The 54,979-nt window shown below is 64.5% G+C and carries 60 protein-coding genes and 1 tRNA gene (1 of these 61 running past the window's edge); 27 read left to right on the top strand and 34 right to left on the bottom strand.

The genetic code is table 11. From position 1 onward, the window contains the following. Positions 1-62: 62 nt before the first annotated feature. Both IVB29_RS28075 and IVB29_RS28080 read right to left on the bottom strand, forming a co-directional pair. A complete protein-coding gene (locus tag IVB29_RS28075) occupies positions 63-593 on the bottom strand; it encodes a hypothetical protein (RefSeq protein ID WP_247506639.1) in 531 nt (176 codons plus the stop codon). Positions 594-628: 35 nt separating this feature from the next. Then, complete coding sequence (locus tag IVB29_RS28080) at positions 629-1,120, bottom strand: hypothetical protein (RefSeq protein ID WP_247506640.1); 492 nt, start codon at positions 1,118-1,120, stop codon at positions 629-631. 306 nt (positions 1,121-1,426) lie between these two features. Between IVB29_RS28080 and IVB29_RS28085 the strand changes: the two genes are divergently transcribed. Both IVB29_RS28085 and IVB29_RS28090 read left to right on the top strand, forming a co-directional pair. Further along, complete coding sequence (locus IVB29_RS28085; RefSeq protein WP_247506641.1) at positions 1,427-1,897, top strand: hypothetical protein; 471 nt, start codon at positions 1,427-1,429, stop codon at positions 1,895-1,897. 191 nt (positions 1,898-2,088) lie between these two features. Beyond that, positions 2,089-2,163, top strand: a tRNA-Thr gene (locus IVB29_RS28090). A gap of 18 nt (positions 2,164-2,181) precedes the next feature. On the opposite strand, the gene IVB29_RS28095 is transcribed toward IVB29_RS28090, so the two are convergent. After that, on the bottom strand, positions 2,182-2,601 hold the full coding sequence (locus tag IVB29_RS28095) for a GFA family protein (protein WP_247506642.1): 420 nt from the start codon (positions 2,599-2,601) through the stop codon (positions 2,182-2,184). Between the two features lie 127 nt (positions 2,602-2,728). On the opposite strand from IVB29_RS28095, the gene IVB29_RS28100 reads away from it, so the two are divergent. Beyond that, positions 2,729-2,995 carry a hypothetical protein gene (locus IVB29_RS28100; protein ID WP_247506643.1) on the top strand — a complete coding sequence of 89 codons (267 nt, stop codon included), beginning with the start codon at positions 2,729-2,731 and terminating at the stop codon, positions 2,993-2,995. A gap of 4 nt (positions 2,996-2,999) precedes the next feature. Here IVB29_RS28100 and IVB29_RS28105 read toward each other — a convergent pair whose 3' ends face one another. Next, positions 3,000-4,832, bottom strand: a complete 1,833-nt coding sequence (locus IVB29_RS28105) for a PQQ-binding-like beta-propeller repeat protein (RefSeq protein WP_247506644.1) — start codon at positions 4,830-4,832, stop codon at positions 3,000-3,002. Between the two features lie 116 nt (positions 4,833-4,948). Then, a complete protein-coding gene (locus IVB29_RS28110) occupies positions 4,949-5,647 on the bottom strand; it encodes a class I SAM-dependent methyltransferase (protein ID WP_247506645.1) in 699 nt (232 codons plus the stop codon). Between the two features lie 86 nt (positions 5,648-5,733). Here IVB29_RS28110 and IVB29_RS28115 point away from each other — a divergent pair, with 86 nt between their 5' ends. Further along, positions 5,734-6,495 (top strand): dienelactone hydrolase family protein, encoded by a 762-nt coding sequence (locus IVB29_RS28115; protein ID WP_247506646.1) that lies wholly within the window; start codon positions 5,734-5,736, stop codon positions 6,493-6,495. Between the two features lie 10 nt (positions 6,496-6,505). Here the strand turns inward: IVB29_RS28115 and IVB29_RS28120 are convergent, their stop codons facing one another. Next, a complete protein-coding gene (locus tag IVB29_RS28120) occupies positions 6,506-7,225 on the bottom strand; it encodes a class I SAM-dependent methyltransferase (protein ID WP_247506647.1) in 720 nt (239 codons plus the stop codon). A 248-nt stretch (positions 7,226-7,473) separates the two neighbouring features. Further along, positions 7,474-9,171 carry a HAMP domain-containing methyl-accepting chemotaxis protein gene (locus IVB29_RS28125; protein ID WP_247506648.1) on the bottom strand — a complete coding sequence of 566 codons (1,698 nt, stop codon included), beginning with the start codon at positions 9,169-9,171 and terminating at the stop codon, positions 7,474-7,476. Between the two features lie 231 nt (positions 9,172-9,402). Here IVB29_RS28125 and IVB29_RS28130 point away from each other — a divergent pair, with 231 nt between their 5' ends. Next, positions 9,403-9,636 (top strand): hypothetical protein, encoded by a 234-nt coding sequence (locus IVB29_RS28130; RefSeq protein WP_247506649.1) that lies wholly within the window; start codon positions 9,403-9,405, stop codon positions 9,634-9,636. A gap of 190 nt (positions 9,637-9,826) precedes the next feature. Here the strand turns inward: IVB29_RS28130 and IVB29_RS28135 are convergent, their stop codons facing one another. Then, complete coding sequence (locus IVB29_RS28135; protein ID WP_247506650.1) at positions 9,827-9,991, bottom strand: hypothetical protein; 165 nt, start codon at positions 9,989-9,991, stop codon at positions 9,827-9,829. Between the two features lie 103 nt (positions 9,992-10,094). On the opposite strand from IVB29_RS28135, the gene IVB29_RS28140 reads away from it, so the two are divergent. Then, positions 10,095-10,538, top strand: coding sequence for a hypothetical protein (locus IVB29_RS28140; protein WP_247506651.1), 444 nt, complete (start codon positions 10,095-10,097; stop codon positions 10,536-10,538). A gap of 302 nt (positions 10,539-10,840) precedes the next feature. Further along, positions 10,841-11,095 carry a hypothetical protein gene (locus IVB29_RS28145; RefSeq protein WP_247506652.1) on the top strand — a complete coding sequence of 85 codons (255 nt, stop codon included), beginning with the start codon at positions 10,841-10,843 and terminating at the stop codon, positions 11,093-11,095. Positions 11,096-11,191: 96 nt separating this feature from the next. Here the strand turns inward: IVB29_RS28145 and IVB29_RS38575 are convergent, their stop codons facing one another. The 4 genes from IVB29_RS38575 to IVB29_RS28165 all read right to left on the bottom strand — a co-directional run bounded on the left by IVB29_RS38575 (position 11,192) and on the right by IVB29_RS28165 (position 13,849). Further along, positions 11,192-11,434 carry a hypothetical protein gene (locus IVB29_RS38575; RefSeq protein ID WP_346731310.1) on the bottom strand — a complete coding sequence of 81 codons (243 nt, stop codon included), beginning with the start codon at positions 11,432-11,434 and terminating at the stop codon, positions 11,192-11,194. A 253-nt stretch (positions 11,435-11,687) separates the two neighbouring features. Further along, positions 11,688-12,398 carry an outer membrane protein gene (locus tag IVB29_RS28155; protein ID WP_247506653.1) on the bottom strand — a complete coding sequence of 237 codons (711 nt, stop codon included), beginning with the start codon at positions 12,396-12,398 and terminating at the stop codon, positions 11,688-11,690. A 296-nt stretch (positions 12,399-12,694) separates the two neighbouring features. Next, entirely contained in the window at positions 12,695-13,129 is a 435-nt protein-coding gene (locus IVB29_RS28160) for a hypothetical protein (RefSeq protein WP_247506654.1), read from the bottom strand. A gap of 321 nt (positions 13,130-13,450) precedes the next feature. Then, the gene (locus tag IVB29_RS28165) at positions 13,451-13,849 is read right to left on the bottom strand and encodes a hypothetical protein (RefSeq protein WP_247506655.1); all 399 of its coding nucleotides are present in this window, start codon (positions 13,847-13,849) and stop codon (positions 13,451-13,453) included. Positions 13,850-14,100: 251 nt separating this feature from the next. On the opposite strand from IVB29_RS28165, the gene IVB29_RS28170 reads away from it, so the two are divergent. Further along, complete coding sequence (locus tag IVB29_RS28170; RefSeq protein ID WP_129267988.1) at positions 14,101-14,643, top strand: tetratricopeptide repeat protein; 543 nt, start codon at positions 14,101-14,103, stop codon at positions 14,641-14,643. 112 nt (positions 14,644-14,755) lie between these two features. Beyond that, positions 14,756-16,141 carry a serine hydrolase domain-containing protein gene (locus IVB29_RS28175; protein ID WP_247506656.1) on the top strand — a complete coding sequence of 462 codons (1,386 nt, stop codon included), beginning with the start codon at positions 14,756-14,758 and terminating at the stop codon, positions 16,139-16,141. Here IVB29_RS28175 and IVB29_RS28180 read toward each other — a convergent pair. Continuing rightward, complete coding sequence (locus IVB29_RS28180) at positions 16,131-17,687, bottom strand: peptidase S10 (RefSeq protein WP_247506657.1); 1,557 nt, start codon at positions 17,685-17,687, stop codon at positions 16,131-16,133. The two genes, IVB29_RS28175 and IVB29_RS28180, sit on opposite strands and share 11 nt — an antisense overlap. Before the next feature lie 181 nt (positions 17,688-17,868). Between IVB29_RS28180 and IVB29_RS28185 the strand changes: the two genes are divergently transcribed. The 3 genes from IVB29_RS28185 (at position 17,869) to IVB29_RS28195 (ending at position 19,891) form a co-directional block, all read left to right on the top strand. After that, a complete protein-coding gene (locus tag IVB29_RS28185; RefSeq protein WP_247506658.1) occupies positions 17,869-18,648 on the top strand; it encodes an NAD kinase in 780 nt (259 codons plus the stop codon). 87 nt (positions 18,649-18,735) lie between these two features. Then, entirely contained in the window at positions 18,736-19,281 is a 546-nt protein-coding gene (locus IVB29_RS28190) for a response regulator (RefSeq protein WP_247506659.1), read from the top strand. Between the two features lie 31 nt (positions 19,282-19,312). Beyond that, positions 19,313-19,891: an Hpt domain-containing protein gene (locus IVB29_RS28195; RefSeq protein ID WP_247506660.1), complete on the top strand. Its 579-nt coding sequence runs from the start codon at positions 19,313-19,315 to the stop codon at positions 19,889-19,891. 114 nt (positions 19,892-20,005) lie between these two features. Here IVB29_RS28195 and IVB29_RS28200 read toward each other — a convergent pair whose 3' ends face one another. The 4 genes from IVB29_RS28200 to folE form a co-directional block, all read right to left on the bottom strand. Further along, positions 20,006-21,181, bottom strand: a complete 1,176-nt coding sequence (locus IVB29_RS28200) for a DUF2336 domain-containing protein (RefSeq protein ID WP_247506661.1) — start codon at positions 21,179-21,181, stop codon at positions 20,006-20,008. 156 nt (positions 21,182-21,337) lie between these two features. Then, entirely contained in the window at positions 21,338-22,405 is a 1,068-nt protein-coding gene (locus tag IVB29_RS28205; protein ID WP_247506662.1) for a lytic transglycosylase domain-containing protein, read from the bottom strand. A 174-nt stretch (positions 22,406-22,579) separates the two neighbouring features. Next, positions 22,580-23,002 (bottom strand): phosphoribosyl-AMP cyclohydrolase, encoded by a 423-nt coding sequence (hisI, locus tag IVB29_RS28210; RefSeq protein ID WP_247506663.1) that lies wholly within the window; start codon positions 23,000-23,002, stop codon positions 22,580-22,582. 27 nt (positions 23,003-23,029) lie between these two features. Next, on the bottom strand, positions 23,030-23,719 hold the full coding sequence (folE, locus tag IVB29_RS28215) for a GTP cyclohydrolase I FolE (RefSeq protein ID WP_247506664.1): 690 nt from the start codon (positions 23,717-23,719) through the stop codon (positions 23,030-23,032). 241 nt (positions 23,720-23,960) lie between these two features. Between folE and IVB29_RS28220 the strand changes: the two genes are divergently transcribed. After that, the gene (locus IVB29_RS28220; protein WP_247506665.1) at positions 23,961-24,416 is read left to right on the top strand and encodes an iron-sulfur cluster assembly scaffold protein; all 456 of its coding nucleotides are present in this window, start codon (positions 23,961-23,963) and stop codon (positions 24,414-24,416) included. Between the two features lie 38 nt (positions 24,417-24,454). Here IVB29_RS28220 and IVB29_RS28225 read toward each other — a convergent pair whose 3' ends face one another. Continuing rightward, positions 24,455-25,348 carry a hypothetical protein gene (locus tag IVB29_RS28225; protein WP_247506666.1) on the bottom strand — a complete coding sequence of 298 codons (894 nt, stop codon included), beginning with the start codon at positions 25,346-25,348 and terminating at the stop codon, positions 24,455-24,457. Between the two features lie 228 nt (positions 25,349-25,576). On the opposite strand from IVB29_RS28225, the gene yidD reads away from it, so the two are divergent. Both yidD and IVB29_RS28235 read left to right on the top strand, forming a co-directional pair. Continuing rightward, on the top strand, positions 25,577-25,915 hold the full coding sequence (yidD, locus tag IVB29_RS28230) for a membrane protein insertion efficiency factor YidD (protein ID WP_247507002.1): 339 nt from the start codon (positions 25,577-25,579) through the stop codon (positions 25,913-25,915). A 96-nt stretch (positions 25,916-26,011) separates the two neighbouring features. Continuing rightward, positions 26,012-26,221: a hypothetical protein gene (locus tag IVB29_RS28235; RefSeq protein ID WP_247506667.1), complete on the top strand. Its 210-nt coding sequence runs from the start codon at positions 26,012-26,014 to the stop codon at positions 26,219-26,221. 8 nt (positions 26,222-26,229) lie between these two features. Here the strand turns inward: IVB29_RS28235 and IVB29_RS28240 are convergent, their stop codons facing one another. The 3 genes from IVB29_RS28240 to IVB29_RS28250 are packed head-to-tail and all read right to left on the bottom strand — an operon-like array spanning position 26,230 to position 29,073. Continuing rightward, positions 26,230-27,186, bottom strand: coding sequence for a PDR/VanB family oxidoreductase (locus IVB29_RS28240; protein WP_247506668.1), 957 nt, complete (start codon positions 27,184-27,186; stop codon positions 26,230-26,232). After that, complete coding sequence (locus tag IVB29_RS28245) at positions 27,183-27,704, bottom strand: MOSC domain-containing protein (RefSeq protein WP_247506669.1); 522 nt, start codon at positions 27,702-27,704, stop codon at positions 27,183-27,185. Before IVB29_RS28245 ends, IVB29_RS28240 begins: the two co-directional genes overlap by 4 nt. A gap of 55 nt (positions 27,705-27,759) precedes the next feature. Beyond that, positions 27,760-29,073, bottom strand: a complete 1,314-nt coding sequence (locus tag IVB29_RS28250; protein WP_247506670.1) for an MFS transporter — start codon at positions 29,071-29,073, stop codon at positions 27,760-27,762. Between the two features lie 354 nt (positions 29,074-29,427). Between IVB29_RS28250 and IVB29_RS38580 the strand changes: the two genes are divergently transcribed. Beyond that, positions 29,428-29,985: a cupin domain-containing protein gene (locus IVB29_RS38580; RefSeq protein WP_247506671.1), complete on the top strand. Its 558-nt coding sequence runs from the start codon at positions 29,428-29,430 to the stop codon at positions 29,983-29,985. Positions 29,986-30,004: 19 nt separating this feature from the next. Here IVB29_RS38580 and IVB29_RS28260 read toward each other — a convergent pair whose 3' ends face one another. Further along, a complete protein-coding gene (locus IVB29_RS28260) occupies positions 30,005-31,219 on the bottom strand; it encodes a hypothetical protein (protein WP_247506672.1) in 1,215 nt (404 codons plus the stop codon). A gap of 2 nt (positions 31,220-31,221) precedes the next feature. After that, complete coding sequence (locus IVB29_RS28265) at positions 31,222-32,589, bottom strand: APC family permease (protein ID WP_247506673.1); 1,368 nt, start codon at positions 32,587-32,589, stop codon at positions 31,222-31,224. Positions 32,590-32,924: 335 nt separating this feature from the next. Between IVB29_RS28265 and IVB29_RS28270 the strand changes: the two genes are divergently transcribed. Together IVB29_RS28270 and IVB29_RS28275 are read left to right on the top strand one after the other, a co-directional pair. After that, positions 32,925-34,235 carry an alpha/beta hydrolase gene (locus tag IVB29_RS28270; protein WP_247506674.1) on the top strand — a complete coding sequence of 437 codons (1,311 nt, stop codon included), beginning with the start codon at positions 32,925-32,927 and terminating at the stop codon, positions 34,233-34,235. Positions 34,236-34,397: 162 nt separating this feature from the next. Then, on the top strand, positions 34,398-34,724 hold the full coding sequence (locus tag IVB29_RS28275) for a GrlR family regulatory protein (RefSeq protein WP_247506675.1): 327 nt from the start codon (positions 34,398-34,400) through the stop codon (positions 34,722-34,724). Positions 34,725-34,741: 17 nt separating this feature from the next. Here the strand turns inward: IVB29_RS28275 and IVB29_RS28280 are convergent, their stop codons facing one another. Continuing rightward, on the bottom strand, positions 34,742-35,134 hold the full coding sequence (locus tag IVB29_RS28280) for a hypothetical protein (protein WP_247506676.1): 393 nt from the start codon (positions 35,132-35,134) through the stop codon (positions 34,742-34,744). A gap of 91 nt (positions 35,135-35,225) precedes the next feature. Beyond that, a complete protein-coding gene (locus IVB29_RS28285) occupies positions 35,226-36,401 on the bottom strand; it encodes an MFS transporter (RefSeq protein ID WP_247506677.1) in 1,176 nt (391 codons plus the stop codon). A gap of 186 nt (positions 36,402-36,587) precedes the next feature. Between IVB29_RS28285 and thrS the strand changes: the two genes are divergently transcribed. From thrS to IVB29_RS28300, 3 genes are all read left to right on the top strand, one after another. After that, positions 36,588-38,630, top strand: coding sequence for a threonine--tRNA ligase (gene thrS / locus IVB29_RS28290; RefSeq protein WP_247506678.1), 2,043 nt, complete (start codon positions 36,588-36,590; stop codon positions 38,628-38,630). Between the two features lie 93 nt (positions 38,631-38,723). Next, the gene (locus tag IVB29_RS28295) at positions 38,724-39,287 is read left to right on the top strand and encodes a nitroreductase (RefSeq protein ID WP_247506679.1); all 564 of its coding nucleotides are present in this window, start codon (positions 38,724-38,726) and stop codon (positions 39,285-39,287) included. A 63-nt stretch (positions 39,288-39,350) separates the two neighbouring features. Further along, on the top strand, positions 39,351-40,619 hold the full coding sequence (locus tag IVB29_RS28300; RefSeq protein WP_247506680.1) for a serine hydrolase domain-containing protein: 1,269 nt from the start codon (positions 39,351-39,353) through the stop codon (positions 40,617-40,619). Here the strand turns inward: IVB29_RS28300 and IVB29_RS28305 are convergent. Next, positions 40,605-43,067, bottom strand: a complete 2,463-nt coding sequence (locus IVB29_RS28305; RefSeq protein ID WP_247506681.1) for an EAL domain-containing protein — start codon at positions 43,065-43,067, stop codon at positions 40,605-40,607. The two genes, IVB29_RS28300 and IVB29_RS28305, sit on opposite strands and share 15 nt — an antisense overlap. A 930-nt stretch (positions 43,068-43,997) precedes the next feature. Continuing rightward, positions 43,998-44,858, bottom strand: coding sequence for a LysR family transcriptional regulator (locus IVB29_RS28310; RefSeq protein WP_247506682.1), 861 nt, complete (start codon positions 44,856-44,858; stop codon positions 43,998-44,000). Between the two features lie 102 nt (positions 44,859-44,960). On the opposite strand from IVB29_RS28310, the gene IVB29_RS28315 reads away from it, so the two are divergent. Beyond that, positions 44,961-45,953, top strand: a complete 993-nt coding sequence (locus tag IVB29_RS28315; protein WP_346731311.1) for a zinc-dependent alcohol dehydrogenase family protein — start codon at positions 44,961-44,963, stop codon at positions 45,951-45,953. A 39-nt stretch (positions 45,954-45,992) separates the two neighbouring features. Here the strand turns inward: IVB29_RS28315 and IVB29_RS28320 are convergent, their stop codons facing one another. Both IVB29_RS28320 and IVB29_RS28325 read right to left on the bottom strand, forming a co-directional pair. Continuing rightward, positions 45,993-46,187: a hypothetical protein gene (locus tag IVB29_RS28320; RefSeq protein WP_247506684.1), complete on the bottom strand. Its 195-nt coding sequence runs from the start codon at positions 46,185-46,187 to the stop codon at positions 45,993-45,995. 572 nt (positions 46,188-46,759) lie between these two features. Beyond that, a complete protein-coding gene (locus tag IVB29_RS28325; protein ID WP_247506685.1) occupies positions 46,760-47,833 on the bottom strand; it encodes a hypothetical protein in 1,074 nt (357 codons plus the stop codon). 250 nt (positions 47,834-48,083) lie between these two features. On the opposite strand from IVB29_RS28325, the gene IVB29_RS28330 reads away from it, so the two are divergent. Continuing rightward, a complete protein-coding gene (locus IVB29_RS28330; protein ID WP_247506686.1) occupies positions 48,084-49,139 on the top strand; it encodes a patatin-like phospholipase family protein in 1,056 nt (351 codons plus the stop codon). A gap of 7 nt (positions 49,140-49,146) precedes the next feature. Here the strand turns inward: IVB29_RS28330 and IVB29_RS28335 are convergent, their stop codons facing one another. Both IVB29_RS28335 and IVB29_RS28340 read right to left on the bottom strand, forming a co-directional pair. Beyond that, positions 49,147-49,575: a CBS domain-containing protein gene (locus IVB29_RS28335; protein WP_247506687.1), complete on the bottom strand. Its 429-nt coding sequence runs from the start codon at positions 49,573-49,575 to the stop codon at positions 49,147-49,149. Between the two features lie 259 nt (positions 49,576-49,834). Further along, complete coding sequence (locus IVB29_RS28340; protein WP_247506688.1) at positions 49,835-50,659, bottom strand: rhomboid family intramembrane serine protease; 825 nt, start codon at positions 50,657-50,659, stop codon at positions 49,835-49,837. Between the two features lie 317 nt (positions 50,660-50,976). On the opposite strand from IVB29_RS28340, the gene IVB29_RS28345 reads away from it, so the two are divergent. Together IVB29_RS28345 and IVB29_RS28350 are read left to right on the top strand one after the other, a co-directional pair. Beyond that, the gene (locus IVB29_RS28345; RefSeq protein ID WP_247507003.1) at positions 50,977-51,279 is read left to right on the top strand and encodes a GIY-YIG nuclease family protein; all 303 of its coding nucleotides are present in this window, start codon (positions 50,977-50,979) and stop codon (positions 51,277-51,279) included. Positions 51,280-51,721: 442 nt separating this feature from the next. Next, positions 51,722-52,276 carry a PAS domain-containing protein gene (locus IVB29_RS28350; protein ID WP_247506689.1) on the top strand — a complete coding sequence of 185 codons (555 nt, stop codon included), beginning with the start codon at positions 51,722-51,724 and terminating at the stop codon, positions 52,274-52,276. 70 nt (positions 52,277-52,346) lie between these two features. On the opposite strand, the gene IVB29_RS28355 is transcribed toward IVB29_RS28350, so the two are convergent. Together IVB29_RS28355 and IVB29_RS28360 are read right to left on the bottom strand one after the other, a co-directional pair. Then, positions 52,347-53,153, bottom strand: a complete 807-nt coding sequence (locus IVB29_RS28355) for a transglutaminase family protein (protein ID WP_247506690.1) — start codon at positions 53,151-53,153, stop codon at positions 52,347-52,349. Positions 53,154-53,376: 223 nt separating this feature from the next. Further along, positions 53,377-53,766 carry a hypothetical protein gene (locus IVB29_RS28360; protein ID WP_247506691.1) on the bottom strand — a complete coding sequence of 130 codons (390 nt, stop codon included), beginning with the start codon at positions 53,764-53,766 and terminating at the stop codon, positions 53,377-53,379. A 138-nt stretch (positions 53,767-53,904) separates the two neighbouring features. Between IVB29_RS28360 and IVB29_RS28365 the strand changes: the two genes are divergently transcribed. Then, complete coding sequence (locus IVB29_RS28365) at positions 53,905-54,411, top strand: GNAT family N-acetyltransferase (RefSeq protein WP_247507004.1); 507 nt, start codon at positions 53,905-53,907, stop codon at positions 54,409-54,411. A gap of 125 nt (positions 54,412-54,536) precedes the next feature. Continuing rightward, positions 54,537-54,827 (top strand): hypothetical protein, encoded by a 291-nt coding sequence (locus IVB29_RS28370; protein ID WP_247506692.1) that lies wholly within the window; start codon positions 54,537-54,539, stop codon positions 54,825-54,827. Between the two features lie 78 nt (positions 54,828-54,905). Here the strand turns inward: IVB29_RS28370 and IVB29_RS28375 are convergent, their stop codons facing one another. Continuing rightward, positions 54,906-54,979, bottom strand: partial view of a DEAD/DEAH box helicase gene (locus IVB29_RS28375; RefSeq protein ID WP_247506693.1) — the final stretch only. Its footprint extends 1,933 nt past the window's final position; the window shows 74 of its 2,007 coding nt (coding positions 1,934-2,007); the start codon falls outside the window, past its right edge; the stop codon is at positions 54,906-54,908.

Here is a 54,979-nt window from a genome sequence, read left to right on the forward strand (position 1 = left end):
AAAAACAAAACGCCCGCCCGCATTGCGCGGACGGGCGTCTCGTCAGTTCGACCGATCAGAGATCAGTAATAGCGGCGCAGCACGCGGTGGCCGCCGTAATACGGCGCCGGCGCGTAGCGACGCTGGGCGTAGCCGTAGCGCGGGCCATAGCCGTAATGGGTGCGCGGCAGATAGCCGGCGCGCGGACCGTAGCCGTAGCGATACGGACGGTAGTACGGGCGGCGATAGGGATAGGCAGCCGGCGCTTCGACGGCGGCAGCGCGATAGCCGTAACCGTTGCTGTAGCCATAGCCATGACCGTAGCCATAGTTCGCGGGGGCGACGACCGCGTCCTCACGATAGGTCGGATACGGCGCGAAGGCGCCCGGGCCGGTGTAGGTCGGGCCCTGGTTGACGTAATAGTACTGCGTGGTCGGCTCGGCGAGACGCTCATAGGCGCCGTAGCCGGCGCCATAGCCGCCGCAACCGGTGTTGCAACCGGAATAGACCGGCGCAACCGGCTGGCACGGATTGAAGCCGCAAGCCGCGGCGGGCGCGGTGGCGACGAACATCACGGCAGCTGCCGCGACCAGTCCCGAAATCATCTGACGCATTACTCTCTCCTGTTGATTTCCGTTTTTGACGTTTCTTAACCCGGCGGCTTGCCGGGCACCTCTGCACGCGGCCGCGGCCGCGGCCGACGATGCTGCGGATTCACATTGATCTCCGGCGCCAGGATCACCGGCGGCGGATCGATGGGCACGTCCATCTGCGCCGGCAGCGGCGCCGATTGCGCGCCCCAGCTCTGGTGATAGCTCTCGGCGGGTTTTGGCAATTTGCGGTTCGCAGGCGGCTCGACCTCGAGCCGTCCGTAGCCGGGCCGCAAGCCCAGTGTCGGATAATAATGGCCGACGTCGTCGGGCTGCCGCTCGGCGATATAGCGTCCGCCGTAGATCGTCGGCTGCACCTGCACGTTCTTGCCGAGGCCCCAGACGCCTTCGACGACGCTGTAGGACGCATCGATGCCGTTGATGATGATGGGTACGCCGGGACGGCCGGGAACGACGATATCGAAGCCGCCGCCGGCAAATGCCGTCGCGGGCAGTCCGATCAAGAGGGCAGCGAGTGCCACGGCGCGCATGAAGAGATTCCGTTTAATCCGGCGACAACCTAACCGATCGCGACGCAGAGAGAGTTAAGGCCAGCTCACCAAATGCCGGTAAGCCTAACACGCAAGGGTCGATAGCGGCTCAAATGCCGCGGACTGCGCTAGCCAAGCGTTAACGGGACGCGAACCCGCCGCACCTGCCGGAGCGCACCAGGTTGCGTGGCACAAACTGCACATCCTGGGCGGGCTCACGTCGATGTGACCCCGCACGCGAGAATCCGCGGAACGAGTGCCGGATGGCGCGCTTAGCACTGGTCTCAACAACATGGAGAAAATGCCATGACAAGCCTGAAGCTTCTGGGCCTGGCCGCAATCGTCGCGTCCACGCTGGCGACACCTGCCTTCGCGCAAACGACAGTCGACAATTCGGGCCGCTGCACGGGGCTGTTCCAGGATCCCCAATGCCAGAATCTCGGCCCCGGCAATCCCACCACTGATCGCGCCTATCGCCGCGGGCACATGGCCCGGCAGGTGAACCGGAATGACGGAACACAATCGGGCTTCTGGCCGGTCGACACCGCGGGCGCGGTCGCCGGTGCCGCCGTCGGCACCGCGGCAGCCGTTGCATCGGCACCGTTCCGCGGCTGGGACAATTCCTATGCCTATGACAATTCCGGCGACTACAACGGCCGATACGGCGAAACGGGCTGGCACGGCAGCTGGGACGCCTATGCGGCCCGCAACGGCATCGTGTGCAGGCCCGGCACCTGGTTCAAGGGCGACGACGGCCGGCAGCACCCCTGCCAATAAGGCCTTCTGCCATCGCCTTGAAATGGTTTGAGGCGGCCCATTGGGCCGCCTGTTTCATGCCGGCGAAAGGCGCCTTCGGGTTCTGGCACTTTCCGACCAAGTCTGATATTGCGGCGCGCACGGGGTGACAGCTCCGGCCCAGGCCGGCCCTGCATGTTCCTTGCCCGTTTCCTTGCCTGTTTCCTGGCGTCGCCGGCTTAGCTCAGCGGTAGAGCAGCGGTTTTGTAAACCGAAGGTCGGGGGTTCAATCCCCTCAGCCGGCACCAGCGCTCGATGCGCGCCCTTCAACCCAAACTCTTCCGCGCGCTGCCCTGTTCAAGGTGCTCGATGCCGGCGCCGTCGATCCCGACCCAGGCATGTTTCGATCGCTCGAAAACCGATCTGAAAGGCGCCGGGAAATTCGGATCCGCGATCGCGCCAACGGCAACGCCGATCATGGCCGGCAAATTGTCGGCCTTCCAATAAATCGTCGAGCCGCACTCCGAGCAGAAATAACACCGCACCCTGCCCCCGCTCTCGGCAGCACGAACATATTCCTTCGGCGTTCCCGCGATCGTCACCGCCTCGACCGGGTAGAACGCACCGACACCGAACGGCGCGCCGGTGCGCCGCTGGCAATCGATACAATGGCAGGCCGCAACCAGCCTGGTCGGCCCAGGAAGCGAAATCGAAACAGCACCGCAACTGCATCTGGCATCAATCATCGAATACACTCCGTTTCCTCGCGCGATCGACTGCCCGGCATTCTGTTCCGCCGGGAGATTGCATGGGACTCATGCACAACGCCCGCCGGCCCGCTCCGTATCTCGAAGCGCAGAATTCGGAGCGTGCATGCCCATTTTGACCGACCAGGAAGACCTCGCCATTCAAGCCAAGCTCAATTTCATTCTCGGTGCCAAGACCTACGACACATACCTTCAGGGCTTTCGCTGCGCGGAATTGTCCGGCGGCGTCGTGATCGCCTACGCCAGGAGCGAATACATGGCGGGCGTGATCAGCGCCAAATACAGCACGCAGATCGCCGTCGCGGTCGCGAGTATCGTCAGGCAACCCGCCGCAATGGTGCTCGTCCTGCCCTGTCGCAAGCAGCCGCGGTGAGCCCTCATTCGGTCCCCACCTCGAACGCCAGCAGCACGTTGCCGGCCAGCCCGCTCCACTGGCCGTAGCCGGAATTGGTGTAGAGCATGCCGCCTGCGATGACGGGCCCGGGACCGTCGATCGCCCCGCCATGGGCGGGCACGCCGTTGACGGCCTTGTAATCCTGAGCGGTATCGAACTCCCACAGCAGCTTGCCGTCGGTGGCGTAGGCGCGCATGAAGCCGCTGACGCTGCCGGAGAACACCACGCCCGGGATCAGGGTCACTGCCGCCGAAAGCGCGGGGCTGCATTGGATACGATCGCCACAGGCGACCGGCGGCACCTCCATCGCGACTTTTCCGCTGGCGAGATCGAGGCCGAACAGGCCACCACCTTGCGTGGAATCGAGCTGCCGCGTGCCGTCGCGCCTGAAGCGCACGTCGGAGTTCGCGACATAGATGCGGTCCCCATCCGCAGCCGAGCCCCATTCGCTGCCGCCGAGCGCACCCCCCTTTCCGACACGCGTCTGCCAAAGGATCCTGCCGCCATCGTCGGGATCAAGCGCATGCACGACGCCGGATTTCTGCGCGATGGCAACAATGCGTCTGCCGTCGCGCAAGGTCACGAGGAGCGGCGACTGGCCGAAATCGTGATCGGGTCCATGATCGTCGGGACAATTGGTCTTGTCCGCAGTGTAGCACGCGACGACATAGGCGTCCTTCGGCGTGGCCTGCTGCGTCCAGAGCAGCTTGCCCGTCGCAAGATCAAGAGCAAGGATCGCATCGCTCGTTGCCGCCGGCGGGTTTGAATAGGAATTGCTGGTCGCGACATAGATCGCGCCACGCTTCACATCGATCGTCGGTGCCGACCAGATTGCGGCACCGGACGGACCATAGAGCTGCGTGCCCCGCGCATTCTTGCCGGTTGGCTGCGGCACGTCAGGGATCGTATAGGCCTGCCACAACGCCTTGCCGGTCGCGGCCTCTATCGCCACCACGCTGCCGCGGAAGGTGCAGCATTCATAAGAGGGTTGCGAGCCCGAGGCTTCCTCGAGCGAGGACACCGGCACGTAAAGCACGCCGGCATGCAGCGTCGGCGCGCCGGTGATGCGCGCGGCCGGATGCTCCTCGACCCTGGTTTTCCAGATCAGCGCGCCGGTCAGCGCGTTCACGGCATAGGCATTGGCACGCAAATCGCCGAAGAAGATCGCAAACTGGTCGGAGCCGGGAAGCGGCGCGACACTGATCGCAGCGCGCACCGCGGCATCGGTCGTGAGCGTCCACAGCGTGCAGCCGCTCCGCGCGTCGAGCGCGTGCACCTTGCGGTCGGTGCCGCCGATGAACAACAGTCCGCCCACAATCGTCGGCGGCGCAAAGGACACCGAGGCGCCGGGAAAGGCATAAGCCCATTTCAGCTTCAGGCGCGGCACCTGCTCCACCGTCAACCCCGCCATGCCGGCCGGCTGGAAGCGGCTGTTGCCGGCGTCGACGCCCCATCCGTTCCAGTGCGGGCCCTCGAGTGGTTGTGGAAAGCCGCGGGTCTCTTGCATGCAGCGGCCTTCCGCATCGGCTGCGGCGCCAGTTGCGGCCTTGCCGGTGACGAAGGAAGCGATCGCGCGGCGTTCCGCGTCGCTGCGGTCCTTCGCCATCGCCGACATGCTGCCGGAGGTCAAGGTCCCCAGCACATGATCGAACGACATCGCTTGCATGGCACCGCGCGCGGGCGCGCGGCTCTGGGCATCGCCGCCATCGTGACATTGCGCGCAATGCGTTGCGTAGAGCGCGGCGCCGTCCTGCTGTGCCATCGCCGGGGCGCAGCACCACATCAACAAGGCGGCTATGAGAACGTTCAATCTCATGGCGTGCTCCGGCATCGTCACCCCGACGCGAGATGGCTTTACACAACCAGAAGTATACCGCGACCGCAATCATCGATGCAACGGAGGTTTCACCCGCGTCCGTCACATCGCCGCGGCTATGCGGGCGCGATCGGACATTCATCCAGCCGCCACAGCCCGAGACTCTTGTCGCGCCAGCCGCCTGCGCCCTCCTCGCAGCGCTCGTTGATCAGTTCGCGCGGCTCCGGCCAGTTGAACGGCGCCTTCTCCATGTTCAGTGCGCGCCAGTCGCCGTCATCGCAATCGCGATTGCCGTCCCATTCGGGAAACGTCGTGACCAGCAGGAAGCGCGCGCCGCTGGCACGAAAGTTTTCGACGGCGCGGGCGATGTTGTCGAAACTCAGATGCACCAGACAGTCCCGGCACAGGATCAGGTCGGAAGGCGGCAGCGCATCGCGCGTGACATCCGCAACCCAGAAACGGCCGGCTAATTCGCCACGCGCGACGCGCTGGTTGTTGGCCGCGATCAGCGACGGCACGATGTCGATGCCGGCATAGTCGAGGTCGAGCTTCATGCGGCCGATCCAGCCCGCATCGCCGCACGGCGCATCGAGCAGCGAGCGCGCGTCGAGCCGTTGCAGCAAAGCCGGAAGCGCGTCCCGGATCGCAGCGGTCGCCGAGTCCTCCGAGCCGAGGCCCGACACCGAACTGGCCGCACCCCACAAATTCGTCCTCTCGATCCGCTCGAACCGCGCGGCAAGATCGAGGCCCGCGAAATTGTCGCGATCGGCGACGAACCGCTCATGGGCGAGCACGGGTGGACGGTCGGCGATCATCGGATCTCGCACAGGACAAAATTCGGTCGCAGGTGCACTATACATTGGACCTGCAGCCGCCGAAATCATCTTGAATGAGACTGCCGATGATCACCCGCCGAACAGCTCTGTCGGGCCTGGCCGCGCTGCTGTTGCCGTCCGCAGCTTATGGCACGCCAGACGAAGAGTTCAGCATACCCTCTGAAGGCGCTCACCTGTTGGCGTCGCGGTACGCGGCAGGCACGGCGGGAAAGCGGCCTGCGGTTATCCTGCTGCATGGCTCGCGCGGCATCGAGCTGAGGCCACGGGCCTATCAGCGCTATGCCGACGCGCTGTCGACCGGAGGTATCGACGCCTACCTCTTCCGCTACATGAGCGAGAGCGATACCGCAGCGCTCAATCCGGGGACGAGCACTCAAGCTGCCCGCGTGGCCTATGAAGCGGGGCGCTTCGACAGCTGGTCGGATGCGGTGTCCGCCACGGTCACAACAATTCTCGGCCGCTCAGATAGCTCCGGGCATGTCGGCTTGCTGGGCTTTTCGCTCGGCGGCTTCATCGCCGCCAATACCGCCGCCCGCGACGCGCGCATTGCCGCGCTCGCCGTGCTCTATGCCGGGATGCCCGAAGCGACGGCCGGCAAGGTCAAGCATATGCCGCCGATGATCGAGCTGCATGGCGAAGCCGATCGGAACGTATCCGTCGAGAACGGCAAGAGGCTGATCGAGCTTGCGAGGTCCGTCGGCGCCGAAGCCGAGTTCGTGCCCTATCCGGGCAAGACCCACGGGTTCGACTTCTCCGACACCGACCCGGCGACATCAGATGCGATCGGTCGCGTCACGCGGTTCTTCCAGGCGAAGCTCGCCGTCTGACCGCCTCGCCTCAAGCCGGCTTCTGCCACTCCATGATGTGAAAGAAAGGCACGCGGCGATGACGCGCAATTCTGTCGGGATCGCCGCCTGTAGGCTGCGGCTCGATGAACAGGCGCAATTGAAGCCCGTGATCGAGCAGCAGCGTCATGTAGGTGCTGAGCGGGCGGTGCCAGTTCTGGATCCGGATGCCGCGCCAGCCCACCCAGACCGCCCGCTCGTCCATGTAGTGATCGATGGCGAAACGCAGGATGCCGTCGCTGTCACGCGTCCAGCCCTCGGGCGGGCCGGCGGTGTTGAAGCTGGTGAGGTTGGCGATCAGGAGCGTGCCGCCGGGCCGCAGCGCCGCCACCATCTTTGCGATCGACGCAGCGAGATCGGGCATGTCGATCAGGCTGAGATAACTGACGACCAGATCGAACTCCGCATCGGCCTCCATCGTCTCAGCGCGGCCGAGCCGATAATCGCCGTCCGGATCCAGCTCCCTGGCCCGCGCGAGCAGCGCTTCGGTCGGATCGATGCCGGTGGTGCGAATGCCTGCACGCTGCATGATCCGGCAGAATCGCCCTTCCCCGCAGCCGACATCGAGCGCATTGCGGACACCGCGTCCTTCGATCCGCGCGCGCATCGGCTCGTCCAGCACGAAGCGACGGCCATAGTCGCCGTCTTCACCCTGCTCGATGATCCAGGCAGCCGCCGACGCGGTCCAGCCGCCGCTGATATCTTCGTTCATGGATTGGCCTTCGGGGGTCGACGCGGCGCACACCGCCGCGGGACGGTCACTGACCACAGATTGGACCGAAGTTCAACATGAGGTAGCATGCCGGCCGCATGCGCCCCACCACCGCCAGCGAGAAAGCCAAAATGGTCGCCGGCGCGGTGACGGCCGTCATCATGACGGCCGTGCTGTTTGTCGTCGTGCTTGCATTCCTGATGCAATAGGCGCCCTCAGTGCGGCGGACGGATGCCGCCGCGCGGGGATCAGGCGGCGCGCACCGTGCGCAGGAATTTTCCGACTTCGTCCTTGAGCCGGTTGCTGTCGGTTGCCAGCATTTTTGCGGTCGAGAGCACCTGCGATGAGGCCGAGCCGGTCTCGGCCGCGCCGCGCTGCACGTCGGTGATGTTGGTGGAGACCTGCTGGGTGCCGTGCGCGGCCTGCTGCACGTTGCGTGAGATCTCCTGGGTCGCGGCGCCCTGCTCCTCGACGGCCGCGGCAATGGTCGACGACACCTCCGACAGCCGCTCGATCGTCGCGGAGATGTCGCGGATCGCGTTGACGGATTCCTGCGTCGCGGTCTGGATGCCGGAAATCTGCTGGCTGATCTCGCCGGTCGCCTTCGCGGTCTGCTCGGCCAGCGTCTTCACCTCGGCGGCAACGACCGCAAAACCGCGGCCGGCTTCGCCGGCGCGTGCCGCCTCGATCGTGGCGTTCAGCGCCAGAAGATTGGTCTGGCCGGCAATGGTGTTGATCAGCTCGACGACGTCGCCGATGCGCGTTGCCGCAACCGAGAGCTCGCTGACCCGCTCGGTCGTGGTGCGGGCCTGTGTGACGGCCTCGCCGGCCATCCGCGCGGATTCCTGCACCTGGCGGCTGATCTCGTTGACCGAGGAGGACAGCTCTTCCGTGGCGGTCGCGACCGACTGCACGTTGCCGGTGGCTTCGCCCGACGCGGTCACGACGACCGAGGTCAGCTCCTGCGCGCGCTGCGCGGTGGTGGCCAGCGTCGAGGACGATGCTTCGAGCTCGGTGGAGGCGGATCCGACGGTCTCGATGATCTCGCCGACCGCACGCTCAAAACCGTCGGCCAGGTTGACCATGTCGCGCTTGCGCTGCTCGGCCGCCTGCTTCTCGGCTTCGACCTGTGCCGCCTTGAGGCGCTCGACCTCGAGCCCGTTGGTCTTGAAGATTTCGACGGTCTTGGCCATGTCGCCGATCTCGTCGCGGCGTTCCTTCTCGGGCACCTCGATCTTGAGATCGTTGCGGGCAAGGCCCTCCATGGCGAGCTTGAGCCGGGCGATCGGCTGCGACATCGCCTTGAGGCCGATGAAAAGCGCGATCGCAATGCCCAGCAGCAGGCCGCCGGCGCTGACGCCCATCACGGTCCAGGTCGCGGATTTGGCGTCGCGATTAATGGCTTCCTTGCGCTGTGCAACAACCTTCGAGACATCCGCCGTGAATTTGGCGACGCGGTCCAGCGATGCGTCGATCAACGGATCACATTCCTTGTGGGCGCGCTCCGAGGCCTTCGCATTCTCTTCCGGGCTGCTCGCCTGCGCGCCAGCCTGAAGCACCGGATCGCAGCCGCCGAAGACGGCCTTCAACTGGCCGCTGATGCTCTTGATCTCGGTCGCGCGGGAGGGATCGTCCTTTTCCGCTGCATCGAGGTATTGGCCGATCTCATTACGGTTCTGGTTTGCGGTCTTGAGGCGATTGGCATTGCCTGCTTCGGTCGCTTCGGTGAACACGGCATAGAGCGCGGCATGGTAGGTCTCGATGCGGCGCTGGGCCCGTGTAAGATTGAGCGCCGCCGACTGTGCGGCATCGAGCTCGCTGAAGCCGTCGACGGTCGCAGACAGCTCGCGCGTGCCGAAACCGGCGACGGCAACCATCGCACAGCCCATCACGGTCACGATCAGCGCGACCTTCCATACGATCTTCAGATTGTTCAAAAAGCTCATCTCAGCCGCCCAATGATTTTTTCCGGTCTCCAGTGACCGAAGCAGTTCCAGCGACGCCATTGGAACCGGTGGACGTTAAAAATTGATACCAAATGTCGCTCGCAATCTTACGGAAAAATAACCGTACAGGGCCTGGACGTAAGCTTCACGTAAGCTTCAGCCGCTTTTGGCGGCATTTGGTCCGCTTTCATTTGCCCGGAACCAAGCGCAGCCGTCGTCCGTTGTGGGCGCATGACGATCAGAGAAGAAAACCGAAACGTGTTTCTGCTCACGACAGTGGCGGTGTGCTGCGCCACCGTGGCAGGCACGCTGGCGTTGTTCGAACCAGTGTTTGGGCAGGGCCCAGATAAGGTCTCCGAGAAGCAGGTCGCCGACAGCAGGCCGGTCGATGCCATCGCTCAGGCGCCAGTGCGGGTGGTCGGCGGTACGCCCTTTGTGCCCAACGTCAATCCGCGCGAGCGATAGCGCTCACATCTGCAAGACAATCGCATCAAGACAATCGCATATGGCCATCCTTCGAGACGCCCGCGGTTGGCGCGGGCCCTCAGGATGAGGATCGAGTGCACGGTCGTTGTTGCGACGGCCGCGAAGCGGTCGTCTCGAAGGACGAGGCGCGCGCTCAGGTCGTGCAAACCGCCATATGTGACTGCCCTACTCAGGTCGGGGAGGTACCCTCACCCTCCCCAGGCTGGGCATGGGCGCGCGCCAACTCCTCGACGAAGGCGATCACCTCCGCCCGTTTGTCGGGCGGCAGCGACAGGAAGGCGCGAACGAGCCGCAAGCCCTCCGCCTCGTCCGTGCGTTCTTTTCCGGCATCCATGCCAGCACTGTCGGGCGCCCGGGAAAAATATGCAATCCCTTGCAGGATACCTTCTTGATTCGTCCCTCGGGCTTTGCTGGAATAGCTCCAACAGAGGTGGACCATGAAGTGGATCAGAGAGCGCGACGCGCTGATCGCGCAGACAATGGCCTTCGTCCAATCGGTCACGGGCAAAAAGGATGGCTTCCATCCGCCGGAGACCTCGGCGACCGCGTCTGCGGTCACCACCGAAACCGTGACTGTTCAGGAGATCGTGACAGTCCAGATTATCGAGGCTGAACCCCCGCTGGCGTTACGGCCGCCCGAGCCGAAGGTGGAGGCCTCCCCCCGGCCCATCCAATCCCCGCCCACCCAAGTCCCGCCAGTCCAGATCCCACCGCCCCGGATGGGCGGCGACGTTCGCTCCGAGATACAGGCCCGGATCGCCAATTTCCGCAAGCATCAGGAACGGTTCGAGCGCGAGCGGGAGGAATATTGCGCGGCCACCCTGACCAAGCTTCGTGCCGCCATTCGCGACCCTTCTCTCCGTCCGTCCGCCGAAGACTAAGGCCGGCGGCCGGTCGGGCAGCTACAGCCAGGACCACACCAACCAAAGATTGGCCGCACAGGCGCCGAACAGTGCCAGCGTCAGTGGCAACAGCATGTGCCCGCAGCAGGTTTTGAGGTCGGTCGACATGGCCGAAACATCCGCTGATTCCGGCAAATGAGTCCCGGGGATTCTTTTTTTGGGGATTCAAGACTCGTTAAGGACTCAGGGCCCGACAGCTCCAGCTCTTGATCACGGCCCCGTGATCGGGCCGGAACCCCTCTCCGGCGAAGTCGTTAACGCGGTTTCCCGGAGCGGAAAGAATGCCCTACGCCCTGTTCTGCAACGACGCTCAAATCAGCAAAGCCTATCCCGATGAGGCCGACGTCTGGGGGCTGGCGCAGCGAAGCGGCCTCGTCGTGGACGTCAGCACGGACGACGACCGCCACGGGCCGCGCCGGGTGCTCGACAATGATTACGAGATCAAGCCCTGCCGGGCAGCCCAAGGCGAGGACCCCGCCAGGAACAAGGCCGAAGCCGAGCGGCTGTCCAGAATGGAGCCGCAACTGAATTCCTGAAGTCAGGCCGCAAGCCCCAGGGATGTCTTGAAGTCCCAAGGATGTCTTGAAGCCCCAGGGATGTCTTGAAGTCCAGGGATGTCTTGGGAAGCAATCTCAGGGGGTCGCGGTCGCCAGTGACGCCTGCTCGCCGGCCAGAGCCACACAGGCCTTGCGGCGGTGCAGTCCGCGGATCGCCCCCGTCACCTTCAGCACCTTGCCCGACGGACAGGAGGCGTCCTTGACGAAGGCCACCTCATAGGGTGCCAGCATCAGAGGCTCGGACTTGAGGATTGTCTGTGCAGCGCACGGCAAGGAAATGAAGCACGAGAGCACTACTGCCGACACCAAGATACGCATGTCCGTCGTCCCACCAGCCCGGTAATTCTCATATAACGCATTGCGGAGCACGAGTTCCGTAAGCGGCAAAAATTATTTTTGCTTTACCCGAGCCCCATGACACGCGTGAGAAAGCGCGCGCCGGACTGTTTGCTTGCAAATGACGCGCCAGATGGTTCACGCAAAGCAAACAAGCGGCGAGCAAACAGGCGCAGACAAACGAAAGGCCGGCGAGAGCCGGCCTTTGTCAGATCGTCGTCGCGTTGGCGGCGGGTCAGTAGCGCGTGGCTGCCGGACCGCCCCAGCCGAAGCGGTAGTTCACACCGACCTTGACGGTATGCTCGTCCTCCCGGCCCCGCACGCCGACGACGTCGGCCGGGCCGGAGGTGATCGTTGTGCTGCCGAAGTTGTAGTACTGGTACTCGGCCTTGGCCGACCAGTTCGGCGCGAACATGTATTCCAGGCCGGCGCCGACGGTGTAGCCGTCCTTGTTATTGCCAGTGGCGGTGAAGGCCTGCGGCACACCGGCGACGTTGACGCCAAGACCGCCATTGCGCCAGGCGTAACCGCCCTTGGCGTAGAGCAGCGCCGGGCCCCAAGTGTAGCCGATGCGGCCGGTCACCGACCCGAGCTGGTCGGTGTTGGACGTCACCTGCGTACCCAGCGGGAACGTGACACCACCGTTGTTGGTCGGCAGCCAGGAATACTGGGCCTCGATACCCATCACCCAATTGGGGGCGAACTGGTAGTCGAAGCCACCCTGCACGCCGCCCAGGAAGCGGGCGTCGCTGGACTGGAAGCTGCTGTCGCCGGCGAACGCGCCGCCGACATGGCCGCCGATGTAGAATCCGGTCCAGTTGTAGATCAGCTGCGGCGGCGTATAGGCGGGCGCCTTGGTGTAGGTGCGCGGCTGCATATCGGCCGCTGCGGCCGGTGCCGCCAGCGCCAGCAGGGCGGCGGCTGCGCCCAGCAAAATCGTTTTCATGGTCATCCCCGTTCTTTCATTTACGACACTCAGGAAACAACGTGGCGTGAATTGGGTTGCTTCGCGGCGATGCCGGAACGTTGATCGTTCGTAACTGTGACGGGGCGGCAACAACGCGATTTTGTTCCGTCACGCCTGCTTGCGCCGACATATTTTGTGCGCACAAGGCCTGCCTGCAAGTCCAGCCGTAACGATTTGTCGCGAGACAAACCAGCCCGTTCAAAGCTCGCCGAAATGTGATCCAGCGGCTCCGGCAGCCAATGTCCTACCACCGGGCGATGAAGGCGGGCTTTGCGCTACCGCGTCATCTTTTCCAGTTCCGGAAACGGAGCGTAAACCGCGCCGGCGCAGAGCTCGCCGGCACGATCGAAGATGCGGTCGCCCCGCCCGTTGACGAACACGGCGGCCCGTTCGCGCATGCCCTTGTAGCTGCCGTCGGTCTCGCGTGGCGTGAAGCGCAGGCAGGCGACGTAGAACTGGCGTCCGCCGATCTCGCGCAGCACCGGCTCGGCCATGCTGGCCTCACGGACGCCGACGGGATTGTTGAGGTAGCTGCGCATCAGCGCCAGCGTGTCACTGCGGAAATTGTCGGGAAACGGCTGCGGCCCTCCGGCCTGGGTCCCCTCCATCGGGGATGGGCGGTCACCGTCGCTGCCAAAACACGCCGCCAGCGCCAGCGGCAATGCCAGGATCAATACCAAGCTCACCGCACGTTTCGCCGATCGCCCCACAGCTCACGCTCTCCGCTCGAACAGACTCGGAAGACGTTCCAGCCCCAAGGTTGCAATGATGCATGTCTAGAGGTGTTTTGCCCGACGAGTCAACGGATTCGTAAAATCCGCAGAATTGCACCGGCCGTCAAGCCATTGATTCTGCTGTCACCGGCTACTGTGCATGGGGTTGTTTTCGCGGTTTTTGTTTGCGGTCGCGAAACGCACCGGCCCGCCGTCAGCACCGCGGGCTTTCGCACGAGGCATGACGAACGGGCCGGGCCTGAATTCCGCACACGGCGGCGGGGCAATGCTGGATGCCGCCGCGCGCAGGATCAGTCGTTAGCTGCGCTTCTCGCTGGTCAGCGGCTTGGTCATGTCCGGCTGCGCCTTCAGCGACTTCCTCGCCGACAGATGCTTGTGGTGATGGCGATGGGTGCGCACGGTCTTGTGCTCGTCGGGGGTGACCGCGGCGTTCGCATTCATCGGCTTCGACTTGGTGTCGACCTTGGCGTCCGCCTTGACGTCGGCCGGCTTCGCGTCGGAAGCCTTCACGGCAGAGGTTTTGGCATCGGCCTTGATGCCGGCATCCGGCTTCGCGGCGGTGGTTGACGTCTTGGTCTGGCTCTGGTCCGCCTTGATCACCGGCGTGGTCGTGGTGGTCTTGCCGGACTCGGCCGCGAAGGCCGGGGCTGCGATCACGGAAGCGGCGAGCAAGGCTGCGGAAATGGTCTTCAACATGGTGTGTCTCCTCTTGGAAGGATCTTGAGGCAGCGCCCTCTCGCCAGCTCTTCGATCGTGGGTGTGAGCCTAGGGGAGGCGCGCTGAACCCATTCTGAAGCCGGTTGCCAGCTTCCGTTCATCTGGATGACAAGTTTGTCATGCCCCCGGGGGCGAATAGATCGTGCGATGCGGGAATGTTTTTGCCCCATGGGTGTTCCGGTCTTTGGGCAATCGTGTAGGATCGCCACGTTCCATACGGGAGAACTTAGATGCGCAAACTCTCAATGCTTGTCGTGCCGGGTCTCGTCGCCATGTCGCTGGCGGCCGCACCGGTGCTGTCCAGCGCTTACGCCGCCGGCAGTGACGAGCCTTCGTCGCCCCCGAAGTCGGATTCCTCGTCCAAGAAGGGCAAGAAGAAGAGCTCCTCCATCAGCGATCCGAAATTCCTCGCGGCCTATCGCACCGCCTACACCACGATCTACGACAACCACGACTACACCGGCGCGATCGGCCAGCTGAAGTCGCTCGAGCGCAACGACGTCGCCGACGTCGCGAACCTGATCGGCTATTCCTACCGCAAGCTCGGCGACTACCAGTCGTCCAAGATCTATTACGAGCTGGCGCTCAAGGACGACCCGAACCACGTCCGCACATGGCAGTATTACGGCCTCTGGCAGCTCGAGCAGGGCAACCGTGAGCAGGCGCAGTATCACCTCAACAAGATCGCCTCGCTCGCCGGCACCGACAGCTCCGAGTATCGCTCGCTCGCCGCCGCGCTCGACAAGCCGACCGGCGCGACGCTCGTCTACTGAAGACGGCGCATCTTCGAACGACAGGAACGGGCACAACCTTTCAGGTTGTGCCCGTTCCGCTTTCTCGGCTAGCCTTTCGCACCAATCCTCCCCCTCCCAAACTGGTAGCGCAATGGACCCGTGGCTGCGATCCGCGATCGACTACATCGGCTCCTGGATCGAATTCCAGCAAACGACAATCCAGCAGCCCGGCGTCATGGTCGCCTTCGTCCATCGCGGCGAGGTCGTCGCCGAGCGCGCATTCGGCCTCGCCAATCTCGACACCGGCGAGAAACTGACCCCGCGCCACCGCTTCCGCATCGCCTCGCACTCGAAGAGCTTTACCTCGGCCGGCATCATGAAGCTGCGCGAGCAGCGCAAGATCAGGCTCGACGATTCCGTCGGTCAATACGTCAGCGGCCTGCATCCGCGCGTTGCCGAGACGACGATTGCGCAGGTGCTCTCGCATAGCGCGGGGCTGACGCGCGACGGTGCCGATTCCGGGCAGTTTATCGACAGCCGCTCCTACCTGAACGCAAAAGAGTTGATCGCGGAGCTGAAGCTGCCGACCGCGATCGAGCCGGGCACGCGCTTCAAATATTCCAACCACGGCTTTGGCTTGATCGGCCTCGTGATCGAAGCCGTGACGAAGGAGCCCTACCCGGTCTGGATCAAGCGCGAGATCATCGAGCCCGCAGGCTTGCGCGAGACGGAGCCGGACGCGCCGCTTCCCAAGGGCGCATCGTTCGCGCGCGGCCACACGCGAAAACTGCCGCTGGGCGAACGCTGCGTGATCCCCGGCGACAATCCTGCTCACGCGATGGCATCCGCCGCGGGTTTCGTCGCCACCGCCGCCGACACGGCCCGCTTCTTCGCGCAGCTTGCACCCAATGCCAAAAAGAGCGTGCTGTCGGCCGCGAGCCGCCGCGAAATGACGCGGCATCACTGGCGCGTTCCGCAAAGCTTCGAGGGCTATTACGGTTTAGGCGTCAATGCCGGCAAGACCGACGGCTGGGACTGGTTCGGCCATGGCGGCGGCTTCCAAGGCTACATCTCCCGGACCTGCTCCATCCCCGGATGCGAGCTCGCAATCAGCATCCTCAGCAACTCCATCGACGGCGCAGCCCCGTTCTGGATAGACGGCGCGATGCAGATCCTGCGCACCTTCAAGACCCGCGGCGCGCCCGACCGCCGCGTGCGCGACTGGACCGGCCGCTGGTGGACGATCTGGGGCGCCACGGACCTCGTACCGATGGGCAACCGCGTGCTGGTCGCCAATCCCCAGTTCAATAATCCGTTCATGGATGCCGCCGAGATCGAGGTCACAGGCCGTGACACCGGCAAGCTCGCCTGGGCGGCCGGCTACTCCAGCCACGGCGAGCCGGTCCGCCGCGTCCGCGACAAGCGCGGCAAGGTGAGCGACGTCTGGCTTGCGGGAGCTAACATCAAGCCGGCGAGCGCCGTGGCGCGCGAGATCGAACGGAGATATAAGCCTCGCAAGCGCCGCCCTACTCCCTGATCAGCGCCTCGACCTCGCCGCGAAATGCCTGCCGCGAGCCGTCGCGCGAATAGAACATGTGGCCGCCGGGATAGACGACGAATTTCACACGCTGCGTCGCGAAGGCCGGCAACTGGTCGAGCACCCGCTTCGATCCGAAATAGGGCGTGGCGAGATCGAACAGGCCGTGCCCGACCAGCACGTTGAGCTTTGCATCGGTCGCGAGGATCTGGCGCAGCTCCGACACCGATTGCGGCGGGTTGATGCCGCGGCCGAAATCCCAATTGCCCTCGACGGCGCCGTTCAGCACTTCGTAGGAGCCGTCCGGCCGCCAGTTGAGTTTGCGCGAGAGGACATCGACCGCGGCACTGGTCAACGGCGCCTGGAGCGCATCGCCCGAGGGGTCGCCGAAACGGGAGTTGCCCGAGTCCGGATAGGGATCGAAGCCGCGCACGGAGGCGTCGTAGCGTCCCGTCACCTTGCCGCTTCTGCGGTCGAACTCGCGGCGGAATTCGCCGACATCGAAGCGGCCGGCGAGCCTGCGGCTCACCGTCTGGTCGATGCCGGTGAGCTCGGCGACCTTGTCGGCAAGACGGTTGGTGGCCTCCTTGTCCGCCTCGCCCTTGACGAGATCTGCCAGGAACTCGCCGCGCGCGTAAGCCTCGACATCGGCGAGATCGGCGCGCTTGACCGGACTCTTGGCTTCGCGCGCGACCGCCACATAGCTCGGCAGCGTCGCGACATATTGCAGGAGGCTGGTGCCGGTGAACTCGCGGAAGTCGAGCAGCGGCGACACCAGGATCAATCCCCTGACGCCGACGCCGTGCTGGAGCTGCAACTGGCGCACCACCTTCGGCCCGCGGATGCCACCATAGCTTTCGCCGGCGACGTATTTCGGCGAGGTCAGCCGGTCGTGTTTCTCGAGCCAGCGGCGGATCACCAGCGCAATCGAATTGGCGTCGCCGTCGACGGAGTAGAAGGATTTTCGCGCATCCTCGCCGCTGGCGATGAAGCGGCTGTAGCCGGTGCTGACGGGATCGATGAAGACGAGATCGGTGAAGTCGAGCCAGGTCTCGGCGTTCGGCTTCACCTCGGGCGAGGCCGACGGCGACAGCGCCTCGCCATCGAGCGGCAGCCGCCACGGCCCGGCAGCGCCGAACTGGAGCCATGCCGAGGACGCGCCGGGTCCGCCATTGAACAGGAACGTCACGGGGCGCGTCGCGCGGTCGGCGCCGTCGAGCTCGTAAGATGTATAGGCAATGTCGGCCAGCGGCTCGCCCTTGCCGTCGAACACGCGGATCGAGCCGGCGGTCGCGGCGAAGCTGAGGGTGCGGCCGGGCAGATCCAGCGTCTGCTTCGTGGTCGAATCCGACGGCAAACGGTGCGGCTCGGCGGTCGACTGCGCATTCTGCGCGCCGCCACCACGCCCGCCCTTCTGGCCGGCCGGCGCCGCCGTTTCCGCGCGCGGCTGCGGCGGATCGTCCGCGCGCGCAAAGCCGGCGAGCGCAAAAGCCGATACTGCCAGCACCAGGGCCGTTCGTCGGAGCGCCGGCAAGCTCGTGACCATGATCGTTCTCCTTGCCCGGCCGTGAGAGCCGGTGCACACGGGAGGCTAGCGGGGAATTGCGACGGTTTGGGGGATCAGCGGCCTGGCGGCGCCTGCAGAGGCCGGTCTCGACAATACAGGCCCACCTCGTATAGACGAGCCCGGCGGAACTTTCTCCAGCGAGCGGCCCTGCCCGGAAGCCATGACCAAGCCAGCGCGATACGACCGGATCGCCTTTGTCGCCAGCCCGAGCAGCGAGGCGCAAGCGGCCTTCGGCCAACTGACCAGGGAGTACGGCAATTGCACCCCTGTGGAAGCCGACGTCGTGGTCGCGCTCGGCGGCGACGGGCTGATGCTCCAGACGCTGCACCAGAACATGCACACGGGAAAGCCGATCTACGGCATGCACCGCGGCACTGTCGGCTTCCTGATGAACGAGTACTCGACGGTCGATCTTCGTGCGCGTCTGGAGGCGGCGCATGAATCCGAGATCAATCCGCTGCTGATGCGCGCGACCGACGCCAAAGACCGCGTTCATCTGCATCACGCCATCAACGAGGTCGCCCTGTTCCGGCAGACCTATCAGGCCGCGCGCCTGCGCATCCTGATTGATGAGCGCGAGCGCATGCCCGAACTGATCGCCGACGGCATCATGGTGGCGACGCCAGCAGGCTCCACCGCCTACAATCTGTCGGCGCAGGGACCGATCCTGCCGATCAACGCCGCGCTGCTCGCACTGACGCCGATCAGCGCCTTCCGCCCGCGCCGCTGGCGCGGTGCGCTGCTGCCCAACACCGCTTATGTCGTGATCGAGGTGCTGGAGGGCGACAAGCGCCCCGTGGCGGCGGTCGCCGACCACGATGAGGTACGCGACGTCCGCCGCGTCGAAGTGCTCGCCGACAAGACCATCTCGATGCGCATGATGTTCGACCCCGGCCACAGCCTGGAAGAGCGGATCCTGCGCGAGCAATTCGGCTCCTGAGCGTCTCGCCAGACCGCCAATCGCAACGCTTCGTTAACCCCCGGCGCGATATGGTTAACGAAAGTTGACCGCTACGGCCCGGGCTCCATGTTCCGCATCGATTTCAACAAGCTCCGCTTCCTCATCTGCGACGACAATCCGCACATGCGCCGCATCCTGCGGACGCTGCTGCATTCGTTCGGCGCACGTGAGGTCTACGAAGCCGAGGACGGCGCCACGGCGCTGGAAATGTACAGCCATTACGTGCCCGACATCGTGATTGCCGACTGGGCCATGCCGATCTTCGACGGGCTCGAACTCGCGCAGATGATCCGGCAGCCGGATTCCAAGGGCAACCCTTACGCGCCGATCATCATGCTGACCGGACATTCCGAGAAGCGCCGCGTCACGGTCGCGCGCGATGCCGGCGTCACCGAATTCCTGGCCAAGCCGATCTCGGCGAAGGGGCTCTACCAGCGCATTCTCAACGTGGTTGCCAGCCCCCGCCCCTTCATCAAGACCAAGACCTATTTTGGCCCGGATCGACGCCGCAACACCGCCTCCGCCTATATGGGACCCGAGCGTCGCATCGGCGAAAAGCACGAGGTGCTCCAGCAGCCCTCGCTGCTCGACAAGGCCCGCTCCTCCATCTAGCGCAACGTCACACACGGTCAAGGCAGACATCATGGCGAAGAACAGCGCAAAGGACATCGAGGTCACGGCTTTCGCCACGCACCAAATCATCACGCAGCCCAATCCGCTGCGCAAGGTTATGCGCCGTGTCGAGGAAAAGGACATGGACGATCCGGTCGGCCGCGCCGAGCAGGCGCTGGCAGACCTCTCGGGCGAGTTCAAGGGCTGGATGACGACCGAGGTGAATCGCCTGTCGGCCGCCTACGTCGCCATCCGCCATGAGGGCTTCACGAAGGACAGGCGTGACGAGCTGTTCCACGCCACGCACGACATCAAGGGCGACGCCGCGACCTTCGGCTATCCGGCCGCAGCGGGAGTCGCCGAAAGCCTGTGCCGCGTCATCGAGCACGCGCCTGATCTCGAAAAGGTGCCGGCCGAACTGTTCACGCACCACATCAACGCGATCCTCGCCATCGTGCACGAGAACACCAAGCTCGACAGCATCAGCGTCTCAGCCGAGCTCAGCCGCCGCCTGCGCAAGGTCGCCGACGATTATCTCGCCCAAGTCAACCGCGACCGCCCCGAGCATCTCGAGGCGATCCTCGCGCCGAGCATCGTGCCGGCGGAGTAGTTCTCTCCTCTCGTCATTGCGAGCGCAGCGAAGCGTGCCCACCATTCGTACAGCGAATGCGGATGCATGGTGGACACGGCGCCAGAGCGCCTTTGCCGACCCTACGGCATCTCGTTACGCCGCGATCAGATCTTCGTAAACCGGATCGATCGCATCGTCCGCGACGATCTCGTCGCAGAACAGCCTTGCCTCTTCGCGTGCCGATTCGGTGGCGAAGCGGCGGAGCAGGACCATCAGCGGCTCGGCGGCACCGCGGTCGGTCTCGCAATGGGTGAGCACGCGCTCGACCATGCGCCGGCGCAGCCGCGCCGCGCCGTCGTCACTGTCGACGAAGCCCTGCTCGTGGCAGGCATCGAGCGCGACCTGGAATGCCGCAAACGTCGCCTCGGGCAGCCCGGCGCGGCGGAGCAGCGCAGGCAGGCTGTTGCCGCCGCGATCGTGCAACAGCGCGGAGACGCGCGCCAGCGGAAGGTCGGCGAGTTCAGCTAGCGCCGCGTCGAACAAATCGAGATTGCTCGACAGCAGCGCGCGCAGGATCAGGCCCGCGGTCAGCTGGCCGGTGACGCGCAAATGATGGACCAGGCCCTGCATGTCCTCGCCACGCGAGCGCGCTGCGATGTTCATGGTGGAGCGATCGCGCGCCTCGACCGTCACGCGCTCGGCACGGTCGGCGCTCAGCCAGTTTCGTGCCACGACGAATTGTGCGAGGGTCTCGGAAAGCTTCGCCACCAACGCGGCGCGCGTAGCCGCCGGCAGATCCTCCAGCACCAGCATTGCCTCGCGGATCGCGGCGAGATGACCGTGACGCTCGACGATGCGGTTCCAGGAGAACGGCGCGAGCTCGGCATGGGAATTTTCGATCAGCTCCAGCGCTGCCGCTGGGCAACCGACTTCGGCGATGGCGGCGCAGACCGATACCGGCAGCGCGATGCGGCGGGCGACCGCGCATTGCACCTCGTCATTGCCGGTCGCGACGATGTCGACGAGGTCGGCATCGATCAGCAGCGGAGAATGTTCGAGCACGGGGAGCGCCACGGTCGGCTGGTCTGCCGACAGCGCCCGCACGATCGACGCCGGGGCATCCGTGCTGCGCGCAAAAGCCTCGGCCATCGCCTGCCGCACCAGCGGCGAGGGATCGTCGAGCAGCATCAGCAGCGCGCCTTCGGCGGCGGCGCGGTCGTCATGGGAAAGGTCTGAGATCAGCCAGGCCCGGGCCAACGCCCGTGTTGCCTCGGCCCGCTCGCCAGCGGGCGCCGTCCTGATCCAATTGATGAACTGCCGAACGATCATGTTGCTTCCGGCCTACGCAACCCAACGAAAATGGTGACGTCTGATCACCTGCAACACAAAATAAACCATGACGCTTAACAAAGCGTTCACCATAACTGGCTGGTTTTATTGAGGATTTGTTAAGGGAACAAAGGCGCCCAGCGTCGCGACGGCGCGTTAGCTCGAGAACGTGCCGCTGCGATCGCTGAAGAGATCGAGCGGCTGCGGCGGGCGCACGTCAGGCGTTGCCGAAGTGGCCGACGCCAGCGAGGCGTTGTCGCCCCACAATTTCTGCACAGTCGTCGAGACCGGCTGCGTGACATCGCCGGGCTGGTAGATCGAGCGGAATGCCGGTGTGACCGGCGTATTGTCTGCGACCGTCGTTGAAGCCGACGACGTCGTGCTCACCGGCGCCACGCCGCGCGCATCCGGAAAGGTCTGGAGATAGGCGGCGTTGTCGATGACAGGCGCGGTCGGCTGCACGCCATTGGCGCTCGCGACCTGCGTCGTCGAAGGGCTGTCGCCATACATCGCCATTGCACCACGGGTCGTTTTCGAATTTGCCGCGCTGGCGTAGCGCGCGTCCAGCACCGAATAGACTTCGGAGACGCTGCGGGCGCTACCGTCCTTGGCGTAGAAGATCGAGCGATTGGCGGAGGCCGCGCTGGGAAACAGCCGCGCGCCGACCGCATGCGGATTGTCCTCGGCGTTGGCGATCAATTTTGCCGCTCCGCCGACGCCCATGAAATGCGCCATGTAGAGTTCGCTATCGCTTGGCCGGCGGCCAAGCAGGCCGGTGAGCTTGAAACTGTTCGACTGCGTCAGCGCCGCCGCCATGCTGGATGCGGCCTCCGGATCGTCACGCAGCTTCATGATCGACCGCTTCATCACGGGATCATCGACGGCGTAGGTGCCCGACGAGGTTCTGGTGATGGCGTCGGAATAATTGCCATAACCGAGCTGGGTGCCCGCCTCTTTCACGGTGCCGAGCCAGGTCTGGTCGATGAACTGGTACAGCCCGTGCGCGGATGACGTGGTGGCCCCCGCCGCCGGATCGAAATCCGATTCCATCTTGGCGGTGGTCAGCATGTATTGGAAGCTGACGCCGGTCCGGCTGGAGACCTGCTTGATCGCACCGGCCACGCGTGCCCGCGACGGATCGAGACCCGACGTCTGCGTGGCACCGGAATTGTCGACCGACATGATGAAGTGCCCGCCCCGCGCGGCATTGAGCGACGCCGGCAATTCGGCGCCCTGTCGCCTCACCGTGGGACAGGTATGGTTAATGCGGAGTTAATTTGGGGACTTCCGTCATTCCGGGGCGCGCGAAGCGCGAGCCCGGAATCCATCGCAAGACATCACGCGCGGCTCGAGGGATTCCGGGCTCGCACCTGCGGTTCGCCCCGGAATGACAGCTTGCTACTTTTTGTAAACCGCGCCCGGATCGAACAGCCGGTCCGCATCGACGAACACCAGCTTGGCTCCCCCGCCCTCAGCCTCGACCTTGCGGTAGAAGCACGACCGCCTACCCGTGTGACACGCCGCCCCAATCTGCTCGACGCGAATCCAGACCGCATCCTGGTCGCAATCGGTGCGGATCTCGACCACGCGCTGGGTCTGACCTGAGGTCTCACCTTTTCGCCACAAGGCATTGCGCGAGCGGCTGAAGTACCAGGCCTCGCCGGTCGCAATGGTCTTGCGCAGCGCCTCGTCGTTCATGTGCGCGACCATGAGCACGTCGCCCGTGACAACGTCCGTCGCGACGACCGTCACGAAGCCGCTCGCGTCGAACCGCGGCTGGAAGGAAAGCCCTTCCTCGATCTCATGGGAGTGAGCGGACACAATAACCTCGCCGGTTAATTCGCGAGGTCAGCGTGTGCCTCGCACCAGGGACAGGAAACGAGCCTGCTCCGCCGGATTGTCGCGGAACATGCCGGTGAAGCGGCTCGTGAAGGTGGAGGCGCCATGCTTGGCAACGCCGCGCACCGACATGCAGGTGTGCTCGGCCTCGATCAGCACTGCAACGCCGCGGGGCTTGAGGATCTCGTCGATGGCCGCCGCGATCTGCGCCGTCATGTGCTCCTGGGTCTGGAGCCTGCGGGCGAAGATGTCGGTCAGGCGCGCGAGCTTCGACAGGCCGACGACGCGTTCCACCGGCGTGTAGGCGATGTGCGCCTTGCCGTAGAACGGCATCATGTGATGCTCGCACTGCGAGGTGAATTCGATGTCGCGCACCAGGACGAAGTCGTCATAACCGGCGGTCTCGCCGAAGGTACGGTCGAGCACCTCGGCCGGGCACTGGTGGTAGCCTTGATAGAGCTCGTCGAAGGCCTCAACCACGCGGCGCGGCGTGTCGAGCAGGCCCTCGCGCTCGGTGTTCTCGCCGATATAGGCGAGTAGCGTCTTCACCGCAGCTTCCGCCTCGGCGCGCGCAGGGCGCGGCTGGTCGGCGCGAACGGCGGCCGCGAGAAATTCGGCAGGGTCGAGTTCGGCCGGGCGGCTCTCCGGCAGCTTGTCGGAGGGCTTGCCCGGGCGGATGGATTTGACTGCAGCGTCCATGTCTACTCCGTTCGACGGCCTTGCGGCCGGAGTGTCACCGGCAGACGGGGCGGCAAGCCGCCGGACGCCTGAAGAGAACAGTTTTGACGAAAAAGGTCCTTGGGTGAATACGCCGGCAGCGCAGATCTGGATCACCCCTGCCGCACCGCTGGACTGTTTTTCCGCCAGTTCCAATCCTATATAAGACCCTGGACGGCACCCGCCAAGGCCGATCCGGCCCGGAAGTGTTGGACTCCATCTCATGCTGAACGACATCTATAACAAGCGGATCATTGAACTGGCTGGGAATATTCCGCGCCTTGGACGGCTATCGGACGCCGATGCCACCGCCACCGCCCACTCCAAATTGTGCGGCTCGACCGTGAAGATCGACCTCAAGATGAGTGGCGACACCGTCACCGACTTCGCCCATGACGTGAAGGCCTGCGCGCTGGGCCAGGCCTCTTCATCCATCATGGCAAGTCACGTGGTCGGCTCGACTGCGAGCGAACTCCGTGAGTTACGCGAAACCGTTCGCAAGATGCTGAAGGAGAACGGCGCGCCTCCTCAAGGCAAATGGGAAGAGATCAAGTTCCTCGAGCCGGTCCGCGACTACAAGGCGCGGCACGCCTCGACGCTCCTGACCTTCGATGCCGTGGTCGATGCCATCGGCCAGATCGAAGCCAGGGCCAAGCAACCCGCAGCGGCTCAGAGCTAGTCCATCTGCGCTGAAGTCAGTCGGGGGCGCGCGAAAATCTACTTCTGCGAAGCCGCAATTTGCGCAGCCCCGGTCGGCACCGCAGCTTCCGCCGTCTTGGTCGACTTGGCCGGCTGCTCCTGTTCCGTGCCGAACCTGGCCTGGGTCTTCGGTGAAAGCTCCGCCATGGCCGGCGCGGAGATGTCCACATGCGGCAACACGTCGGCGACCAGATCGGTCGTCACGAGATTGGTGAGCTTCAGCTCGCTGGCGTCTAGCTCGTGCAGATCTTCCCAGGGCGGGACGCTGAGCGCGAGCGACAGAAGATCGCCGGCACCGCCCATGTCGAAGGTGTATTTGGCGAGCCGACCGATATCGCGCTCCACGATCATCAGGTCCTGTGCGCTGTAGCTCGCCGCCTTGGCATCGTCGGCGCGGTCGCCCATCCAGATCTGGTGGACGCGGACATGCGCGGCGTCCGGCACGTAACGCTTCTTGCCGGCCAGCAGCAGGAACACGCACATGGATTCGCAATAGGCCTCGGACGCAACCGCCGGACGAGCCGACTGCCCGCCGCGGTTCTGGAGGCTGATGCCGACCGTGGTCAGAAGCCCGAGATTGCGGAAGCGCCGGCCAAGCGAGATCGCGTCGTTGACGGAACCGCCGCTGGAATCGAGCACCACGGTGGCGCCGCCGAGCTGGCGTCCCTGGGCAAAATCCTCAAAATCCTTGGGCGTATCGGAGGTGATGATGCCGACCGCGCTGACCCAGCCGCGGCAGTTCGGCTCACAGGCGACCCAGTTGAACTTCATCGGCAGCTTACGCTCTTCGAGCGCGGCCCCGGCCCTGGCCGAGGACCCTAGCGTCGCGACGGCACCAGCCAACACGACCCCACAAGCAGCGGTTCCCACCAGCAACCAGCCGCGAAGTTTAAGCGACTTCAGAAGTTTCAAACTGGTCCCTTCCCCAAGCCCTAAAGCAAACCAGGCAAGCCCCGTCCCGCGTCCGATGAGTCTACACATGGACGTCACAAAAATGGTATCCGGGGGAATACAGATCGTCCATAGGTACTTGCTGCACTGCTCCTAAAAAGCACGCAAAATATGGCGCGCAAACAACAGCTTGCTGTTCCCTGCGCCGGAACCGCGCAACACCTCGCCCACGATCGCGGCACAACGCACATGAAGCATTCAGCCTGCGAGCACTGTTCCACTCCCGTCGAGGGCGCGCTGCGGCTGCCGCGCAGATTCGGCCGTGCGCTGATCTGGCTCTACCGCCACACCCTATCGCCGCTCGTCGGCTACAACTGCCGGCACCTGCCGACCTGCTCTGTCTATGGCGACGAGGCCATCGAGCGGTTCGGGCTGTGGGCCGGCGGCTGGATCACGCTCGCACGTCTGTTGCGCTGCAACCCCTTCGGTACGTCAGGCATCGACAACGTCCCCCTCGCCGCGCCGCCAGGTGCGTGCTGGTACCTGCCTTGGCGTTACGCCCGCTGGCGCGGCGTCAACGCGCCCTAGCTGTGTATGCTGCGGTGCTTTGCGCATCGCTGCCCTGAACGGAACCAGAATTTTCGCCTCGCGTTGTTTTGATGCCCCGGCGGGGAGAGAACAACAATGCGCTGGAAAATCAGCCCTCATTTTCACTTCAGGGTCGGCCCGAATCTCAACTCCAAAGGGCATCACGACCCCAGAACCCTCGACATGCTGGCCATGATCGCCCTGCTGGTACTGGTTGTCGGCTGCGGCTGGTATCTGGCAACGAGTCTTGCGACGCCGCCCAGCACGACGGCGTTCATCGTCCCGAGCCAGAGCGTGCACTGGTAGGCCACGCGCTAAAGATCGAGTACAAGCCGCTCGGCATCGGATCCGGCGACACACACCATCAGATAGCGCTCGCGCTCATACGGCGACAGGATGCGGTCGCGGTGCACCGGCTTGCCCTCGATCCATCCGACCTTGCAGGCGCCGCAGATGCCGCCGCAGCAGGAGGTCGCGATGTCGATGCCTTTTTCCTGCAACGCGGCCAGCATGGTCTGGCCGGCACGAACCTGGATCTCAGTCCCCGTGCGCGCCAGTGACAGCGTGAACGGTTTGGCGTCGGGATCGATGATCGGCGGCGGCGCGACGAAGCGCTCGATATGGACATTGGCCGCCGGCCAGGCTGCGGTCACCCGCTCGAAATCGTCGGTCATGCCTTCCGGTCCGCAGCACGCGACCAGCGTGTCCGCTCCGCCCTCCCCGATCAGCGCCGCAAGATCGGGACGCCCGGTCCGGGACGTCCGATGCAGCACGATCCGCCCCCCCTCGATCAGTGAGCCGAGATGCGCCGCAAGCGGCACCTCCTCGCGCACGATCAGATGCAGCGTGAAGTCGACCTGCTCTGTCCGTTCGAGATGCCGCGCCATCGACAAGAACGGCGTCACGCCGATGCCGCCAGCGACGAACACATAGCGCCCGATGCGCGCACCGGGATCGAGCCCGCCACGCGGCAGCGAGACGCCAATGACGTCGCCGAGCCTGATACCATCGTGAAGCGCACGCGAGCCGCCGCGCCCGTCCGCCTCGCGCTTGACCGCAATGACGTAACGCGCATTGTCCGCGGGCTCGTTGCATAGCGAGTAGGTGCGCACGAGTCCGTTCGGCAGATGCAGGTCGATATGCGCGCCGGGCTTGAACGGCGGCAATTCCCAACGGTCGGGATCAACCAGAACGAACAGCTTGATCCCGTCGCCGGCCTCCTCGATGCCGGCGACAACCGTCTTGACCGTCGTGATCGGGCGCGCCGTCATGCCGCGTTCCGTACGGTGTCGCCAACCTTGACGATACCGCCTTGCAGGATCTTGCAGTTGAGGCCGGAGCGATTGATCAGGGGATCGAAGATCGCCTTGCCGGTGATCTCCTCGATGTGCCGGCAGGGAATCGACAATCGCGTGGCTTCCAGCAGCGTACCCCCCAGCCAGAATTTGCGGCCGACGAGATGGGTCAACGGCACGCCCTCGACCGTCACGTTACGCCGGTGCTCTTCGGGACCAAGCTCGATGCCGGCGTCGCGCTTGAGCGCAACCAGCGTCTCGAGCTCGAACAGGGTGACCTGGCGGCCCTCCTCGGGCTTGTGCGAGTAAAAGCCCTCTTCATTGCCTATCATGTAGCGGTCGCCTTCGATCCCTCTTCCAGCGATAAGGGTGATCGTTTCCGCTGCGCGCATCGGCAGGAACGCACGTGGGGTGAGATGGAGGAAGCGCACCACGCCGGTCCAGCCGAGCTGCGCTGCATTCTGAGCCGAGCCGGCGCTGATGGTATCGAGCATGACAAAATCCTTATGAGAAGCGATGGCGCGCCGCCAAGAGCGGCGCGCCGCGGGATCAGGTCAGTTCCTTGTTCGCCATCTCCGGCGCGAAACTGGTCGCGGTCGCGGTGACGGCGGCGCAGGCGATCAGCAGCAGCGAGACCGGCCAGGTGGCACCACCGCTCCACGCCATCAGAGCCGCCGCGATCAACGGCGTCAACCCGCCGCTGATGGCCGCACCGACCTGAAAGCCGAGCGAGGCGCCGCTATAGCGCAGCCGCGCGGAAAACAGCTCGGAGTACCAGGGCGCGCCGATGCCGAACATCACCATTTGCCCGAAGGTGATCGCGACCACGATGGTGCAGATGACGATGGTGGGATCACGGGTATTGAGCAGCCAGAACAGCGGAAACGCAAACAGCGCCGAGAACAGACAGCTCGCGTAGAACATCTTTTTGCGGCCGACGATGTCGGACAGCCAGCCGAACAAGGGAATGGCGAGCAGCGCGACCAGCGATGCGGCGAAGGCGCCGTTCAGCACCACGCCGCGCGACAGCCCCAGATTGGTCGTGGCGTAGGACATCACGAACACGCCGCCGATGCTGGCATAGGCGATTTCCGAGATCTTCAGCCCGACGGCGGTGAAGAACGGCCGGCGATGGTGCCTGAAGATTTCGACCAGCGGCATCTTGGCGATGTCCTTCTTGGCCTGGACGTGACGGAAGGCTGCGGTCTCCTCCATATTGAGGCGGATGTAGAGGCCGACGCCAACCAACAGGATCGAGAGCAGGAACGGAATGCGCCAGCCGTAGGTCATGAAGTCGCTCTCCGGCAGGCTCGCCACCAGCGCGAACATGCCGATCGCGGCGAGATTGCCGATGGGGTTGCCGACCTGGACAATGCTGCCGAGCAGGCCGCGGCGATGCGTCGGGCAGTTCTCGACCACCATCAGCACGGCCCCGCCCCATTCGCCGCCGAGGCCGATGCCCTGGAGGAAGCGCAAGCCGATCAGGAGCAGCGGCGCAGCGATGCCGATCTGCTGGTAGGTCGGCAGCAGGCCGATCAGGAAAGTGCCGATGCCCATCACCATGATCGTGATCGCGAGCATCGCCTTGCGCCCGACCCGGTCGCCGTAATGACCGAAGATAGCAGCGCCCAGCGGCCGCGCCAGAAATCCGACGGCATAGGTGCCGAAGGCGGCGATGGTGGCGAGCGTGGGGTTGCCGGCGGCAAAGAAGACCTTGTTGAACACGAGCGCGGTCGCCGTGCCGTAGATGAGGAAGTCGTACCATTCGACCGCGGTGCCGATCACGCTCGACCACACGATCCGTCGCAAGCTCGCCGCCTCGTCCGGCGCTACGTTCAGGGTTACGTCGTCTGCTACGGTCATCGATCTCTCCAGAAAGCACCGGCACCACGGGAAGCAGTTGGTTTGTCCGCGGAGCCCATCGGCAGCCGGGAACGGTAAAAATCGACCATGTTTACTGTTGGAAATCAACGCCACGGAACGCGGCAAATGCCGCCGATCGCGGCAGAGCGCTTCATCTGCACTATTTTTCGGCTATTTTCCGCGATATACCAGCGCACATGCTCACAATATCCGCGGCGATGCTTGAAATTTCTGCGTGCTAGTTTTCCTCTAGAATACAGCAACGGGCTCCCGAAATGAGCAGGCGCGCCGCCGGGCTGGCAGTCGGGCGGCATCTGTTGCAAAAGAGGCAGCAGCAGTTCGGGAGATTCATGCGTGCTTGACGTCAGCAAAGCGACAGCGGTCGGAGCCAACATCCGCCAGACGCGGATTGCCAAGGGCCTGACGCTGGACCAGCTTGCGAGACAGAGCGATCTCACGCGCGGCTACATTTCGCTGGTCGAGCGCAACCTGAAGATTCCCTCGCTGGCGGCGCTGCTGCGGATGGCCGCCGCGCTCGAGGTCAATGTCGCCAACTTCTTCGACCCGAACGCCGAGCCCGCGCCGCGCTACACGCTGTTCCGCCGCGAGGGCGGCAATGTCCCGCTGTTCCAGGACAATTTTGGCGTGGTGCCGCTCGCAACCGGCCGCACCCGCAAGATGATGGAGCCGTTTCTGCTGAGCCCGCCGCACAAATCGGCTACGCGTGCTTCGCATGCAGGCGAGGAGCTGCTGTTCGTGATCAACGGCAAGATCGCAATCAAGCTCGACGGCGAAGAGTTGACGCTCGGCAAGGGCGACTGCCTGTATTTCTCAGGCGAGACGCCGCACGAAGTCAGGAGCCTCGGCCGGCAGAAGGCGGAAGTGCTAGTCGTCGTGGCCCAGAGCTCGTGACGCCGGCCTCAATAAGTAATTAGCGGAACCAGTAGAAGCGCCCGGGCGGCGGCGGGACCGGCTCGGGCGGCCGTAGCCGCTTTGGACGCACCGGTTTGGGCGGCGGCTCGGCGGATGACGTGGTCTCCGCAGCCGGCGCGGTCTCGGTCCCCGGCACCTTCACGGACAGCAGCAAGTTCGACTCGTGCATGCGCCAGCGGTAGCCGACGCCGAAATCGATCGGCTGGGCGCGCGTGAACAGTTCGGCGTAGCGCTCCTGGTAGCGGCCGGGGAATTCACCGATCGGCCCGAGATAGCGGCCGAACGGGAAGAACCGCCACTGCCGCGCATTGTAATTGGCAAGTGGAATTCCGGAATCGTCCTGGATAACGGTCGCGCTGTTGGCCAGCAGCCAGTCGCGGACGACCGCGAAGTCACCCTTGTGCAGCAGATAGGATGCGCTCTTGAGCAGGCTGTTGCCGGGCCCGAGCGTCTCGCAGAATCTCAGGAATCCCGTGTTGCGCGCGCCGGCATTGGAAAGGTCGGTCGAGAAATAATACAGCGTGCGCGCCTCGCCGTCGGGGCCTGCAAAGGTGATGCGGACGCCGTGCGTGGCGTTCGGCCCCGGATTGTCGTTGCCGGTGTGCATCCCGCCCTTGGCATCGAGCGCGATCATCTCGACATTGCGGATGGTCTTGCCGGAGCGCGCGAGGAAAACGTAGAGGATCGGCAAGGTGCCGTTGACCTGGTTGGTGTGCAGGTCGACCTTCATCTGCTTGGTGATGAAGAAGGAAAAGCTCAGGATCGAGCCGAGCGAGCGTTCGACATTATAGAGCGTAGCGCCGACCGAACCGCGCGGCAGCCGCGTCAGGTCGGGCACGGCGCCGACCGGCTCCAGCGCGCCTAATACGTAGGTGCTGGCCTTGGAGTAGAAGGCGTTGGCGTAGAGAAAATCCGGGCCGCTGAACATGTAGAACATGGTCGGCCTGGGCGCGGCCAGGTTGACGTCGGACCAGGTCCGAATCCTGGAGAGCTGCCGCTGCTCTAGCTGGGCAAAAGCGCCGTCGAAGAATTTTGCGTGATGCTGCCAGCTGGGCTCCCTGGTCAACGGCACCAGCGGCGAGTCCGCCGAGGGCTGCATGCCCGCGAGGAAACGTGCGGTATCGTCGAAGGTGACGTCGGCGGCACGTACGGACGAGACGGCGGCAGCCAGCAGGGCAAGTGCGACGGCCGCAATTCTTAAGGCTCCAAACATGTCTATTCGCGATGTGATGAATTGCCAGCGGCGACCGGCCGCCTGCGGAAAACAGCATAAATCAACAGACCCGAGAGCATGACGAGCATCCCCGAGAGCGAATGCATCAGCCGCTCGGTCAAAAGGTAGTACATCATGAACCCGGTCACGAGCAGGAAAACGAGCGGCGTGAACGGGTATCCCCAGGCACGATAGGGCCTGGGCAGATCGGGATCGGTGATGCGCAGCTTGATGACGCCGGCGACCGTGAAGAACGAGCAGAACAACAGCGCGAACTGGATGAAGTCGAGCACCGCCTCGAAGCTACGCGTGAACAGCAGCAGATTGGCGACCGCGAGCTGAAACAGGATGGCATAGGCCGGCGCGCCGCTCACCGACCGCTTCGAGAACACCCGCAGGGCCGGAATGTCCTCCCCCATCGTCATCATCACGCGTGGGCCGATCCACATCATCGCGCTGATCGACGAGATCAGGCCGAAACAGATCATGGCGCCGACAATCCTGCCGCCGAAGTCGCCGAAAATAGCGCGGCCGGCGACGCTGGCGACGTCGAGCTGGCCGGCGAGTGCACCGACGGGCGTGGAGTAGAGAAACACCGCGTTCAGCGCGACGTAGAGCACGAGCACGATCAGCGTGCCCGCGAGCAGCGCACGCGGCAGATCCCGCTGCGGCATGTTCATCTCGCCGATGATGTAGGTCGCTGCATTCCAGCCCGAGAACGAGTACATCACGAACACGAGGCCGATCGCGAACGGCGCGCTGACGATATGCGCGAGGTCGCCCGGCTGCGGCGTGAAGGCGATCGGCTGCGGCACGCCGATGATGAAGCCGGCGACCAGGAAGGCGACGATCAGCACGACCTTCAAAATGGTCGAGATGAGCTGGAAGGTCGAGGAGTGCCTGACGCCGGTCAGTTGCACGATCGAGACCAGCCACACCACGCCGATGGCGAGCGGGATCGGCGGCAGACCTGTTACGACCGACTTGGCGTATTCGCCGAAGGCCATCGCGGCGAGCGCCACGGGTGCTGCAAATCCCACCGTCGCCGAGACCCAGCCGGCGAGAAAGCCGAAGGCGGGATGATAGGCGCGACCGAGGAAATTGTATTCGCCGCTGGAGCGCGGAAACATCGCCCCTAGCTCGCTGTACGAGAACACCCCGCACAGCGCGACAATGCCGCCGACGGTCCACAGCAACAGGATCGAGAAGCCCGAGGGGATGTCCTTGACCTGAAAGCCAAGGCTGGTGAAGACGCCGACCCCGACCATGTCGGCAACAACGATGGCGGTTGCGACCAGAACGGAGACCCCGGAGCCACCTCCGGTCAGCCGCCCGGTCCAGGGCGCAGGTCCCGCATCTGATGCCGTCATCGGGGTCCTTAAACCTCAGGCGTCTCGCCTCGTGAGGAGCATCGTGCAGCTTCGTCCAGTCAATTCAAGCAGGGTTAACAAGGGTTAAATGAGGCAGGAGAAATAGGTAATTTAACACCACCTATGCACGGTCGCGAGCAATAAACTTGCGCAAACACCGGAGAATCCCGTTTCCGTCCCCCACAATCAGGACACGATTGCATGGTCCTTTTGAGCGTTCCGGATGTGGGGAAGTTTCTCCGGACACTTAACGTCACCTAAACGCCAGTCGGCTCAATTGCCTAGAGATTGCCGATGGACGTGTGACTTGGGTCGTGACTTGGGGTCATGGGTGGATGGTCGGGGCCGTTCCGAAACTGAGAGCTGACACTCGTGCCGATCGGACGCCGTCCGATGCACGCGGTCGTGCGCTCCGGATCGGCCTGATCTCAGCCTTGGTGCCGCTGTCGCTGACGCTGGTTCAATGCGGCAAGGCGCCGAACCCGGCGGCACTCGCAGCGAACTCGCAGGCCAACGTCCAGGTGGTCGCCAAAACCAATCCTCAACAAGTCGCAAGCGGCGACACGTTCGAGGATCGCTTCCCTGCCCCGCAGTTCAAGGAGCGTTTCCCGTCCGCCAGCGAGAGTTTTCTGCAACGGCAGACGTCGGACTTCTCGCCCAAGCGCGCCGTGCAGCAGCAGCCGGAGCAGGCGCCGTACAAGGTGGCCTCGCTCACACCGCAGGTCCCCTATCAGCGTCCGGCACGTGACGACCTGACGACGCTGGTCAGCATGAAATCGTCGGCCTTCCCCTATTTCGGCAACAACCCCGCTTCCGACGCGCCCTTCCTCAACATCTCCAAGGGCGACCGTCGCGGCCATCGCAGCTATTCGGGGCGCGTCTACTGGCAGGACGAGACCTACAGCGACAGCCGCGTGCTGGTTCACGTCCCCGAACATTTCGACGTGCGCAAGCCGGGCGTGATCGTGCTGTTCTTCCACGGCAATGGCGCGACCCTGGAGCGCGACGTGCGCGACCGGCAGCTGGTGCCGCAGCAGGTCACCGATTCCGGCGCCAATGCCATCCTGCTCGCACCGCAGATGGCGATCGATGCCGCCGATTCCAGCGCCGGAAAGTTCTGGCAGGCCGGCGGCCTCAAGCGCTTCATGGAGGAGTCCGCGAGCCATCTCGCCCGGCTCACCGGCGATCCCAACAGCGCCCGTGCCTTCGCCAACATGCCGATCGTGATCGTCGGCTACAGCGGCGGCTTCCTGCCGACCGCCTGGAGCCTCGAGGTCGGCGGCATCAGCGACCGCGTCCGCGGAGTCGTGCTGCTCGATGCCGTCTATGGCGAAATGGACAAGTTCGCCTCCTGGATCGAGAGCCACCGCTCCGGCTTTTTCGTCAGCTCCTACACCCACTACACGGCGCGGCGTGACCGCGAGCTGATGAGCATGCTCAGGCAGAAAGGCATCAGCGTCTCCGAGGACATGGACGGCCCCTTGCGTCCCGGCAGTGTGGTGTTCGTCGAGACCGGCGACGGCATCACCCATCGCGACTACGTCAACCGCGCGTGGACGCAATATCCGCTGAAGGACGTGCTGGTGAAGATGTCGGCAACGCCCGCACTGGCGCTGACGCGCGTGGCCGCCGCCTCGAGCCGCTAATTGCGCGAGCCGACATTTGGCCGCACTGCCCCCAATTGTCTCAGGCTTTGATCAAATTGTGATGTTGATGGCCGACTTCCCCGGGACCATCCGGATTGCTTCCGCTGGCAATGATCATAATTTGCCGGCCAAGTTGTAAATGGAATTCCGCGGGGACAGCGAGTGCGTCAGGGACTGTACAAGGTCGACTTCCACACGGTTCATGGAACCGGCTCCGGCGTCGTCTATGTGACCGACGGAAAGATGCGCGGCGGCAATTCCGCCTTCGCCTTCATCGGCACCTACACCGGCGAAGGCGACATCATCAAGGTCAAGATCTCGACCCAGCGCTACAATGACGATCCGTCTTTCAAGCCGCTGTTCGGGAACGACAGGATCACGCTGACGCTCGCCGGCCGTGAGGATGGCGACACGGCGGAATTCGAAGGCAATGCCCTGCAAGTGCCGGGCGTTGCCTTTAGGGCCGTGCTGAGCCGGATCAGCGATTAGCCGTCTGGCTCTCTGCTTCAGGTTTTGGGCAGCTTCGGAATGCTCTCGGCAAAACCGTTGTAGCAGGCAAGGCGCTCGTCCTCTTCCTTGAAGAAACGGCAATCGGCGTAGCCCTTGGCCTTGGCCGGCTTCGGCTTCGGCGTCGGCGGCATAATGGCGTCGTAGCAGTTGAGCCGGTCCTTGGTGCCGTCGTCGAGGTCAAGGCAGGCCTGGAGCCGCGCCGCGATCGATTGTGGCTTGCCCTTCGGCGCTGCGGCCGGCTTGGCCGCGGCCTCTTTGGTCCCCGTCTTGGTCCCCTTGGGCTTGACCTGCACCAGCGGCTTGTCCCCGACCATCGGTGGTGGCTTGTCGGCTTGTGCAAACGCGGAGGCTGAATAGAGCACCGCGGCAACCGCCAGAATCATCCTCATTTCAGTCAACTCTCTTTGGTCCCCATGCCTCGCCTTCTAGCGCTCTGACGCGCGGTTTGCCAAGCGCCTTGCGCACAGGAAAACGCGGGATTCAGGCCGTGGCGGCCGCAGTCGGCCGAGGCCGGGTCGAAATTACCAGGACCAGCGCCGCCACCACGAAGCCGACGGCGACGAAGCCGAGCGGATGCAACAACTCGCGGGCGAACAGCAATCCGCCGATGGCGGAGCCGACCGCCTGGCCGACATAGAGGACGGAGGTGTTGAGCGCGACAGTCGCCGACGCCAACTGCGGCGCGGCCGCAACCAGCCGCACCTGCTGCATCGAATTGGTCGAGGCAAAGCCGAGGCCCCAGACCGCGACCGCACCCGCCATCAATACGAGGGTGCCGGCACCAAGCGCCCAGCCCGTGATCCCCGCCAGCAACAGGCAGGTGAACAGCAGCGAGGTTCGGTAAGGCCCCCAGGTGTCGACGATGCGGGTCGCGATGACGACCCCGAGGAAGCCGCAGACACCATAGACGCCGAACACCATGCCGATCGCATCGGGGCCGGCATCGGTGAGCTTCTTGAGCAGCGGGCCCATGAAGGTGAACACCACGAACTGTCCGGACATTTGCAGCATCGTGATCGCAAGCAGCAGCAGGATTGTCCGGCTGCGCCCGACCGCGCTCCAGGTCTTCAAATCCACCGGCGTGCCCTTCAGGCCCGCCGGCAGGCGCAGCAACAACAATAGGAAGCTGATGCAGCCGAGCGCGCCGATCCCGCCATGGGCCGCGCGCCAACCATAGCGGCTGGCGATGAAGGTGATCAGCGGCAGGCCGACGGCGGCAGCCAGCGACCAGCCGAGAAAGATATAGGCAATCGTGCTGCCGCGCCGTTCCGCCGGCACGATCAACGCCGCCGTGCCCGCCGCCTGCGGCGTGTAGAGCGCGCCGACCGCGAGCATCACCAAGCGGATGACGAGCAGGCTCGTGTAGTCGGGCGCGAAGGCCGAGGCGAGATTGCCCAAAGCGAGCACCGCAAGCGTCGTCGTCAGCAGCGTCCGCCGCTCGATCCGGCTGGTGAGCCAGGCCGTCAGCGGCGAGCCGACGCATAGCGTGACTGCGCCGAAGGTGATCAGCAGCGCGGCCGCATGGATGCTGATGCCGAGCCCGGTCGACAATTCCGGCAACATGCCCGCCGGCGCCAGCACCGAGCAGCCGGTGACGAGATTGCCAAGCATCAGGGCGGTTGGCGTGAAACGGCCGGCGGCGGGCGGATTTTCCATGCAAATGCATGTAGAGCAGCCGCGCAGCCAGTTAAAGGGCGCGGTGCGAAATAGTTGGAGCACCGCCCCGGCTTTTGCGCGCCACTTTCTTGGAAATGCCGGATTGCACAGGCCGAATCGCCTGATATATCGCTCGTTCCCGCTTACCTGCGCTCGTTCGCAGGAGTGAGCTTCAGGAGAAAAGCAATGACCGACCAGAACAAATCCGAATCCGGTTTCCAATACAGCCTGAGCAATCTGAAGCCCGTGACCCCCGCCGCAAAAGTCACCCTCACCTTCCCCGACGGCGCCCAGCGCCAATACGACCAGAGCATTACCGGCCTCGATATCGCCAAGGGCATCTCGCCGTCGCTGGCCAAACGCACGGTCGCGATGGCACTCGACGGCGTGGTCTGCGACCTCGACGATCCCATCGAAGCGGATGCCAAGATCGAGCTGATCAACCGCGACGATCCGCGCGCGCTCGAGCTGATCCGCCACGACTGCGCCCACGTGCTCGCCGAGGCCGTGCAGACGCTGTGGCCGGACACCCAGGTCACCATCGGCCCCGTGATCGAGAACGGCTTCTACTACGACTTCTTCCGCAACGAGCCGTTCACGCCGGAAGACTTTGCCGCGATCGAAAAGAAGATGCGCGAGCTGATTGCGCGCGACAAACCTTTCACGAAGGAGGTTTGGGATCGCGAGAAAACAAAGCAGGTGTTCCGCGACAAGGGCGAGGCCTTCAAGGTCGAGCTGGTCGATGCCATCCCCGGCAACGAGCCGATCAAGATCTACTACCAGGGCGACTGGTTCGATCTCTGCCGCGGCCCGCACATGACCTCGACCGGCAAGGTCGGAGGCGCCTTCAAGCTGATGAAGGTGGCCGGCGCCTATTGGCGCGGCGACAGCAACAACCCGATGCTGACGCGCATCTACGGCACCGCCTTCGCCAAGCAGGAGGACCTCGACGCTTATCTCAAGCAGATCGAGGAAGCCGAGAAGCGCGACCATCGCAAGCTCGGACGCGAGCTCGACCTCTTCCACTTCCAGGAGGAAGGTCCGGGCGTCGTGTTCTGGCACGCCAAGGGCTGGACCATCTTCCAGCAGCTGATCGCCTATATGCGCCGGCGCCTCGCCGGCGACTACAGCGAGGTCAACGCACCGCAGATCCTCGACAAGTCCTTGTGGGAGACCTCGGGCCATTGGGGCTGGTACCGCGAGAACATGTTCGCAGCGCAGTCGGCCGGTGACGAGGCCGAGGACAAGCGCTGGTTTGCGCTCAAGCCGATGAACTGCCCGGGTCACGTGCAGATCTTCAAGCATGGCCTGAAGAGCTACCGCGACCTTCCGCTGCGCCTCGCCGAGTTCGGCGTGGTGCATCGCTACGAGCCCTCGGGCGCCATGCACGGCTTGATGCGCGTGCGCGGCTTCACCCAGGACGACGCGCACGTCTTCTGCATGGAGGACCAGCTCGCCGACGAATGCCTGAAGATCAACGATCTCATCCTGTCGACCTATGCCGATTTCGGCTTCACCGGCGATCTCACCGTGAAGCTGTCGACCCGCCCCGAAAAGCGTGTCGGCACCGATGCGATGTGGGATCACGCCGAACGCGTGATGGCCACCGTGCTGAGCCAGATTCAGGCGCAGAACAACCACATCAAGACCGAGATCAATCCGGGCGAAGGCGCCTTCTACGGGCCGAAGTTCGAATACGTGCTGCGCGATGCCATCGGCCGCGACTGGCAGTGCGGCACCACGCAGGTCGACTTCAACCTGCCGGAACGGTTCGGTGCGTTCTACATCGACCATGACAGCGGCAAGAAGGCGCCGGTGATGGTGCACCGTGCGATCTGCGGCTCGATGGAGCGCTTCATCGGCATCCTGATCGAGCACTACGCCGGCAACTTCCCGCTCTGGCTCTCGCCGGTCCAGGTGGTGGTCACCACCATCACCTCGGAAGCCGACGAATATGCCAAGCAGGTGCTGGAGCAGGTCCGGCGCGCCGGGCTTCGCGCCGAGATCGACCTGCGCAACGAGAAGATCAACTACAAGGTCCGCGAGCACTCGCTGGCGAAAATTCCGGCGCTGCTCGTGTGCGGCAAGAAGGAGGCCGAGACGCAGTCGGTCTCTATCCGCCGGCTCGGCAGTGACGGCCAGAAGGTGATGACGACGGTGGATGCGCTCGCCGCCCTTGTCGACGAGGCGACGCCGCCGGACATCCGGCGAGCTCGCGACGCGGTCTGATCCCTGAAATCGATCTAAATTCGCTTTCGGTTGCGGGCGTGCATGCTTATCTGTGCATGGCACGCCCGAGGACCAGCCGAAGAGGATATCGCAGTGCCTGACGCCATCGAACTCCTGAAGACCCGCCGCTCGGTCAAGCCGCGCGAGATGACCGGGCCCGGTCCCTCCCCGGCCGAACTCGAGACGATCCTCACCATCGGCGCGCGCGTGCCCGATCACGGCAAGCTCGCGCCCTGGCGCTTCATCATTTTCGAAGGCGACGCCCGGATGCGCGCCGGCGAGGTGATCGCGAAGGTGTTTGCCCGCAAGAATCCCGGCGCGCCCGCGGCCGACGTCGAGACCGAGCGCAAGCGTCTCACGGATGCCCCGCTGGTGATCGGCATCGTCAGCTTCACCAAGCCGCATCCAAAGGTGCCGGCATGGGAGCAGGAATTGTCGGCGGGCGCCAGCGCCATGAACATCGTCACGGCCGCGACCGCGCTCGGCTACGGCGCCTGCTGGCTGACCAGCTGGTTCTCGTTCGATCGCGACGTGCTCGACGGCCTCGGCCTCAAGCCGGACGAGAAGCTGGCCGGCTTCATCCACATCGGCACGCCGACCAAGCCAAGCGAGGACCGACCGCGACCGTTCCTTTCGGAAATCGTGACGCGATTTTAATCGAAGTCTTGTTGACGCCTTCGATGTCTTGCGGCTTTGATCCCGGCAAGGGAGGAAGCCCGGATGAAGCGTCGCGAATTTCTGGTCGGAGCCGCGCTGCTGGCCGGCTCGATGGCACGCGGCCGCGCGGCCAACATCCCTGCCCCGTCGCCCGATGGCCTCGAGCGCATCACCGCGTATTTTGACAACGAGGTGACAAGCGGCCGGCTGCCGGGCGCGGTGATCCTGGTCCAGCAGCACGGCAAGCCGGTCTACTTCAAGACCTTTGGCGTGCGCGACACCAGGACCGGCCTCGCGATGACGCCCGATACGATCTTCGCCATCCACTCGATGACCAAGCCGATCACCTGCCTCGGCGCGATGATGCTGATCGACGAGGGCAAGCTCGCGCTCACCGATCCTGTCTCGAAATACGTCCCGCTGTTTGCCGGCACCAAGGTGGGCATCGAGACCACCAAGCCCGGCGGCCCAACGACGGTCGAACTCGAGTCGCCGGTCCGCCCCGTCAACATCGAGGATCTGCTGCGGCACACCTCTGGCATCAGCTACGATTACATCGGCGCGCCATGGGTCATGGACGTTTATCTGGCGGCCAAGATCTTCGACGGCCCGTTCAACAACCGACAATTCGCCGATCGCATCGCCAGGCTGCCGCTGACGCGCCAGCCCGGGACGCTGTGGCGCTACGGCCATTCCACCGACGTGCTCGGCGCCGTCATCGAGATCATCTCGGGACAGACGCTGTACGAATTCCTGAAAGCACGCATTCTTGATCCGCTCGGGATGAGCAGCACCAAATTCGTGTTGAGAACGCCGGAGGAGCGCACGCGGATGGCACGGCCACTGCCAAGCGACCCTGTCCTGCTTGCCGGCGAGCGCGACCGCCTCGACCATCCCGAATGGGAATCCGGCGGCGGCGGGCTGCTCTCGACCATCACCGACTATCAGCGTTTTTCGCAGATGCTGCTCAATGGCGGCGAGTTCGAGGGCAAGCGTTACCTCAGCCCCGCCGCGTTCAAGGACATGACGACCGATCACATCGGCCCCGGCTCGGGTGTGGGGCGCGACTATTTCTATTTCCCGGGCGACGGCTTCGGCTATGGCTACGGCATTGGTGTGCGCACGGATCCCGGCAACGCAAAACCGCCGGCGGCGGGCTCGATCGGCGAGTTGAAATGGGACTCGGGCAGCGGCACCTATTTCGGCGTCGATCCCAAGCTCGACATGGTCTATATCCTGATGCAGCAGACCCAGAACGAGCGCAGCCGCATCACGCCCGCCTTCAAGGAACTGGTCTACGACACCTTCCCGCCCGAGCTACGCCGCCCGTGAGGCGCGCTGGCCGAAATCGGCGAGCAGTTTCGCGATCTCGGCGGCGGGTCGCGCCGCGCTGAACAAAAAGCCTTGCACCTCGTTGCAGCCTTCGGCGCGCAGCCAGTCGAGCTGATCCTCGGTTTCGACGCCCTCCGCCGTCGTGGTGATATTGAGGCTGCGGCCGAGCCCGGAGATCGCGCGCACGATCGCGACGCAATCGGGCCGCTCTGCCAGGTCTTTCACGAACGAACGGTCGATCTTGATCTTGTCGAACGGGAAGCTGCGCAAATAACTCAGGCTGGAATAGCCGGTGCCGAAATCATCCATGGAGATGCTGACGCCGAGCTCGCGCAGCTGATGCAGGATCGCGAGGTTGGCGTCGGTCTCGGCCAGGAAGATCGACTCGGTGATCTCGAGCTCGAGCCGCTTCGGCGACAGACCTGATTGCGCCAGCGCCGAGATCACGATCTGCACGAGGTTGCGGCTGCGGAATTGCGCCGGCGACAAATTGACCGCGACCTTGATGTCGACAGGCCATTTCACCGCCTCGGCGCAGGCCTCGCGCAGCACCCACTCGCCGAGCTGGGTGATGAGGCCGATGTCTTCCGCGACCGGGATGAACTCCGCAGGCGAGATCATGCCCTTGTCGGGGTGGTGCCAGCGCAGCAGTGACTCGAAGCCGGAGATGCGATCAGAGGCGATCGACACCAGCGGCTGGTAGTGCAGCTCGAACTCGCCATTGGCGAACGCACGGCGCAGATCGAGCTCCATGTCGCGGCGCTTCTGCGCCTGCAGGTCCATCTCGCGCTCGAAGAAATGATGCACGCCGCCGCCGTCGGATTTCGCCCGGTACAGCGCCATGTCGGCGTTGCGCATCAACTCTTCAGGCGTCGTGCCATCGCCTGGCGACAGCGCGATGCCGATGCTGGCCCCGATCACCATCTCCTGGCCATCGATGTCGTAGGGTGCACGCAGCATGTCGATCAGCAAGGTCGCGCAGGCGCTGGCCTCGTTCGGCGAAACGTCGGCCGCCAGGATCACCGCGAACTCATCGCCGCCAAGGCGTGCGGCGAGATTGGCGCCACGGACCGCAGTGGTCAGGCGTTCGGCAACTTCCTTCAACAGGCGATCGCCCACGGGATGGCCGAAGGAATCGTTGATGTTCTTGAACAGGTCGAGATCGATGTAGAGCACGCCGACGCGCTTGCCGCCGGCCTGGTCGAGCGCCTGCTTCAGGCGCTCCTGGAAATATTCGCGGTTCGGCAGGTCGGTGAGCCCATCGTGATGCGCCATGTGGGCGATCCGCGCCTCGGCCTTGCGCCGCTCGGTGATGTCGACCACCGCAACCAGATAGCCGTCGCGATCGTCGAAGGCGACGCGTCGGCCGAAGGTGAGCACTTCGATCTCGCTGCCGTCGGCGCGCAGATGGCGCCAGTTGCGCGAGGAATGATAGGTCTCGCCGATGCGTTCGAGCGCCTCGGCATGGCTGTCCCATTCGTCCTGAGGCCAGATCTCGGGCAATGTCATGCGCAGGAAGGCCGCACGGCTATAGCCGTAGTGCTGGACGGCGGCGTCGTTGACGCCAAGGAATTCCCTGGTCTGCGCATCGAACACCCACATCGGCATCGGGTTGTTGTCGAACAGCAGGCGGAACGAGGCGTCGCGCCGCTTCAGCGCGGTGACGTCCGAGATCGTCAGCGAGACCAGATCGGCGAAGGCGGTGGCGCTCAGCCGGAGAGTCCGTCCATCGCTCTCGATCTCGAGCTGCTCGCCGCGGCCGCCGGAAACGACCTTGAGCAGAAACTTGATGATGTCGGGCGAGGCGAGCAGATTGTCACTCTTGCCGATCCGGTGCCACAACAGGCCGGCACTCGCGGCCTTCAGCAGCATCGCGGCGCTCGCGTTGTGATGTACGATCTGGAGATCGAACGGCTGGCCGCCGGCGTCGCGCAACGTAGCCAGCGAGATCACCGCGTCGTCGGTCGAGGAAAAGATCGCGTCCAGCAGATTGTACTGCGTGCCGCGTTCGTTGATATAGGCGCCGACCAGCGTCGCGCCCCAGCGCGAGGACGTCGGCAGCGCCAGCACATCGTAGGTTTTGACCATGCCGTCGCGAACGCAATGCGCGCTCGCCTGGTGCGGCCGTCCATTGTCGAGCGCGTTCGCCACCGCTTCCGACAGCGCCGTGGCGCAATCCGGCGACAGCTCCGCGACCGGGATGTCCCAACGCTCCTCGCCGAGCCATTTCTGCACGTAGCGCCCGCTGCGCGACAGCTCCAGCGCACCGTCGTTCTTCAGCAGCGCAATGTGATCGGCGAGCCGCCCAAGGCTGCCGAGCATCACGTCCTCATAGCGCGGCAGCCGGTCGCCCGGCTTCAACGCGGCACGCCATTTGCGCTGAAGCACCGGGATGTCGTCGAACATTTCGGTGGCCGGTTTTCCCGGCATCTTCTTCGCGGCAGTCATTGCAGTCCCCAACGCACTTTCCCCCGCGCATCCAATGCAGCCGCACTTAATGCCGTGTAAAAAGGACGCAGTTGCGCGCTCCATTCGGCGATTATGACAGTTTAAAGTCAGGTGTTGGTTAGTGCGCATTAGAGACTATGACGGCTGTGCAAAGGCGCTGCACTCTATCGGTGTCGTCATTGCGAGCGCAGCGAAACAATCCAGAATCCCACCGCGGAAAGACTCTGGATTGCTTCGCTGCGCTCGCAATGACGGAGCGTGTGATTGATGGCGTCGCTTTTCAATTCGCACCTTCATCGCAGACGCACCTTCGCATCCTCGCGGCATGTTTTGCCCGAGCTTTGCTTCGCCGCCTCACCCTCCGATGAAAGAGGGCGCAGGGAAGACCGGGTGCCGGCCGGGCACCCACGGTCCACTGTGCGGATGGCGGCAACAAGAATTTGCACAGCGGCATACAGGTGAAGCCTAACAACCGGCCTTCCCTGCGCAATGGTTTTACGGCTTATGTCGCGCTCTCCCCGGGGAGCGATGCACTATTGCCCCCGTCGCCTTGCGGATGACTGATGCGCGCACCCGGTCGGGCCGCCACATCACCGCAAGACTTGACGCACAGACCCCGGGCGTCAGGACCACACGATTTTGCCGTACGCCGATCGCACCGGTCGTGCGCGCGCGGACTTCGCTCACGGTTGCCCGCCCTGCGAAAGCCTTCGCGCCGATGTTATCAGCGTCCACCGCCGCCCGGCCCGCGTTCGTGACGATCGCGATACGCCCCTCTTCCTTGGGCCGGGTTGCAGCGAGAGATACGTCGTTTCCGAATTTCTGTAAAGGCGAAAATTTGCGATACGCGGGTTGACCGACATGTTGGGTGTTTTGCCCGTCGGGCAACGCAAGCTCTTGTAGCCCGGATGGAGCGCAGCGCGAGTCAGGCTACGGAGCCGTGCCCGCCAACTTTTCAATCACGAGATCAAGCAGCGCGCGCAGGCGAGCGAGGCGCTTGAGGTCGCGGTGATAGCCGACATAGGTGTCGCGGCCGGGCGGGTTCGCGCCGATATCGAGCGCGACCAGGCGGCGGTCGCGGTCGCCGAGCAGACGCGGCAGCACCGCAAGCCCGCCGCCGCTCGCACAGAGTTCGGCCTGCGCCTGGCGGTTATTGCTGCGCGAGGCGATTTCCGCCTTCGGCAGCATGCGCTTCAGCCAGACCGCGTCGGGCATGTCGGCGAATTCGGCATTCATGGTCACGACGCGAACGCCGCTGCCATCACCGGCGCGCGGCGGCTTGCTGCCCTTCTTGCCGTAAAGCGCGTAGGGAATGTGCAGCAGCTTTCGCGAGATCACCTCGGGCTCGCCAAACGGCTTGATGCGAAAGACGAGATCGGCCTCGCGGCGCGGCAGGCTGTAGAGCCGCGCGTCGGTCAAGAGCTCGACAGTCACCTTGGGATGACGCTTGCCGAAGGCGGCGATCACCGGCGACAGCATCACCGTCCCGAACCAGTCGGACGACGACAGGCGCAGCACGCCGTCGAGCTCGGTCTCCGCGCCGGTCGCATGCCGCTCCAGCGCCAGCGCCTCCTCCTCGATCCGCTCGGCGTGGCGCAGCACGGCCGTCCCTTCGTCGGTCAGAACAAAACCGTCGGCGGTGCGCTGGAACAGCGTCTGTCCTAATGCAGCTTCGAGCGCGCGCAGCCGCCGGCCCATGGTCGGCTGGGTCTGGCCGATTTTGCGCGCGGCAGCCCCTAACGTGCCTTCGCGCGCGACCGCCAGGAAGATGCGCAGATCGCTCCAGTCCATCGGAAGCCCTCATACAAAAATGCACGGAAATCGTACATCCTTGTTCCTTCCCATGCAAAAAATCAGGGGCATATTGGAGGCCGACAACGGAGCAGGACGATCATGACTGGAACATCGACGATGCGTGCAGCCGTTCTGGAAGCCCACAATGCTCCCTTACGGCTCTCAACCATCTCCACGCCCGAAATCGGCCCGCGCGAAGTGCTGGTCCGGGTGCGCGCGAGCGGGGTCAATCCGCTCGACACCAAGATCCATGCAGGCTCCGCGGCGCATGCGCGCCATCCGCTGCCCGCCATTCTGGGTATCGATCTCGCCGGCGTAATCGAGCAGACCGGACGCGACGTGACGCGGTTCAGTCCGGGCGACGAGGTCTACGGCATGACCGGCGGCGTCGGTGGCGTGCAGGGATCGCTGGCCGAATTCGCTGCAGTCGACGCCGACCTGCTGGCGCTCAAGCCCGCCAATCTCGGCATGCGGGAAGCGGCTGCCCTGCCCCTCATTGTCATCACGGCCTGGGAAGGGCTGATCGACCGCGCGTCACTCAAGGCCGGCCAGAAGGTCTTGATCCATGGCGGCGCCGGCGGCGTCGGCCATGTCGCGATCCAGATCGCGCGCGCCTTCGGAGCAGAGGTGTTTTCAACCGGATCGGCATTGCAGCGCGCGACGATCGAAGGTTTTGGCGCGGTCTTCATCGACCGCGACACCGCGGTTGAGACTTACGTGGCGGAGCATACCAGCGGCCGCGGCTTCGACATCGTCTACGACAGCGTCGGCGGCAAGGTACTCGACGCCTCCTTCGCAGCAGTGCGCCGCTTCGGCCATGTCGTGAGCGCACTTGGCTGGGGCACGCATGCGCTGGCGCCGCTGTCGTTTCGCGCTGCCAGCTATTCCGGCGTGTTCACGCTGCTGCCGCTGCTATCAGGCGAAGGCCGCGCGCACCACGGGGAGATCATGAGCGAGGCAACGCGCCTGGTGGAAGCCGGCAAGCTCGTGCCGCTGGTCGATGCAAGGCGATTCACGCTGGAGAGCGTTGGCGAGGCCTATGCGCTGATCAGGGATCACGCGGCGAAGGGCAAGCTGGTCGTGGATGTCTGACGACTTGTAGCCCGCTCGCAAGGCAGCACGCGTGCGCGACTAATCCTCGCTGGACGCAGCAAACCGATTGCGCAGATAGGCCTGCGACAACAGGAAGAACAATGCGCGCTCGCCATGATATTTGGCGGCCGGCCGGGTGCGCTCGAAGCCATCGGCAAATATCTTGCCGGACTGGTCGCACACCTGCCATCGCCAACCGAACCGCTTACGCCTGGTGAGGATCACTTCGTACATGCCGACGGGCTAGGTCCCCTGCTCCGCACCGGTCTCGCAAGCGCACACGCCTGCTCCGGCCTCCCCCGTTAGACGGATACCCGACGTATAACCCAGCAGGACGGAAAGAGAATAAAATTGATTATCGGAATTACGTATCTTCCACCGGCTGCGCCGACGTTCGCGAAGCCTCTGGAATAAGACGATGCCGCCGGTGTTAGCCGGCCTTCCGACGCAGCTTGATAGCGCTGCCACGGGTCTTCAAATCGGAACACAAGACGCGAAGCCCGGTAAGCAAATGCTCACCGGGCCTTCATGCAAGATATGTTAGCGGCCGACCCGCGCCTGGAGATGGGCGGGATAGCGATCACCTTCCACCGCGACGTTGGCCAGCACCTGCGCAGCGCGGGGTCACCTTCTTCGCTGCCGCATCTCGCCGAGCAGTTCAACCCGCGCCTGATTGGATTTTCGTGCGCTGGATGAGAAGCGCGGTACGCCGGGGCCCATGGCCGCGGCACGCCGATCCGAGAGATGGGTCCCGGCTCTGCGCAGCAGCGCAAGAGCGCTGCAGCGCGTCCGGGACACGCGCGAAACTAGCGCGCGACGACTTCGACTTCGCCGTCGACGCCGTTCACGACGTTGAAGCCGCGCTCGTAGACCTTGCCTTCGTTCTTGGCGATGGCGCGGTATTCGCCTTCGGAGAGCACGACGCGAGGAAAGGCGCCGATCGATTCCTTGATGACGTCGCCGCCGGGCGTCAGCACCGACCAGGCGGTGTTGGCAAGCGCCTCGCCGCCTTTGTCGCTGACGAGCTTGAGCGTGATCACGGCGGCGCGGTGGGTGATGGTGACGTCGGTGAGCTTGCCCGCCTGGACGCGGATGTCCGAGCGCACCACCGAGTTCGCATCACCGTAATTGGAGATGATGTAGTAGGTGCCCTCAGGGATCAGCACGACGTCGCCGGCCGCGACGTTCGGCACCAGCGAGGCGCGCTCGCCGGACTCGAACTGGCTGCCCTTGTAGATCGCGAACGAGATCTGATTCTGCGGAATGCGGCTGGTGCCGACCCGGCCCTCGATGCGCAGGCCGCCGGCCGGCAGCACGAAGGATTCGCGATCGGTCTCGGCCTTCAGGCTGACGGTGCGCACCGCGCTGACGAGGCCGAAGGCGACGTGCACGACGTAATTGCCGGGCGGCAGCACGATGTTCGGCGTGGCGTTGCGGTCCTCGCGGATCAGCTTGAAGGTGCCGTTCTCGTCGGGACGGTCGGCGAACACCCGCCAGACCAGGCCGCTGGTGATCGCCGGGGTGTCCTTGCCGTATTTCGCGGTCAGCGACAGCACGCCCTGTCCGGGCACGGCCGCGTTGAGCGGCGGGGCCGACGGCACGGTCGTGACGGCTGGCGGCGGCATGCTCGGCGTCACCGGCTGCGCCAGGGTCGGCGGCAGGCTCAGCGGGCCGGCCCCCGGACCCGAGGGCGGCGCGAGGCTCACGGCGCCGCCGGGATCGGGCACCGAAGCGGGCGGCACCGGCGGCGGACGATCGGAGAAAAGCTGCGCCTGCGCAGGACCTTGAGCGAGGGTAACAAGGCACGCAGCAAGGATCAGCGCCGGCAGCAGCCTGCCGCTGCGCCGCCATCCGATGATGCCGTCACCCCCGCGTGTCATGTCACCTGCTTTTCACCGAAAACGCGGCAAATTCAAGCCTCTGATATCCCAAGAAATACGGCTCCGATACGGTTCTATGGAACCCACCTGACGCCTGCGTGATTAGAGGAGAGGCAACCGTCCCTCGCCATACTCCTGCCCAGCGCCCTCCCCAAAGCGGCATAAACCATGCTTCGCCCCGGAGATGGCGGAGTGCAAGTGCGGTGCCTAGTCTGACGACGCGGGCTGGCCCCGGCGTAGGAGAGTTTTAGTGCTGGACATCTTGAAGGGTCGGAGCGCGAACGGCTCGAACGGCGAAAAGGTCGGCGAGAAGATTGGCTTGGGTAGCATCCGCCGCCCGGTCATCGGCCTCGCACTCGGTGGCGGCGCGGCGCGCGGCTTTGCCCATATCGGAATCCTGAGAACCCTGGCGGCCAATGGCATCGTGCCCGACGTCGTGGTCGGGACCTCGATCGGCGCCGTGGTCGGCGGCCTCCATGCGGCCGGCCGGCTCGATACGCTGGAGGAGTGGGGACGTAGCCTGCAAGGGATGCGCAACATCCTCGGCTATCTCGACATCCGCCTCAACGGCTCCGGCCTGCTCGGCGGCGAGAAGTTGGCAAACCGCCTCGAGGAAGCGGTTGGCGAGACCCTGATCGAGGACCTCCCCATCAAGTTCGCCTCCGTCGCGACCGAGGTCCGTACCGGGCACGAGATCTGGCTGACGCATGGCCGCTTGGTCGACGCGATGCGCGCCTCCTACGCCCTGCCCGGCATCTTCCAGCCCATGCTGATCGGCGACCGCTGGCTGGTCGACGGCACGCTGGTGAATCCGGTGCCGGTCTCGGCCGCCCGTGCGCTTGGCGCCGAAATCGTCATCGCCGCAAATCTTTCCAGCGACATCTTCACCCATTCCACGACGATCTATGCGCATGGCGCGATGCCGCAGCCGGTCGCGGCCGAGCCCGAAGAGACGACCGCCAAGCGGCGCTTTCCACGGCTGTTCTCGCCGGAGAAAACCATGAAGCGCGAGTTCTTCGGCAGCGGCGGACGGCCCGGCATCTCCTCGGTGATGGTCGATGCCTTCAACATCATGCAGGACCGCATTACGCGCGCCCGCCTTGCCGGCGATCCGCCGGACCTTCTGATCACGCCGCGGGTCGGCCAGTTCGGCTGGTTCGACTTCCACCGCAGCGAGGATCTGATCGCGCACGGCACGCGCGCCGCCGAGCGCGCGCTGGAGTCGATCCAGGAAGCGATCGCGGTGCTCGCACCTGCCACCGCGGGCAGCGCACCCAAAGCGGACGAGCGAGAGGCGGACGCGTAAAGTCCGCTCAGGCCGTCTTGATGTAGTCGCGCAGGGCTTCCTGCTCGTTCTCGTATTCCTGGACGCGGCGCTTGACGATGTCGCCGATCGAGATCAGGCCGACCACCTTGCCGTTGTCCACCACAGGCAGATGGCGGAACTTGCCTGTGGTCATCATCTCCATGAGCTCGGCGACCGTGTCGGTCTCCTTGCAGGTGACGACCTTGCGGGTCATGACCTGAGAGACCGGCTCCTCCAGCGCGGCGGCGCCGCGCTCGCCGATCGCGCGCACGATGTCGCGCTCGGACAGGATGCCGTCGAGCCGGCTCTGGTTCATCACCAGCACCGCGCCGATCTTCTTCTCACCGAGCAGCTTTGCCGCGGCCGACAGCTTGGCGTCCGGCTCGACGCTCATGATCTGGTGGCCCTTGGTATTGAGAATGGAACGTACCGTCATTGTCGCCTCCCTGAATCGGAGCCGTCCGCCTTTTGGCGGTCCGGACTTGTTCGCGAGTCTTCAACTAACAGTTTCAGCGCCGGTTTCACGCTCGGGCGCTTTGCGAAGCATCGCTTCGTTATCGCTTCGTTATTGTTTGAGCATGATCTTACCGGAAAACCGCTGCACACTTTTCCGGATCATGCTCGAGCAGCTTGTCGCTTCGGAACATTCTTCCCGAGAATGATGGATGAATTCGGGCCGCGCCGCAAGCGCCGCTTCAAATACGGTCTGAAACGTCCTGTGATGACGCATCCGCAGCATCGCTTCGCACGCGCGGCACGGGATCGAACAGCGCGAACAGCAGGAGGCCGGCGAGGAAGCCGCCGATATGGGCCTGCCAGGCGACGCTCGTGGTCTCGGCATCGACCCCGATCGCGCCGACGCCGAAGATGATGTTGACGCCGAACCACACCGCGAGGAAGCCGAGCATGCGCCCGTCGCGCAGCGCGCGCGACAGCGGCAATGCGGGAACCTTTGCGGCGGTATCGGCGTCCGAACGGGTGAACGACAGGAAGCTGCCGCGCCCGAACGCGAAGCGGATCGCGGCTGCCATCGCTCCCGACACCGAGGCCGAGGCGCCGATCATCGGCGCCACCGCATGCTCATGGGTGACGAGATGGGCGAGCGCGCCGGCCGCCGCCGTCACCGCCATGAACACGAAGAACCTGACAGCGCCGAAGCGCCGCGCCAGCGCGCTGCCGAACGGCAGCAGCCACAGCACGTTGAAGCCGATATGGGTGAGATTGGCGTGCAGCAGCGAATAGGTGACGAAGGTCCAGACCTTTGCGCCGGCGCCACCCGGAATCTCCAGATTGAGCAGCGAGGAATCGTAGCGCTTCGGGATGAAGCCGAAAACGTCGATGGTCCAGTTCTCGAGCTCCGGCGGCAGCAGCACCCGCAGATGGATCACCGCCAGCAGCACGATATAGGCGGTCAACGCGAACGGCAGCGTCAGGATCGGCTCGCGCGGAGCCTCCTCGGTGACGGCCGGCAGGGCCGGCTGAGGATCTTGCGGCGACGAATCTTGCGGCGGGGAATCCAAGGCAGCTTCGCTTTCAGGCGCAATCGGCGCGACAGCCTTGGAGATAGTCGCCTTTGCCGGCCTTGCGCAAGTGCACAAAAGGAAATCGTGAAAGGGGGCGCCCTCATTTTCGACACGGTGCGAGATGCTGGGCCCGGCTCTGCAGCGGACCGTTGAAGAAGGGCTGCGCTGCGTCCGGGGCGCGACAGCCGGCACCGGCCAGTCTCGTGTCCCGGACAAGGTGCGGCACGAAGTGACGCGCCGCAGAGCCGGGACCCAGCTTGGCGGCAACCTCGAACCGTGCAATTTTAGGTAGTTCCAATTTCCGGCTCACGCCAATGCAAGCCGCCTTCTTCGTCTACATCCTCGCGAGCAAACGAAACGGCACACTCTATGTCGGCGTGACCAACGACATCTCGCGCCGGATGGCCACACACAAGGCCAAGCTCGTTCCGGGGTTCACGAAACAGTATGACGTGACCCTGCTGGTCTATTTCGAGACTTATGAATCCATCCTGGAGGCAAGGGCGCGCGAGCATTCGCTGAAGCGGTGGCGACGCGCCTGGAAACTCAAGCTGATCGAAGACCTCAATCCGGACTGGCGCGACCTCACCGATGAATTGAATTCGCTGGCAGGCTGACTGGGTCCCGGCTCTGCGCAGCAGCGCTACGCGCTGCAGCGCGTCCGGGACACGAGAGTGTGCCGCACAAAAGGAAAAGGCAGGGCCCTGGGAAGCCCTGCCTGTCCTTGTCGGCCTTCCGGCACCAGAGGAATGAAGGTGTATCCCCACCCCTCCCCGGCCCGTGGCCAAACTGTTTGACGCCTGTGTACAGGCCTCGCCGAGAACCTGGAGCAAAGCGGCGAGGCTTGCGACCGCGGTCACCATAACAGCGGCGCAGCGGACGGGAAGCGCGTAGTTAATTTAACGTTAACGACGCAAAGACCGGCTTAACGGGTCCGAAAACGTCCCCGCGGCATGGACGCTGCAAATCCCCTCCTGCACAACAACACAGGGATCGCGGGTGCACTGAAGCGGGACAGGTCTGTCCCGCCAGGTTGCGCCCCGGGATTAGCGTTCAGTCATGAAACATCCGTCGAGCCGCGAGTTCTTCGCTTATTGGGACAACAAGCGCGGCACTGCGCGGGCCCCTGACAGGGCCGATATCGATCCGGCAGCGGTCCGCGGGCTGCTCGGTGACATTTTTGTCCTCTCCTGCGAGCCCAATCTCGGCTTCCCGTTCCGCGTCGCCGGCACGCGCGTCTGCGCGCTTGCCGGAACAGATCTCAAGGACTCCAGTTTTACGGCGCTGTTCAACGAGGCGAGCCGCCGCGAGATCGAGGAGATCACGACCATCGTCGCCGACGAGACGCTGGGTGCGATCGCAGGCGTCACCGCAGTACGCGAGGACGGCAGCAAGGCGCATCTCGAGCTGCTGCTGCTGCCCTTCAACGCCCGCCCGCATACGCCTGTCAGCGTCACAGGCGTGCTGGCGCCGTTCGACGACGAATGCGGCGCGCTTGGTCGCTTCACCCTCACCTCCTGGCGCTATCTGCACCAGCCGGAGAAACTCCTGCCCCGCGCGATCCGAAAATTGCAGATCGCACGCGGGTTGATGGTGTATGAGGGGCTGCGCTAGGCGTCTGCTTCGGGGCCACGACATCGCCCTCAATCGGCCGAGCGTCGCCCAAGCGGCGGACAACCGCCCATTACGCGACCTCGTCGGTCCAGACCTTGAAGCTGACCAGCTTGTTCGGACCGAAGGTCTGCGTGATCGGAACGTCGCAGGCATCGCGCCCCTGCGCGATCAGGATGCGCCCCTGCCGCGGCACGTTGTTGCGTGGATCGAAAGTGTGCCAGCGCCCGCCGATGAAGGCCTCGAACCAGCCGGCGAAATCGCCCACCGCCCAAGGCTTCGGCGTACCGACGTCGCTCAGATACCCGGTGCAATAACGCGCGGGAATGTTCATGCAGCGACAGAACGCAATGGCGAGATGCGCATAGTCGCGGCAGACGCCCTTGCCTTCCTGATACGCCTCCCACGCCGTCTTGGTGGCGCGCGCATGTTCGTAGCCAAAGGCGATGTGGCGGTGAACGAAATCGCAGATTGCCTGCACCCGCGCCCACCCCGGAGGCGTCTTCTCGAACAGCTTCCAGGCGATCTCCGTCAACCGGTCGGTTTCGCAGTAGCGGCTGCCGAGCAGATAGACCAGCGTATCGGACGGCAGCTCTTCGATCCTGTGCTGAACCGCCGAGGCAAACACCGGATCCGGCCGGCCGCCGTCGCGAACGACGCCATCCGCGGCAAGGCGCACGCGACCGGCCGGCGCGACCATGCGGCTGCACCAATTGCCGAACACGTCGCGATAGGGCGTGATCTCGACCGCTGGCTTGGAGGTGACGAAGTCAGGCACGATGACATCCGAGGCACGCGTGAAATGCGTGCCCAGCACCATGATGATCGGCGTTGGCTGCGGGAAATCGTACAGCATTTCGAATCCGACACGGAACTTCATCGAAATGCCCTTTCGGCAAGGTGTCAGCTCGAAATGGCTACGAACCCGTCGATTACAAGGCGCGCAGGCGCACTTACGCGTCCGCGGCACCATTTGCCGGAAGCGGCGGCGAGCCCTGCTCCGCCGCGATAGAGTCTCTGCTCGCGGCCCATGGTCGTCCTGCCAGCGATGTCGCGCCGGACATCGCGTCATCAGCGATGCCCGGCCAGCGCTTATCAATACATCAGGGCATCGCGAGGTGCCAGGCGCCGTTCAGAAAGCCGTCGCCGGTGATGTCGCCGGCCTTCTGGTCCTTGGCGAAGGTGTAGAGCGGCTTGCCCTTGTGGGCCCATTGCTTCGAACCATCGTCGCGGGTGATGATTGTGTAGCCATCGGCGGCGGCATCGCTGGCCTCGGCTTTCAGCGCCGGCCAGTTCGTCGCACACGGACCGTTGCAGACCGACTTGCCGTCCGCGTCCTTGTCGAAGGTATAGAGCGACATGCCCTTGGCGTCGGTGAGCACGTTGCCCTTGTCGGTCTTGCCGGTCTTGGTCGGCGGCGCGGCGAAGGCGGCGGGAACGATTGCGAGCGATACGGCGAGCGTGAGCGCGAGGCGGATCGGGGACGTCGTCATGATATCTCCTGTCATGCAATTGGCTTGCATGGGTAGGACGCCGCACGAGCCGTCGTATTCCCTACGCCGCGGCACCGATATTTTTCGCTGCGCGCATCGTCGCGGCGGAATAAAATGGATGACGTGAGACGGACCGACATGACCAAGCCGCATTGGCGCCCCGCGCGCGTATCCGACCTGCCGGCGATCAGCGCGATCGCGACGCGCATCCATCCCGGCCTGCCGGAGCGTCCCGACGTGTTCGCGGAAAAGATGCGGCTCTATCCCGACGGCTGCCGCGCGCTCGTCACGGCCGACGAGATCGTTGGTTACGGCCTCGCGCATCCCTGGATGCAGCTCCGGATTCCACCACTCGACGATTTCCTCGAGCGACTCCCCGACGACGCGGACTGCCTCTACGTCCACGACGTTGCCGTGCTGCCCGATTTTCGCGGCGGCGCATCGCGCGCTTACGTTGTTGATGTCGAGGGGCTGGCACGTGCTTCCGGCATCGCGATGCTCGCGCTCGTCTCGGTCTACGCCACGCGGCCGCTGTGGGAGCGGTTCGGGTTTCGGCCGGTCATTGCGGATGCGAAACTACGCGCAAAGCTCGTATCCTACGGCGACAGTGCGACCTACATGCTCCGCGACCTCGGTGCGCCGTAACGACCCTCCCGGCCAGCGCGGCTCACGCGGGCGTGATGCCCCCCCTCGAACCGGTCTCAGCCGGCCCCCGTCGAAGCTGTGTGCGAGCCGTTCCGGTCTCGCCATACCGAGGCTGGAGAATTTCCATGAAACTCACATTGTCGAAAGTTGCCTTGATTGCATTCGCTGCAACGGCCGCCTTCAGCGCGACCAGCGCCAACGCCGCGCAGGTCCATACCTATGGCTGCGAGTTCGCCTTGTTCGAAGGCTGCACCGGCCTCATCGAAGCGCCGCAGCAGGGCGGACGCCGCGTTCGCACCGATCGGGATACTTCGCCCGTTTACATGAAGCAGACCGACCCCCGCTACAATTCGGCAATGCGTGATGCCGGCGGTGGTGGTGGTGGCGGCGGAGGTGGTGGTGGCGGTGGCCGCTGAACTCACACGTCCCTGAGATCATGATGCCGCCGGAGCGATCCGGCGGCATCATTGTTGTCTGCGCTCACAGGCGGCGGTTCAGCCGCGATGCTTCTTCTTCGGCTTCTTTCCGGGCGCGCCCTTCCCGGGCCACGGCTTGACCGAAGGCTCCG

Origin of the sequence: Bradyrhizobium sp. 1, from assembly GCF_023073315.1 — a bacterium.
Classification (GTDB): domain Bacteria; phylum Pseudomonadota; class Alphaproteobacteria; order Rhizobiales; family Xanthobacteraceae; genus Bradyrhizobium.

Coding starts and splice junctions, on each gene's coding strand:
- IVB29_RS28075 (WP_247506639.1), bottom strand. CDS start 593: ATGCGTCAGATGATTTCGGGACTGGTCGCGGCAGCTGCCGTGATGTTC.
- IVB29_RS28080 (WP_247506640.1), bottom strand. CDS start 1,120: ATGCGCGCCGTGGCACTCGCTGCCCTCTTGATCGGACTGCCCGCGACG.
- IVB29_RS28085 (WP_247506641.1), top strand. CDS start 1,427: ATGACAAGCCTGAAGCTTCTGGGCCTGGCCGCAATCGTCGCGTCCACG.
- IVB29_RS28095 (WP_247506642.1), bottom strand. CDS start 2,601: ATGATTGATGCCAGATGCAGTTGCGGTGCTGTTTCGATTTCGCTTCCT.
- IVB29_RS28100 (WP_247506643.1), top strand. CDS start 2,729: ATGCCCATTTTGACCGACCAGGAAGACCTCGCCATTCAAGCCAAGCTC.
- IVB29_RS28105 (WP_247506644.1), bottom strand. CDS start 4,832: ATGAGATTGAACGTTCTCATAGCCGCCTTGTTGATGTGGTGCTGCGCC.
- IVB29_RS28110 (WP_247506645.1), bottom strand. CDS start 5,647: ATGATCGCCGACCGTCCACCCGTGCTCGCCCATGAGCGGTTCGTCGCC.
- IVB29_RS28115 (WP_247506646.1), top strand. CDS start 5,734: ATGATCACCCGCCGAACAGCTCTGTCGGGCCTGGCCGCGCTGCTGTTG.
- IVB29_RS28120 (WP_247506647.1), bottom strand. CDS start 7,225: ATGAACGAAGATATCAGCGGCGGCTGGACCGCGTCGGCGGCTGCCTGG.
- IVB29_RS28125 (WP_247506648.1), bottom strand. CDS start 9,171: ATGAGCTTTTTGAACAATCTGAAGATCGTATGGAAGGTCGCGCTGATC.
- IVB29_RS28130 (WP_247506649.1), top strand. CDS start 9,403: ATGACGATCAGAGAAGAAAACCGAAACGTGTTTCTGCTCACGACAGTG.
- IVB29_RS28135 (WP_247506650.1), bottom strand. CDS start 9,991: ATGGATGCCGGAAAAGAACGCACGGACGAGGCGGAGGGCTTGCGGCTC.
- IVB29_RS28140 (WP_247506651.1), top strand. CDS start 10,095: ATGAAGTGGATCAGAGAGCGCGACGCGCTGATCGCGCAGACAATGGCC.
- IVB29_RS28145 (WP_247506652.1), top strand. CDS start 10,841: ATGCCCTACGCCCTGTTCTGCAACGACGCTCAAATCAGCAAAGCCTAT.
- IVB29_RS38575 (WP_346731310.1), bottom strand. CDS start 11,434: ATGCGTATCTTGGTGTCGGCAGTAGTGCTCTCGTGCTTCATTTCCTTG.
- IVB29_RS28155 (WP_247506653.1), bottom strand. CDS start 12,398: ATGAAAACGATTTTGCTGGGCGCAGCCGCCGCCCTGCTGGCGCTGGCG.
- IVB29_RS28165 (WP_247506655.1), bottom strand. CDS start 13,849: ATGTTGAAGACCATTTCCGCAGCCTTGCTCGCCGCTTCCGTGATCGCA.
- IVB29_RS28170 (WP_129267988.1), top strand. CDS start 14,101: ATGCGCAAACTCTCAATGCTTGTCGTGCCGGGTCTCGTCGCCATGTCG.
- IVB29_RS28175 (WP_247506656.1), top strand. CDS start 14,756: ATGGACCCGTGGCTGCGATCCGCGATCGACTACATCGGCTCCTGGATC.
- IVB29_RS28180 (WP_247506657.1), bottom strand. CDS start 17,687: ATGGTCACGAGCTTGCCGGCGCTCCGACGAACGGCCCTGGTGCTGGCA.
- IVB29_RS28185 (WP_247506658.1), top strand. CDS start 17,869: ATGACCAAGCCAGCGCGATACGACCGGATCGCCTTTGTCGCCAGCCCG.
- IVB29_RS28190 (WP_247506659.1), top strand. CDS start 18,736: ATGTTCCGCATCGATTTCAACAAGCTCCGCTTCCTCATCTGCGACGAC.
- IVB29_RS28195 (WP_247506660.1), top strand. CDS start 19,313: ATGGCGAAGAACAGCGCAAAGGACATCGAGGTCACGGCTTTCGCCACG.
- IVB29_RS28200 (WP_247506661.1), bottom strand. CDS start 21,181: ATGATCGTTCGGCAGTTCATCAATTGGATCAGGACGGCGCCCGCTGGC.
- folE (WP_247506664.1), bottom strand. CDS start 23,719: ATGGACGCTGCAGTCAAATCCATCCGCCCGGGCAAGCCCTCCGACAAG.
- IVB29_RS28220 (WP_247506665.1), top strand. CDS start 23,961: ATGCTGAACGACATCTATAACAAGCGGATCATTGAACTGGCTGGGAAT.
- yidD (WP_247507002.1), top strand. CDS start 25,577: ATGAAGCATTCAGCCTGCGAGCACTGTTCCACTCCCGTCGAGGGCGCG.
- IVB29_RS28235 (WP_247506667.1), top strand. CDS start 26,012: ATGCGCTGGAAAATCAGCCCTCATTTTCACTTCAGGGTCGGCCCGAAT.
- IVB29_RS28240 (WP_247506668.1), bottom strand. CDS start 27,186: ATGACGGCGCGCCCGATCACGACGGTCAAGACGGTTGTCGCCGGCATC.
- IVB29_RS28245 (WP_247506669.1), bottom strand. CDS start 27,704: ATGCTCGATACCATCAGCGCCGGCTCGGCTCAGAATGCAGCGCAGCTC.
- IVB29_RS28250 (WP_247506670.1), bottom strand. CDS start 29,073: ATGACCGTAGCAGACGACGTAACCCTGAACGTAGCGCCGGACGAGGCG.
- IVB29_RS28260 (WP_247506672.1), bottom strand. CDS start 31,219: ATGTTTGGAGCCTTAAGAATTGCGGCCGTCGCACTTGCCCTGCTGGCT.
- IVB29_RS28265 (WP_247506673.1), bottom strand. CDS start 32,589: ATGACGGCATCAGATGCGGGACCTGCGCCCTGGACCGGGCGGCTGACC.
- IVB29_RS28270 (WP_247506674.1), top strand. CDS start 32,925: ATGGTCGGGGCCGTTCCGAAACTGAGAGCTGACACTCGTGCCGATCGG.
- IVB29_RS28280 (WP_247506676.1), bottom strand. CDS start 35,134: ATGAGGATGATTCTGGCGGTTGCCGCGGTGCTCTATTCAGCCTCCGCG.
- IVB29_RS28285 (WP_247506677.1), bottom strand. CDS start 36,401: ATGGAAAATCCGCCCGCCGCCGGCCGTTTCACGCCAACCGCCCTGATG.
- thrS (WP_247506678.1), top strand. CDS start 36,588: ATGACCGACCAGAACAAATCCGAATCCGGTTTCCAATACAGCCTGAGC.
- IVB29_RS28300 (WP_247506680.1), top strand. CDS start 39,351: ATGAAGCGTCGCGAATTTCTGGTCGGAGCCGCGCTGCTGGCCGGCTCG.
- IVB29_RS28305 (WP_247506681.1), bottom strand. CDS start 43,067: ATGACTGCCGCGAAGAAGATGCCGGGAAAACCGGCCACCGAAATGTTC.
- IVB29_RS28310 (WP_247506682.1), bottom strand. CDS start 44,858: ATGGACTGGAGCGATCTGCGCATCTTCCTGGCGGTCGCGCGCGAAGGC.
- IVB29_RS28315 (WP_346731311.1), top strand. CDS start 44,961: ATGACTGGAACATCGACGATGCGTGCAGCCGTTCTGGAAGCCCACAAT.
- IVB29_RS28320 (WP_247506684.1), bottom strand. CDS start 46,187: ATGTACGAAGTGATCCTCACCAGGCGTAAGCGGTTCGGTTGGCGATGG.
- IVB29_RS28325 (WP_247506685.1), bottom strand. CDS start 47,833: ATGACACGCGGGGGTGACGGCATCATCGGATGGCGGCGCAGCGGCAGG.
- IVB29_RS28335 (WP_247506687.1), bottom strand. CDS start 49,575: ATGACGGTACGTTCCATTCTCAATACCAAGGGCCACCAGATCATGAGC.
- IVB29_RS28345 (WP_247507003.1), top strand. CDS start 50,977: ATGCAAGCCGCCTTCTTCGTCTACATCCTCGCGAGCAAACGAAACGGC.
- IVB29_RS28350 (WP_247506689.1), top strand. CDS start 51,722: ATGAAACATCCGTCGAGCCGCGAGTTCTTCGCTTATTGGGACAACAAG.
- IVB29_RS28355 (WP_247506690.1), bottom strand. CDS start 53,153: ATGAAGTTCCGTGTCGGATTCGAAATGCTGTACGATTTCCCGCAGCCA.
- IVB29_RS28360 (WP_247506691.1), bottom strand. CDS start 53,766: ATGACGACGTCCCCGATCCGCCTCGCGCTCACGCTCGCCGTATCGCTC.
- IVB29_RS28365 (WP_247507004.1), top strand. CDS start 53,905: ATGACCAAGCCGCATTGGCGCCCCGCGCGCGTATCCGACCTGCCGGCG.
- IVB29_RS28370 (WP_247506692.1), top strand. CDS start 54,537: ATGAAACTCACATTGTCGAAAGTTGCCTTGATTGCATTCGCTGCAACG.